General features: G+C 72.1%; 51 protein-coding genes and 1 pseudogene (2 of these 52 only partly in view). 34 read left to right on the forward strand and 18 right to left on the reverse strand.

What is annotated here, in order from left to right:
- From ACFV7R_RS13600 to ACFV7R_RS13610, 3 genes are all read right to left on the reverse strand, one after another.
- Positions 1-76: the beginning of an SMP-30/gluconolactonase/LRE family protein gene (locus ACFV7R_RS13600; protein ID WP_385263266.1), read on the reverse strand. It extends 767 nt beyond the left edge of the window; 76 of the gene's 843 nt are visible here — the first part of the coding sequence; the start codon lies at positions 74-76; the stop codon falls past the left edge of the window.
- Positions 73-846, reverse strand: coding sequence for an IclR family transcriptional regulator (locus ACFV7R_RS13605; protein WP_129800929.1), 774 nt, complete (start codon positions 844-846; stop codon positions 73-75). Before ACFV7R_RS13605 ends, ACFV7R_RS13600 begins: the two co-directional genes overlap by 4 nt.
- Positions 847-995: 149 nt before the next feature.
- Positions 996-1,616 (reverse strand): TetR family transcriptional regulator, encoded by a 621-nt coding sequence (locus ACFV7R_RS13610; protein ID WP_385263267.1) that lies wholly within the window; start codon positions 1,614-1,616, stop codon positions 996-998.
- A gap of 74 nt (positions 1,617-1,690) precedes the next feature.
- Here ACFV7R_RS13610 and ACFV7R_RS13615 point away from each other — a divergent pair, with 74 nt between their 5' ends.
- The 12 genes from ACFV7R_RS13615 (at position 1,691) to ACFV7R_RS13670 (ending at position 16,049) form a co-directional block, all read left to right on the forward strand.
- Entirely contained in the window at positions 1,691-2,416 is a 726-nt protein-coding gene (locus ACFV7R_RS13615) for a DUF2993 domain-containing protein (RefSeq protein ID WP_385263269.1), read from the forward strand.
- 92 nt (positions 2,417-2,508) lie between these two features.
- Complete coding sequence (locus ACFV7R_RS13620; protein WP_385263270.1) at positions 2,509-4,794, forward strand: MMPL family transporter; 2,286 nt, start codon at positions 2,509-2,511, stop codon at positions 4,792-4,794.
- A 378-nt stretch (positions 4,795-5,172) separates the two neighbouring features.
- Positions 5,173-6,258: a type III polyketide synthase gene (locus ACFV7R_RS13625; RefSeq protein ID WP_385263272.1), complete on the forward strand. Its 1,086-nt coding sequence runs from the start codon at positions 5,173-5,175 to the stop codon at positions 6,256-6,258.
- A 108-nt stretch (positions 6,259-6,366) separates the two neighbouring features.
- Positions 6,367-7,479 (forward strand): sulfotransferase family protein, encoded by a 1,113-nt coding sequence (locus ACFV7R_RS13630; protein WP_385263274.1) that lies wholly within the window; start codon positions 6,367-6,369, stop codon positions 7,477-7,479.
- A gap of 8 nt (positions 7,480-7,487) precedes the next feature.
- Positions 7,488-8,024, forward strand: a complete 537-nt coding sequence (cysC, locus tag ACFV7R_RS13635) for an adenylyl-sulfate kinase (protein ID WP_385263376.1) — start codon at positions 7,488-7,490, stop codon at positions 8,022-8,024.
- Positions 8,021-8,929: a sulfate adenylyltransferase subunit CysD gene (cysD, locus tag ACFV7R_RS13640; protein WP_129800936.1), complete on the forward strand. Its 909-nt coding sequence runs from the start codon at positions 8,021-8,023 to the stop codon at positions 8,927-8,929. The genes cysC and cysD overlap by 4 nt, the downstream gene beginning before the upstream one ends.
- A gap of 133 nt (positions 8,930-9,062) precedes the next feature.
- On the forward strand, positions 9,063-10,325 hold the full coding sequence (locus tag ACFV7R_RS13645) for a sulfate adenylyltransferase subunit 1 (protein WP_385263377.1): 1,263 nt from the start codon (positions 9,063-9,065) through the stop codon (positions 10,323-10,325).
- A complete protein-coding gene (locus tag ACFV7R_RS13650; protein ID WP_385263276.1) occupies positions 10,312-11,478 on the forward strand; it encodes an ABC transporter substrate-binding protein in 1,167 nt (388 codons plus the stop codon). Before ACFV7R_RS13645 ends, ACFV7R_RS13650 begins: the two co-directional genes overlap by 14 nt.
- Positions 11,479-11,538: 60 nt before the next feature.
- Positions 11,539-12,327, forward strand: a complete 789-nt coding sequence (locus ACFV7R_RS13655; RefSeq protein ID WP_385263278.1) for an ABC transporter ATP-binding protein — start codon at positions 11,539-11,541, stop codon at positions 12,325-12,327.
- Entirely contained in the window at positions 12,314-13,225 is a 912-nt protein-coding gene (locus ACFV7R_RS13660) for an ABC transporter permease (protein ID WP_385263280.1), read from the forward strand. Before ACFV7R_RS13655 ends, ACFV7R_RS13660 begins: the two co-directional genes overlap by 14 nt.
- 204 nt (positions 13,226-13,429) lie before the next feature.
- On the forward strand, positions 13,430-14,716 hold the full coding sequence (locus tag ACFV7R_RS13665; RefSeq protein WP_385263282.1) for a PucR family transcriptional regulator: 1,287 nt from the start codon (positions 13,430-13,432) through the stop codon (positions 14,714-14,716).
- Positions 14,717-14,915: 199 nt separating this feature from the next.
- On the forward strand, positions 14,916-16,049 hold the full coding sequence (locus tag ACFV7R_RS13670) for an MBL fold metallo-hydrolase (protein WP_385263283.1): 1,134 nt from the start codon (positions 14,916-14,918) through the stop codon (positions 16,047-16,049).
- Here the strand turns inward: ACFV7R_RS13670 and ACFV7R_RS13675 are convergent.
- On the reverse strand, positions 15,983-17,290 hold the full coding sequence (locus ACFV7R_RS13675; RefSeq protein WP_385263285.1) for a PucR family transcriptional regulator: 1,308 nt from the start codon (positions 17,288-17,290) through the stop codon (positions 15,983-15,985). The two genes, ACFV7R_RS13670 and ACFV7R_RS13675, sit on opposite strands and share 67 nt — an antisense overlap.
- 2 nt (positions 17,291-17,292) lie before the next feature.
- Positions 17,293-17,445, reverse strand: coding sequence for a hypothetical protein (locus ACFV7R_RS13680; protein WP_165396386.1), 153 nt, complete (start codon positions 17,443-17,445; stop codon positions 17,293-17,295).
- 346 nt (positions 17,446-17,791) lie between these two features.
- Between ACFV7R_RS13680 and ACFV7R_RS13685 the strand changes: the two genes are divergently transcribed.
- The 11 genes from ACFV7R_RS13685 to ACFV7R_RS13735 all read left to right on the forward strand — a co-directional run bounded on the left by ACFV7R_RS13685 (position 17,792) and on the right by ACFV7R_RS13735 (position 31,136).
- Positions 17,792-18,943, forward strand: coding sequence for a glycosyltransferase family 4 protein (locus ACFV7R_RS13685; protein ID WP_385263287.1), 1,152 nt, complete (start codon positions 17,792-17,794; stop codon positions 18,941-18,943).
- A complete protein-coding gene (locus ACFV7R_RS13690; RefSeq protein WP_385263289.1) occupies positions 18,940-19,680 on the forward strand; it encodes a class I SAM-dependent methyltransferase in 741 nt (246 codons plus the stop codon). Before ACFV7R_RS13685 ends, ACFV7R_RS13690 begins: the two co-directional genes overlap by 4 nt.
- Positions 19,677-23,972 (forward strand): alpha-(1->3)-arabinofuranosyltransferase family protein, encoded by a 4,296-nt coding sequence (locus ACFV7R_RS13695; RefSeq protein WP_385263290.1) that lies wholly within the window; start codon positions 19,677-19,679, stop codon positions 23,970-23,972. Before ACFV7R_RS13690 ends, ACFV7R_RS13695 begins: the two co-directional genes overlap by 4 nt.
- Positions 23,969-25,423: a condensation protein gene (locus ACFV7R_RS13700; RefSeq protein ID WP_385263292.1), complete on the forward strand. Its 1,455-nt coding sequence runs from the start codon at positions 23,969-23,971 to the stop codon at positions 25,421-25,423. The genes ACFV7R_RS13695 and ACFV7R_RS13700 overlap by 4 nt, the downstream gene beginning before the upstream one ends.
- Positions 25,420-26,139 (forward strand): class I SAM-dependent methyltransferase, encoded by a 720-nt coding sequence (locus tag ACFV7R_RS13705; protein WP_385263294.1) that lies wholly within the window; start codon positions 25,420-25,422, stop codon positions 26,137-26,139. The genes ACFV7R_RS13700 and ACFV7R_RS13705 overlap by 4 nt, the downstream gene beginning before the upstream one ends.
- Before the next feature lie 15 nt (positions 26,140-26,154).
- Positions 26,155-27,060 (forward strand): hypothetical protein, encoded by a 906-nt coding sequence (locus tag ACFV7R_RS13710; RefSeq protein ID WP_385263378.1) that lies wholly within the window; start codon positions 26,155-26,157, stop codon positions 27,058-27,060.
- Positions 27,057-27,284: a Trm112 family protein gene (locus ACFV7R_RS13715; RefSeq protein WP_385263295.1), complete on the forward strand. Its 228-nt coding sequence runs from the start codon at positions 27,057-27,059 to the stop codon at positions 27,282-27,284. The genes ACFV7R_RS13710 and ACFV7R_RS13715 overlap by 4 nt, the downstream gene beginning before the upstream one ends.
- On the forward strand, positions 27,281-28,108 hold the full coding sequence (locus tag ACFV7R_RS13720) for an FkbM family methyltransferase (RefSeq protein ID WP_385263296.1): 828 nt from the start codon (positions 27,281-27,283) through the stop codon (positions 28,106-28,108). Before ACFV7R_RS13715 ends, ACFV7R_RS13720 begins: the two co-directional genes overlap by 4 nt.
- The gene (locus ACFV7R_RS13725) at positions 28,068-28,691 is read left to right on the forward strand and encodes a hypothetical protein (RefSeq protein WP_385263297.1); all 624 of its coding nucleotides are present in this window, start codon (positions 28,068-28,070) and stop codon (positions 28,689-28,691) included. The genes ACFV7R_RS13720 and ACFV7R_RS13725 overlap by 41 nt, the downstream gene beginning before the upstream one ends.
- 49 nt (positions 28,692-28,740) lie before the next feature.
- Positions 28,741-28,923, forward strand: coding sequence for a hypothetical protein (locus ACFV7R_RS13730; RefSeq protein ID WP_385263298.1), 183 nt, complete (start codon positions 28,741-28,743; stop codon positions 28,921-28,923).
- A gap of 1,217 nt (positions 28,924-30,140) precedes the next feature.
- Positions 30,141-31,136 carry a hypothetical protein gene (locus tag ACFV7R_RS13735; protein WP_385263299.1) on the forward strand — a complete coding sequence of 332 codons (996 nt, stop codon included), beginning with the start codon at positions 30,141-30,143 and terminating at the stop codon, positions 31,134-31,136.
- Positions 31,137-31,421: 285 nt separating this feature from the next.
- Here ACFV7R_RS13735 and ACFV7R_RS13740 read toward each other — a convergent pair whose 3' ends face one another.
- Both ACFV7R_RS13740 and ACFV7R_RS13745 read right to left on the reverse strand, forming a co-directional pair.
- Complete coding sequence (locus ACFV7R_RS13740) at positions 31,422-32,510, reverse strand: S1 RNA-binding domain-containing protein (RefSeq protein ID WP_385263300.1); 1,089 nt, start codon at positions 32,508-32,510, stop codon at positions 31,422-31,424.
- A gap of 39 nt (positions 32,511-32,549) precedes the next feature.
- Positions 32,550-33,122, reverse strand: a complete 573-nt coding sequence (locus ACFV7R_RS13745; protein ID WP_385263302.1) for a hypothetical protein — start codon at positions 33,120-33,122, stop codon at positions 32,550-32,552.
- A gap of 329 nt (positions 33,123-33,451) precedes the next feature.
- Here ACFV7R_RS13745 and ACFV7R_RS13750 point away from each other — a divergent pair, with 329 nt between their 5' ends.
- Complete coding sequence (locus ACFV7R_RS13750) at positions 33,452-34,069, forward strand: GNAT family N-acetyltransferase (protein WP_385263304.1); 618 nt, start codon at positions 33,452-33,454, stop codon at positions 34,067-34,069.
- 10 nt (positions 34,070-34,079) lie between these two features.
- Here ACFV7R_RS13750 and ACFV7R_RS13755 read toward each other — a convergent pair whose 3' ends face one another.
- The gene (locus ACFV7R_RS13755) at positions 34,080-34,970 is read right to left on the reverse strand and encodes a RimK family alpha-L-glutamate ligase (RefSeq protein WP_385263305.1); all 891 of its coding nucleotides are present in this window, start codon (positions 34,968-34,970) and stop codon (positions 34,080-34,082) included.
- 135 nt (positions 34,971-35,105) lie between these two features.
- Between ACFV7R_RS13755 and ACFV7R_RS13760 the strand changes: the two genes are divergently transcribed.
- Positions 35,106-36,173 (forward strand): MerR family transcriptional regulator, encoded by a 1,068-nt coding sequence (locus ACFV7R_RS13760; protein WP_385263306.1) that lies wholly within the window; start codon positions 35,106-35,108, stop codon positions 36,171-36,173.
- 14 nt (positions 36,174-36,187) lie between these two features.
- Here the strand turns inward: ACFV7R_RS13760 and ACFV7R_RS13765 are convergent, their stop codons facing one another.
- Positions 36,188-36,895 carry a FadR/GntR family transcriptional regulator gene (locus ACFV7R_RS13765; protein WP_385263308.1) on the reverse strand — a complete coding sequence of 236 codons (708 nt, stop codon included), beginning with the start codon at positions 36,893-36,895 and terminating at the stop codon, positions 36,188-36,190.
- Positions 36,896-37,108: 213 nt separating this feature from the next.
- Between ACFV7R_RS13765 and ACFV7R_RS13770 the strand changes: the two genes are divergently transcribed.
- The 3 genes from ACFV7R_RS13770 to ACFV7R_RS13780 are packed head-to-tail and all read left to right on the forward strand — an operon-like array spanning position 37,109 to position 41,278.
- Entirely contained in the window at positions 37,109-38,455 is a 1,347-nt protein-coding gene (locus ACFV7R_RS13770) for an SLC13 family permease (protein WP_385263309.1), read from the forward strand.
- 59 nt (positions 38,456-38,514) lie between these two features.
- Positions 38,515-39,963, forward strand: a complete 1,449-nt coding sequence (locus ACFV7R_RS13775) for an acyl-CoA synthetase (protein WP_385263311.1) — start codon at positions 38,515-38,517, stop codon at positions 39,961-39,963.
- Positions 39,956-41,278, forward strand: coding sequence for a carboxyl transferase domain-containing protein (locus ACFV7R_RS13780; RefSeq protein ID WP_385263312.1), 1,323 nt, complete (start codon positions 39,956-39,958; stop codon positions 41,276-41,278). Before ACFV7R_RS13775 ends, ACFV7R_RS13780 begins: the two co-directional genes overlap by 8 nt.
- Before the next feature lie 57 nt (positions 41,279-41,335).
- Here ACFV7R_RS13780 and ACFV7R_RS13785 read toward each other — a convergent pair.
- Positions 41,336-44,937, reverse strand: a pseudogene (locus tag ACFV7R_RS13785) (S8 family serine peptidase).
- Positions 44,938-45,215: 278 nt separating this feature from the next.
- On the opposite strand from ACFV7R_RS13785, the gene ACFV7R_RS13790 reads away from it, so the two are divergent.
- Positions 45,216-46,271, forward strand: coding sequence for a rod shape-determining protein (locus ACFV7R_RS13790; RefSeq protein WP_385263314.1), 1,056 nt, complete (start codon positions 45,216-45,218; stop codon positions 46,269-46,271).
- A 140-nt stretch (positions 46,272-46,411) separates the two neighbouring features.
- Entirely contained in the window at positions 46,412-47,104 is a 693-nt protein-coding gene (locus ACFV7R_RS13795) for an ANTAR domain-containing protein (RefSeq protein ID WP_385263316.1), read from the forward strand.
- Positions 47,105-47,120: 16 nt separating this feature from the next.
- Here ACFV7R_RS13795 and ACFV7R_RS13800 read toward each other — a convergent pair whose 3' ends face one another.
- Positions 47,121-48,485: an FAD-dependent oxidoreductase gene (locus tag ACFV7R_RS13800; protein WP_385263318.1), complete on the reverse strand. Its 1,365-nt coding sequence runs from the start codon at positions 48,483-48,485 to the stop codon at positions 47,121-47,123.
- A gap of 123 nt (positions 48,486-48,608) precedes the next feature.
- On the opposite strand from ACFV7R_RS13800, the gene ACFV7R_RS13805 reads away from it, so the two are divergent.
- On the forward strand, positions 48,609-48,986 hold the full coding sequence (locus ACFV7R_RS13805; protein WP_385263319.1) for an ArsR/SmtB family transcription factor: 378 nt from the start codon (positions 48,609-48,611) through the stop codon (positions 48,984-48,986).
- A gap of 21 nt (positions 48,987-49,007) precedes the next feature.
- Here the strand turns inward: ACFV7R_RS13805 and ACFV7R_RS13810 are convergent, their stop codons facing one another.
- The gene (locus ACFV7R_RS13810; RefSeq protein WP_385263321.1) at positions 49,008-49,805 is read right to left on the reverse strand and encodes an aquaporin; all 798 of its coding nucleotides are present in this window, start codon (positions 49,803-49,805) and stop codon (positions 49,008-49,010) included.
- Positions 49,806-49,843: 38 nt separating this feature from the next.
- Positions 49,844-50,152, reverse strand: a complete 309-nt coding sequence (locus ACFV7R_RS13815; protein ID WP_385263323.1) for an ArsR/SmtB family transcription factor — start codon at positions 50,150-50,152, stop codon at positions 49,844-49,846.
- Positions 50,153-50,256: 104 nt separating this feature from the next.
- Between ACFV7R_RS13815 and ACFV7R_RS13820 the strand changes: the two genes are divergently transcribed.
- Positions 50,257-50,895, forward strand: coding sequence for a low molecular weight phosphatase family protein (locus tag ACFV7R_RS13820; protein WP_385263324.1), 639 nt, complete (start codon positions 50,257-50,259; stop codon positions 50,893-50,895).
- A 67-nt stretch (positions 50,896-50,962) separates the two neighbouring features.
- A complete protein-coding gene (locus ACFV7R_RS13825; protein WP_129801936.1) occupies positions 50,963-51,382 on the forward strand; it encodes an arsenate reductase ArsC in 420 nt (139 codons plus the stop codon).
- 19 nt (positions 51,383-51,401) lie between these two features.
- On the opposite strand, the gene pstB is transcribed toward ACFV7R_RS13825, so the two are convergent.
- From pstB to ACFV7R_RS13845, 4 genes are read right to left on the reverse strand one after another with little or no spacing between them, the layout of a single operon-like run.
- On the reverse strand, positions 51,402-52,250 hold the full coding sequence (pstB, locus tag ACFV7R_RS13830; RefSeq protein ID WP_385263326.1) for a phosphate ABC transporter ATP-binding protein PstB: 849 nt from the start codon (positions 52,248-52,250) through the stop codon (positions 51,402-51,404).
- A gap of 44 nt (positions 52,251-52,294) precedes the next feature.
- The gene (gene pstA, locus ACFV7R_RS13835; protein WP_385263328.1) at positions 52,295-53,206 is read right to left on the reverse strand and encodes a phosphate ABC transporter permease PstA; all 912 of its coding nucleotides are present in this window, start codon (positions 53,204-53,206) and stop codon (positions 52,295-52,297) included.
- Positions 53,206-54,126 carry a phosphate ABC transporter permease subunit PstC gene (pstC, locus tag ACFV7R_RS13840; RefSeq protein ID WP_385263330.1) on the reverse strand — a complete coding sequence of 307 codons (921 nt, stop codon included), beginning with the start codon at positions 54,124-54,126 and terminating at the stop codon, positions 53,206-53,208. Before pstC ends, pstA begins: the two co-directional genes overlap by 1 nt.
- On the reverse strand, positions 54,123-55,094 hold the full coding sequence (locus ACFV7R_RS13845) for a PstS family phosphate ABC transporter substrate-binding protein (protein ID WP_385263332.1): 972 nt from the start codon (positions 55,092-55,094) through the stop codon (positions 54,123-54,125). The genes pstC and ACFV7R_RS13845 overlap by 4 nt, the downstream gene beginning before the upstream one ends.
- A 380-nt stretch (positions 55,095-55,474) precedes the next feature.
- Between ACFV7R_RS13845 and ACFV7R_RS13850 the strand changes: the two genes are divergently transcribed.
- Positions 55,475-56,533: a PucR family transcriptional regulator gene (locus ACFV7R_RS13850; RefSeq protein WP_385263334.1), complete on the forward strand. Its 1,059-nt coding sequence runs from the start codon at positions 55,475-55,477 to the stop codon at positions 56,531-56,533.
- 109 nt (positions 56,534-56,642) lie between these two features.
- Here ACFV7R_RS13850 and ACFV7R_RS13855 read toward each other — a convergent pair whose 3' ends face one another.
- On the reverse strand, positions 56,643-56,929 hold the final stretch of the coding sequence (locus ACFV7R_RS13855; protein ID WP_385263335.1) for a flotillin family protein. The gene runs 1,246 nt beyond the window's last position; only the last 287 of its 1,533 coding nucleotides appear in the window; the start codon falls outside the window, past its right edge; its stop codon occupies positions 56,643-56,645.

A 56,929-nucleotide genomic window follows, 5' to 3' on the forward strand; every position in this document is an offset into this window, starting at 1 on the left:
GGCGTCCGGTCGCCGGGTCCCACGTCGGGCCCTCGCCGAGCGTCGCCTCTGCGCGTACCGCCACCTCGTACGTCATGCCACGCTCCGGTGGCCGAGGCGTTCGGAGAGTTCCGCGGCGCCCTTGACGGCGAGCTGCTCCAGTTCGGCGCGGCGCTCGTCGCTCCAGCGGATCATGGGCACGGAGATGGACAGCGCGGCCACCACCTTGCCGGTGCGGTCGCGCACCGGGGCGGCCACGCAGCTGACGTCCGGGTTGGACTCGCGGCTCTCCACGGCGATCTGCCGCTGCCGGATCCCGGCGAGGGCCTCGCGCAGGGCGGCCGGGTCGGTGATGCTGTTCGGCGTCATCGCGACCAGGTCGGCGTCGTCCGGGATGCGTGCGGTCAGCTCCGGCTCGGGCAGCGAGGCCAGCAGCATCTTGCCGACGGACGTGCAGTGGGCGGGGAGGCGACGTCCCGCCGCCGACACCATGCGCACCGCGTGGGTGGAGTCGACCTTGGCGATGTAGATGACGTCGGTGCCCTCGAGGATGGCCACGTGCACGGTCTCGTCGCACGTCTCGGCGACGGACCGGGCGACCTGCTGGCCCTCGGCGGCGAGGTCGAGCTGTTCGGCGTAGCGGCTGCCGAGCTGGTACGGGCGTACGCCCAGCCGGTAGCGGCCCGGCTGGCCGGGCACCTGGACGATGTACGACCTGGCGGCGAGGGTGGTGACCAGTTCGTGCACGGTGGTGCGCGGAAGCTGTAGCTTGCGCACGATGTCGGGGGCGGAGAGTGTGCCGTCCCCGTCGAGGAAGAGCTCCAGGATGTCGAGAGCCCGGGTCACGGCAGGTACGAGGCGTCCCACGACCGGCCCCCTCCCTTGTTTCTGAGACTTGCGTCTGCGGCTGCGTTCGAAATTTCAACTGTCGATCGGAATGACGAACACAGGCTACTCATGGAGTGTTTGCCTGGGCAATGGGCCTGCAGCGGCCGGATGGACAGGTGGTCGCGCGCTCAGGGCTCGCGCAGATGCCCGAACGCCGTGCGCAGCAGCTCGTCCGCCAGGGCCGGCGTGCGCTCCTCCTCCGGCAGGGCGGTGTACGCGAAGAGGGCGGAGCGCATCGCGCCGACGGCGGCCCGGGCCAGTACGGCCGCCCGCAGCGGCGTGGCCGCGTCGGGGTCGTGCTCGGCGAGCCGCTCCCGCAGGGCCTCGGCGAGACCGTCCTCGAACTGGCTGAGCACCGGCAGGAACTGGCGTACCGGCTGACCGGGGAAGCGCTGCGGCGGCCCGCTGAACATCAGGCCGGGGCCGCCGTCGGCGATGAGGTCGAGGGCGGCGCCCAGGACGGCGGCGTACGGGTCCTCGTCGGCGGGGCGGGCGGCCACCTGGGCCTGCACGACCGGGATGAGGTCCAGGACCTCGTCGAGGACCAGGTCCTCCTTGGAGGGGAAGTAGCGGAAGAAGGTCCGCTCGGTGACCCCGGCGGCCGCCGCGATGTCCCGCACGGTGGTCTGCGCATATCCGCGTTCCTCGAACATGCGGTGGGCGGCCTCCTGGAGGGCCTTGCGCGTTGCCGCCTTGTGCGCCTCGCGACGCCCACGCGGCGCCGCGGAGGGGGTGTCGAGGGTTGCCATGTGAGGAGTATCGCAGGCGGAAAACCGACGGTACAGAATCTGTCAGTCATGACACCTTCGCTATGCTGTCAGTCATGACACTTTTTCGGAGGGGGCATGTGTTCCGCGGGCGGGTGTCCCGCAGAGCCCGCCTGATCACCCTGGGCGTGACCGGCGCGGTGCTGGCCGCCGGAGGTGTCGCGGAGGCGGTGGCACGTCACCAGGCGGCCGACCGGCTCGCGAACCGTATGGAGCGCCGACTGCACACCGGGCTGGACGTGGGCTTCGGACCGACGCCGGTGATGCTGCAACTGGCCCGCGGGTCCTTCTCCCATGTGGAGGTCTCCGGTGAGGGCGCGACGTTCCGCCGGTTCTCCGGAGTCGACCTGCACGCCGAACTGGCCGATGTGGTCCGCACCGGCGACGGACTGTCGGTGGCCGACACCCGGGTGAGCGCCGAGCTGACGGACGCCGCGCTCGCCGACGCCGTCGCCACGATGACCGGGGGCGCACTGGGCGCCGCGGCGGTGACCACCGATCCGGAGAGCGGCGAACTGGTCGTGCAGGCCGGGCCGGCCGGGCGGATCTCCATCGGTTTCCGGCCGGTCCTCGAGAAGGAGGGCATCCGGTTCGAACGCACCACGGTGCGCATCGGCGAGCGCATCGTTCCCGACGCCCTCGCCGGCCAGCTGCTCGGGGACACCCCGCAGGAGCTGGACCTGTCCGGACTGCCCCTCGACCTGGAGCCGGAGCGGCTCGCCGTCACCGCCGACGGACTGCGCCTGGAACTGGCGGGAGGCAGCACGACCGTGAAGGCCTGACCCGCTCCGCCCGACCGACGCCCCGGCCCACCGACACCCGTCCGTTTTCGGACCCCCACCGCACAAGCCACTACTGCACGAGGAGCATCTCCGTGGCGACATGGCTCTACCGGCTCGGTCTCGGCGCCTACCGCCGACGGCGGCTCGTCCTGGCGGCCTGGCTGGCCGTACTGGCGGGCGCCGTCTGCGCGCTGGTCGTCGTGGGCGGCAAGCTCGACAACGAGTTCACCATTCCCGGCTCCGAATCCCAGCAGGCGCAGGACACGATGGCCGAGGACTTCCCGGCGGCCGCGGGCACCAGCGCCCAGATCGTGTTCACCGCGCCCGACGGCGCGAAGGTCACCGATCCGCAGGCCGCCCAGGGCATCCAGCGGACGCTGACCGCCGCGCAGGACGCCCCGCAGGTCGCCGCCGTGATCCCGCCCGACAAGGCCGGCACCGTGACCCCCGACGGGCGCACCGCGCTCGCCCAGGTCAACTACGACGTCAGCCGCTCCGACCTGGACGACGGCACGCTCGACTCACTGGAGGAGACCACCAGGGCCGCCGAGGAGGCGGGGCTGGAGGTCTCCGTCGGCGGTCAGGCTTATGGCAACGGCGTGCTCACCCCGAGCGTCCTCGAACTGCTCGGCGTGGTGGTCGCGTTGGCCGTGCTCGCCATCACCTTCGGCTCGCTGCTCGCCGCCGGGATGCCGCTGCTGACCGCCTTCGTCGGCGTCGGCACCGGGCTCGCCGGGCTGCTGGCGGTGTCCTCGGGTGTGACGGTGTCGTCGACCGCGCTGAGCCTCGCGCTGATGCTCGGTCTTGCGGTGGGCATCGACTACGCGCTCTTCGTGCTGTCCCGGCACCGGACGCAGCTGGCCCAGGGAATGGAGCCGCGCGAGTCGGCGGGACGGGCGGTCGGTACGGCGGGCAGTGCGGTGGTCTTCGCCGGGACGACGGTCGTCATCGCGCTGGTCGGGCTGCTCGTGGTGCGTATCCCGTTCCTGACGGTGATGGGTCTGAGTGCGGCGGCGACGGTGCTCATCGCCGTGCTGGTCGCGGTGACACTGCTGCCGGCGCTGTTCGGCCTCGCGGGGGCACGGCTCGCGCCCCGGCCGGGGTCACGGGCCGCGCGGCGGGCGACTGTCGCCGCGGGGGAGGTTCCCGCGAGGGGTACGGAAAAAGCCACGGAGGAGGCCCCGGAAGAAGCCACGGAGGAGGCCGCAGCAAAGGCTTCCGTCATGGGGCAGCGCTGGGCCCGGCTCGTCACCCGGCGCCCCCTGCTCGTCGTCGTCGGCACCGTCGCCGCCCTGGTGACCCTGGCGCTGCCCGCCGCCGATCTGCGGCTGGCGCTGCCCGACAACGGCACGGCGGCGCACGGGACGTCGCAGCGCGAGACGTACGACACCGTCGACGAGGCGTTCGGTCCCGGCTTCAACGGTCCGCTGCTGGTGCTCGCCGAGGCGGACACCCAGGGGCAGGCCGGGCAGCAGCAGGCGGCCGCGGTGGCCGGACGGCTGCAGGAGCTGCCGGGCGTGGTCAAGGTCGGTCAGCCGCAGTACGCGCCGGAGTCCGGGCGGGCGGTGATCCAGGTCGTACCGGAGGGCGGACCGCAGGACGAGTCCACGCAGGACCTGGTGGACGCCATCCGCGGCGACGCGTCCGTCATCGAGCGGGAGACCGGCGCCGCCGTGTCCGTCACCGGCACCACGGCGATCGGCATCGACGTCTCCGACCGGCTGAGCGCGTCACTGCTGCCGTTCGCGGCCGTCGTCGTCGGGCTCTGTCTGATTCTTCTGCTGCTGGTCTTCCGCTCGCTGGTCGTGCCGGTCAAGGCAACCGTCGGGTTCCTGCTGTCGGTGGCGGCGTCCTTCGGTGCGGTCGTGGCGGTGTTCCAGTGGGGCTGGCTCGCCGACGCGCTGGGGGTGGCCCGGACCGGTCCCGTCGTCAGCTTCCTGCCGATCGTGCTGATGGCCGTGCTCTTCGGACTGGCGATGGACTACGAGGTCTTCCTGGTGTCCAGCATGCGCGAGGAGTGGGTGCGCACCGGCCGGGCCAGGGACGCGGTGATCGACGGGGCCGGGCACGCCTCGCGGGTGGTGACGGCGGCGGCGCTCATCATGTTCTTCGTCTTCGCCAGCTTCGTGACGACGGAGGACGCCATCGTCAAACCCATCGCGTTCTCCCTGGCGTTCGGTGTGCTGGTGGACGCCTTCGTCGTACGGATGACCCTGGTGCCGGCGGTGCTGGCGATGGTGGGACGCGGCGCCTGGTGGCTGCCGCGCGGGCTGGACCGGCTGCTGCCCGACCTGGACATCGAGGGCGCCCGGCTGCACGAGCCGGCCCGGGCGGAACCCGCACGGCCGCTGACCGAAATCAACGCAAGTTCTGGCTGAATTACCTCCGGCTCGATTCCGGACACCGATACCCAACAGAAAAACACAGCGCCGGCCTGCCTCTCGGGTTCACCGAGAGGCAGGCTGGCGTTTTTCAGCCGCTAATTGTTACTGACAAGGAAATTAACCGCGGAATATTTGATTCCGCCGGAAGTCCTGTGTTTGACTGAGGGCACCGAATCGACATCCGGTTCGAGCGGGGGAGAGCAGACCACTCTTTCTTTCATCTTCCGTGCGCCGTTTCGGCGTATCTCCATATGGACGGTCTGGCCTGCGCAAAGGCGCCCGGGTCGGATTCCATCAGCACGCACGATTCCCTCTCTCCCGCCGTCGGCCCGACGCGGCCGTTTCCGCTGCCCAAAAGCAAAGGGATCACGCATGCACCTCGAAGAGAAAATCGCCCCTGCCCGCCGGGGGCTGCGTGCCGCCGCACGCCCCGTCATCACCGGCTCCTCGCATTCTTTTCCGAGCACCCGGAGCAGCCAGGACGACCTGTGGCAGGAATTTTTCCTGGACCACTACGACGGTTTTCCGCTGGCCCGCAGGATATTCGAGAATTCCGGAATCAGCTCCCGCTCCACGGCCGTGGACCCGCGCGCCGAGAAGGAAGTGTCCGGCTGGAGCACCGGACAGCGCATGGAGCGCTACATCGAGGAGGCCGTGCCCCTCGGCAAGCGCACCGTCGCCGACGCCCTGGAGTCCGCGGGCCTGGCCCCGTCGGACGTGGGCCTGCTGGCCGTGGCCTCCTGTACCGGCTACACCACGCCCGGCCTCGACCTGAGGCTCGCGGACGAGCTGGGCATGTCCAGCAAGGTCCAGCGGCTGTTCATCGGCCACATGGGCTGCTACGCGGCCGTCCCGTCGCTGGGCGCCGTCTCCGACTTCGTCGCCTCGCGCGGCCGGCCGGCGGTGCTGCTGTGTCTGGAGCTGACCTCGCTGCACGTCCAGCCGCCCACCCGGGACATCGAACAGATCGTGGCGCACGCGCTGTTCGCCGACGCCGCCGCGGCCGTCGTCCTCGAGCCCGACGCCGACAGCGGCTACGAGGTCATCGACGTGGTCGCCGTCACCGACCACAGCACCGCCGACCACATGAGCTGGCAGATCACCGACCTCGGCTTCAAGATGGGCCTCTCGCCGAAGGTCCCCGACGTGCTCGCCCAGCACGTCGGCGAGGTGGTCCGCGACCAGTTGCTCGCCCCGCACGGCCTCACGCCCGAGGAGGTCACCGGCTGGGCCGTGCACCCGGGCGGCAAGCGCATCCTCGAGGTCGTCGGCGAGCGCCTCGAGCTGCCCGCCGGCGCGCTGGACGCCTCGTACGGCGTCCTCGACGAGTGCGGCAACTGCTCCTCGCCCACCGTCCTGATGGTCCTCCAGCGACTGCCCCGCACCGACGGCCCGGTGGTCGCCATGGCCTTCGGCCCCGGCCTCACGCTGTACGCGGCCCTGCTGCGCCGGTCCTGACACCGGCCGGGCCCGCCCCACGGCCCCACACCGTCGGCCCGCCCGAAGCACCTTCCAGCACGACCCCACGGACACCGCCCAAGGACGCACGGAAGGAACAGCTGCGCCATGCCCAACCCGACCTCACCGGGCCAGGTCTTCGTCACCGGCACCGGCCGCTGCGGCTCGACTCTGGTCTCCGAGCTGCTGCGCGAGCACCCGCAGGTCCTCAGCCTGTCGGAGCTCTTCAACCACCTCACGGACATGTACCGGATCACCGCCCGGGTCTTCCCCGAAGGCCCCTTAACGGCCGCGGAGTTCTGGGACGTCCTGTCCTCCCGCAACACCGTCAACCGACTCCTGACCGCCCACGGGCTGGCCCCCAGGGAAGTCCTCTACAAGCCCTCGCCCACCAGCCGCTTCCAGGCCGGCACCGGCATCCCGGCCGTCCTGCTGACCACCCTCCCCCACCTCACCGACACCCCCGACGAGCTGTACGGCGAACTCGAAGCAGCCGTCGCCGAGTTCCCGGACGCCGGTGCCGGCGAGCACTACCACCGCCTGTTCGCCTGGCTGTGCGCCCGCTTCGGCAAGACCCTGTGGGCCGAGCGCAGCGGCGGCTCGCTGATCCTCGCCGGGCAGTTCCGCGAGCACTTCCCCGACGCCCGCTATCTGCACATCGTGCGCGACGGCCGGGACACCGCGCTCTCCATGAGCCGCCACACCGGCTTCCGTATGGCCGCGGTGGTGATGGCGCTGCACCTCACCCTCGGCCACGACCCGTACGCCGAGGAGCAGTCCGCCGGCACCGAACGCGATCTCGGGTTCGTACCGGACGAGCTGCTGCCGTTCCTGCCGGATCGTTTCGACGCCGACGCCGTGCGCGACTACCGGCTCCCGGTGTCGCTGTTCGGCACGTACTGGGCGGACGAGATGAAGCGCGGCATGGAGGCGATGTCCGCGCTGCCGCAGGAGAACGTGCTGCACATCTGGTACGAGGACCTGCTGGCCGCGCCCGAGGAGTCCCTGCACCGCATCGGTGAGTTCCTCGGCGCGGACTTCGTGGACACCGACTGGGAGCGGCGGTGCGCGGCCAAGGTGGGCGCGCCCTCGTCGTCCTGGCGGGACCTGCCCGACGCCGAGCGCGAGGAGCTGGAGCAGGCGTGCGCCGCCGGGTTCTCCGTGCTCGCCGCGCACGGTGTCGTCCCGATGGCCGGTACGGCGGCAAGGAGCGGCGCATGAGGACCCCGCTGACCAAGGGCGCCACGGTGTGGCTGACCGGGCTGCCCAGCTCCGGCAAGACGACGCTGGCGCAGGCGCTGGCCAGCCGCCTCACCCGGGAGGGGCACCGGGTCGAGGTGCTCGACGGCGACGAGATACGTACGTTCCTCAGCGCCGGCCTCGGCTTCACCCGCGAGGACCGGGACACCAACGTGCAGCGCATCGGCCTGGTCGCCGAGGTGCTGGCCCGCAACGGCATCCTGGTGCTGGTCCCGGTCATCGCGCCGTACGCCGACAGCCGCGAGGCGGTCCGCAAACGGCACGAGGCGAGCGGCACCCCGTATCTGGAGGTGCATGTCGCAACCCCGCTCCAGGTGTGCGCCGTACGCGATGTGAAGGGCCTGTACGCGCAGGCCCGCGCCGGGCGGCTGTCCGGGCTGACCGGCATCGACGACCCGTACGAGCCGCCGCAGTCACCGGACGCGAAGGTGGAGACCCAACTGCAGTCCGTCGGCGAGTCGGTGGACAACCTGCACACGCTGATGGCGGAACGGGGGCTGCTGTGACGGCCGTGGCCGCCCGCCTCGGGCACACCGACGTCCTGGAGTCGGAGGCGGCGTACATCTTCCGCGAGGTGGCCGGCGAGTTCGAGAAGCCGGTGCTGCTGTTCTCCGGCGGCAAGGACTCCGTCGTCATGCTGCATCTGGCGCTGAAGGCGTTCGCGCCGGCGCCGCTGCCGTTCGCGCTGCTGCATGTGGACACCGGGCACAACTTCCCGGAGGTGCTCGCCTACCGGGACCGTGTGGTGGCTGCACATGGGCTCACCCTCCATGTGGCGTCCGTACAGGACTACATCGACCGGGGTGTGCTGCGCGAACGTCCCGACGGCACCCGCAATCCGCTCCAGACGCTGCCTCTGCTGGAGGCGATCAGCGGCGGCGGGTTCGACGCGGTGTTCGGCGGCGGACGGCGCGACGAGGAGAAGGCCCGCGCGAAGGAGCGGGTGTTCTCGCTGCGCGACGAGTTCGGTACGTGGGACCCGCGCCGGCAGCGGCCCGAGCTGTGGCAGCTGTACAACGGCCGCCATCTGCCCGGCGAGCATGTGCGGGTCTTCCCGTTGTCCAACTGGACCGAGCTGGACGTGTGGCAGTACATCGGCCGCGAGGGCATCGAGCTGCCGTCCATCTACTTCGCGCACGAACGGGAGGTGTTCCTGCGCTCCGGCATGTGGCTGGCGCCGGGCGACTGGGGCGGCCCGAAGGACGGCGAGCCGGTGGAGAAGCGCCGGGTGCGCTACCGCACCGTCGGCGACATGTCCTGCACCGGCGCCGTGCTGTCCGAGGCGTCCGACGTCGACGAGGTGATCGTCGAGATCACCGCGTCCCGGCTCACCGAGCGCGGCGCCACCCGCGCCGACGACCGGCTGTCGGAGGCGGCGATGGAGGACCGCAAACGCGAGGGGTACTTCTGACATGACCGCCGACGTGACAGCTCTCGGCCACCCCCCGCTTTTCACCGCCGCCCTGATGATGCGCGGCATCTTCCAGGAAGCCAGGTCCCGGCTGACCGCCGGGACCGGCGCACAGGAGGGACACGCGAACCCCATGCCCACCACCCGGCACCGTGACGCCTCCGCCGCCCCGGCGGCCGAGGCGGACCTGCTCCGCTGGGCCACCGCCGGCTCGGTGGACGACGGCAAGTCCACCCTCGTAGGACGACTGCTGCACGACTCCAAGTCCGTCCTCGCCGACCAGCTGGAGGCCGTCGCCCGCGCGTCCTCCGGCGAGGGCCCCGACCTGGCCCTGCTCACCGACGGGCTGCGCGCCGAGCGCGAGCAGGGCATCACCATCGACGTCGCCTACCGCTACTTCGCCACCCCCAGGCGCCGGTTCATCCTCGCCGACACCCCGGGGCATGTGCAGTACACCCGCAACATGGTCACCGGCGCGTCCACGGCCACGCTGACGGTGATCCTCGTCGACGCCCGCAAGGGCGTGGTCGAGCAGACCCGGCGGCACGCGGCCGTGGCGGCGCTGCTGCGGGTGCCGCAGGTGGTCCTCGCCGTCAACAAGATGGACCTCGTCGGCTACGAGCAGTCCGTGTTCGCGGACATCGCCGGGGAGTTCACCCGGCTCGCGACCGGCCTCGGCATTCCCGAGGTCACCGCGATCCCGATCTCCGCGCTCGCCGGTGACAACGTCGTCGAGCCGTCCACGCGCATGGACTGGTACGGCGGGCCGACCGTCCTCGCGCACCTGGAGAGCGTCCCCGTCGCGGACGAGGTCACCGACGGACCCGCCCGCTTCCCGGTCCAGTACGTCATCCGCTCCGGTGACGTCCGCCTCTACGCGGGGCAGGTCGCCGCCGGTGCGCTGCGGGTCGGCGACCGGGTCACCGTGCTGCCGTCGGGGCGGACCACCACCGTCACCGGCATCGACGTGCTGGGCGCGCCGGCCGAGCTGGTCCGCTCGCCGCAGTCCGGCGCGCTGCGGCTCGCCGACGACCTGGACGTCTCCAGAGGCGACCTGATCGTCCCGGCGGCGGCCCTGCCGACGGTGTCCCGGGACGTCGAGGCAGCCGTGTGCCATCTGCACGAACGCCCGCTCAGGCCCGGGGACCACGTGCTGCTGAAGCACACCACGCGCACCGTGCGCGCGGTGGTCCGCCGGATCCCGGGGCCGGGGCAGCTCGACCTGAACGAGATCGGCCAGGTCGCGCTGCGCACCGCCGAGCGGCTGGCGTTCGACCAGTACGAGGACAGCCGGCGCACCGGCTCCTTCGTGCTGATCGACCCGGCCGACGGTGCCACGCTGACCGCGGGCATGGTCGGCGCGACCGCTCCGGGGACCCCCGATGCGCCTGTCTGAGCGCAACCCGGCGCTCCACCGCTCCCGGCGTCCGCTCCGCGCGGCCCTCGCGCTGCTCCTGCTGCTGTTCCTGGCGGCGGGCTGCGGCTACGGGTCCCGGGCGCCGGGGGCGGCGGCCGCGCCGGCCGTCGGCACGGGCCCGCCGCTGTCGGCGGACGAGGTCTCCATCGGCTACTTCGCCAACGTCACGCACGCCACGCCGCTGGCCGGTGTGCAGAAGGGCTACTTCACCCGCGAGCTGGGCGGCACCCGGCTGCGCACGCAGGTCTTCAACGGCGGCCCGTCGGCGCTGGAGGCGCTCAACGCGGGCGCCGTGGACATCGCGTGGATGGGACCGTCGCCGGCCGTCAACGGCTTCCTGCGGTCCGAGGGCCGCGGCCTGAGGATCGTCTCGGGTGCCGCCTCGGGCGGGGTCGCGCTGGTCGTCGACGGTGACGCGAAGGTACGCGGCACCGACATCCGCGGGCTCAGGATCGCGACGCCGGAGGCGGGCAACACCCAGGACGTCGCACTGCTGCACTGGATCGGCGAGCAGGGCTGGGAGGTGGATCCGCGCACCGGGCGCGGTGACGTCACGGTGGTGCGGCAGTCGTCCAAGGAGATCCCGACCAGCTTCCGGCGGGGCGCGATCGACGGGGCGTGGGTGCCGGAGCCGGTGGCCGCGCAACTGGTCGCCGCCGGCGGGCGGGTGCTCGTCGACGAGTCGGACCTGTGGGACGACGGCGCGTTCGTCACCGCACTGGTGGTGGTGTCCCCGTCGTTCCTCGCGGACCATCCGGACGTCGTCGATGCCGTGCTGCGCGGCTCGGTACGCACCAACGCCTGGCTGAAGAGCCATCCGGCCGAGGGCAGGACGGCCGTCAACAGCGCCATCGAGGCGCTGACCGGCCGGCCACTGGAGCGCGGGGTCCTCGACGCGGCCTGGCGGCATGTGAGCCTCACCGACGATCCACTCGCCGCGACCCTCGCCGAGGAGGCCGACCGGGCCGACCGGCTCGGGCTCCTGCACGGCGCGGACGGCACGCAGGGCGGCGGAGCGGAGGCGGCCCTGCGCGGGATCTTCGACCTGCGCCCGCTCAACCGGATCCTCGCCCAGCAGGGCGAGCCGGCCGTGGACGACGCCGGCCTCGGCGTCGCCGGGCGCGGCACCTGACCCCCGACACCGACCGGACTTTCTGGGCAGCATTGCCCGTACTGCAAAGGATTTGATCACATGTCAGAAACGGTGCTGCGGGCCGGCGCACCGGTCCGCCCGGTCGCCCTGGCCGAGGTGGAGCAACCGGCCGTACGGCTCACCCATGTCTCCAAGTGGTTCGACACCGCGGGACGGCGCCAGACGGTCCTGGACGACATCAGTCTGACCGTCGGCCGCGGCGAGTTCGTGTGCGTGCTCGGCGCTTCGGGCTGCGGAAAGTCCACGCTGCTGAACCTGGTGGCGGGCCTGGACCGGCCGTCCACGGGCGCCATCGAGGTCACCGGGGGCCGGCGGCCCGCCCTGATGTTCCAGGACCACGCCCTGTTCCCCTGGCTCACCGCCGGCCGGAACGTCGAACTCGCCCTGCGACTGCGCGGAGTGCCCCGGCGCGAGCGGCCCGAGGAGGCCCGCCGGCTCCTGGAGCTGGTCCGGCTGAAGGACGCGTACGGCAAGCGGATCCACGAGCTGTCCGGCGGTATGCGCCAGCGCGTCGCCCTGGCCCGTGCTCTCGCCCAGGAGGGTGACGTGCTGCTGATGGACGAGCCGTTCGCCGCGCTCGACGCCATCACCCGGGACGTGCTCCACGAGGAGCTCACCCGCATCTGGTCCGAGAACAGGCTCTCCGTCGTCTTCGTCACCCACAACGTCCGCGAGGCGGTCCGGCTCGGCGAGCGGGTCGTGCTGCTGTCCTCCCGCCCCGGCCGGATCGCCCGCGAGTGGACCGACTCCGACCTCCCGGAGGCCGCACTGACGGCCCGGGTCACCGACGCACTGCGGGAGGAGATACGTCGCCATGGCCGCCGGTGAGACGGTCGCGACCAGGAAGGGTGTACGGGAAGTCCGGGACAGCGCGGACGTCGAGGCCGGCCTCGACGCGCTGGACAGCGCACCCGTAGGCCCCGCCCGGACACCCCTGCTCCAGATCCTGCGCGAGCGCGTACTGCCACCCGTGGCCGCCGTCGTCCTCGTCCTGCTCGCCTGGCAGGCCGCCTACGAGGCGGAGCTCAAGCCGGACTACCTGCTGCCGTCACCGGCCGACGTGTGGCGGGCGCTGTCCGACCAGTGGTACGAGGGCACGCTGTTCTCCACGGTGTGGACGAGCATGCAGCGCGGCGCCCTCGGGTTCGCCGCGGCCGTGGTCATCGGCACCGGGCTGGGGCTGCTGCTCGGCGCGGTGCGGTCACTGCGGGTCGGGATCGGGCCGGTGCTGTCGGGGCTTCAGTCGCTGCCGTCGGTGGCGTGGGTGCCGGCGGCGGTCGTGTGGTTCGGGCTCACCGACGCCACCATCTACGCGGTGATCCTGCTGGGCGCCGTACCGTCGATCGCGAACGGGCTGCTGGCGGGGGTCGACCAGGTGCCGCCGCTGTACCTGCGGGCGGGACGGGTCCTGGGCGCGACCGGGCCCGCCCGGGTTCGGCACGTGCTGCTGCCGGCCGCGCTGCCCGGCTATCTGGCCGGGCTCAAGCAGGGGTGGGCGTTCTCCTGGCGGTCGCTCATGGCGGCTGAACTCATTGCCAGTTCCCCGGAGTTGGGGCTGGGGTTGGGCCAGCTGTTGGAGAATGCTCGCTCCTATCAGGACATGGCCCTGGTCCTCGCCACCATCGGCGAGATCCTCCTGGTCGGCATCGCAGTCGACCTACTGCTGTTCGCCCCACTGGAGCGACGGGTGCTGCGGTCGCGGGGGTTGGCGGGGGCGCGTGGGTAGCTGCGAGCAGTCGCGCGTAGCTGCGGGCAGTCGTGCCTCCCCCAGTGCCTTAAAGGCCTGGGGGGACCCCCAGGGCGGCGCGGGTGGGCGATGGGGGTCCCCCCGCTCGAGCGAAGCCGAGAGTGGGGGAGGCACCCCGCCGGCGCCGGGCTGCGCATCCCCGGCGCCGGTGCCGGCACCGGCGCCGTCTGCTGTACTGACCCGGTGAGCGTGCCCTCGGGTCCGGAATCCTCGTGGCTGTTGCGGCTGGCGCCGGACGCGGTGCCGCCGCAACCAGCGTGCTCGCCCGAGACACTGGCCGCCGCCGAACACCCCCTGGGCCCCGGCCCCGCCGGCTGGGCCCTCGAGGTCGCCCGGGACATGGCCGCACACATCGTGCGGCAGGTACCCGAGCACGGTGCCCCCGGTGCCGCTGTCCCCTTTCAGCGTGCTGTCGAGGCCACCGTCCTGACCGCACTGACCGGCCTGCTCACCGAGCCGGAGCCGACCGCCGCACTGGTTCCGCCGGAGGCCGTTGCGAGCAACGCCGAACTGGCCCGCCGTAATGTCCCGTTGGACCGTGTGCTGCGCGGTGTCCGGCTCGGGCACGCCTATCTGCACGGGCGGCTGATGGAGGCGCTGGGCAAGGAGGCGGAGGAGGTCCGGGTCCAGGAAACGCATCGGGTCAGTGAGCTGCTGTTCGTGTACGCCGACGTCCAGGCCAGCCGGCTCGCCGAGGAGTACGTCGCCGAACGCGACCGCTGGCGGCGCGGCCGGGAGGCGGCCCGCCGCCGGATCGTGGACGAGCTGCTCGCCGGACGCCTGGTCGGCGGCGCGGTCGCCGCCCGTACGCTCGGCTACGAACTCGCCCGGCATCATGCGGCGTTGATCGTCACGTCCGGTTCTCCCGACACCTCGGCCGAGGAGCTGCGGCTGCTGGCCGCCGAGTTGTGCCGGGCGGCCGGCGCCGAGCAGCTGCTCACCGTGGCGGCGGGCAGCGCCGAGCTGTGGGCGTGGATGTGCTGGCCGGCCGAGCCGCGCCGCGCCGCCCTCGCCCGGCTGCCCCGCCAGGTCCCCGAACGCCGGCCGCTGCGTGTCGCGCTCGGCCCGGTGGGCTACGGCACCGAGGGTTTCCGGCGCAGCCACCGTGGCGCCCGGGAGGCGGAACGGATGGCCCGGCTGGGCCGTACGGGCTGGCTGTGCGACTACGCCGACGTGAGTACGGCGGCGCTGCTCACGGCCGACGTGGAGCATGCGCGGTGGTTTGCGGCGCGGGTGCTCGGGGCGTTGGGGGGCGACGATCCGCGGGTGCGGGAGCTGCGGGAGACGCTGCGGGTGTATCTCGCGGAGGGGCGGAGTCCGCAGGGGGCTGCGGAGCGGTTGTTCGTTGCGCGCAACACGGTGACGTACCGGGTGCGGCGGGCCGTGGAGTTGCTGGGGCGGCCGGTGGAGGCGGACGCGCTGGAGTTGCGGATGGCGTTGGAGATCGCCCGCCTGCTGGGGCCGGGGTAGGGGGCCTCCCTCTGGGGGAGGCACGGCTGCCCGCGGCCTGGCGTACCCATGTCCCAAAGACCGGTCGGAGTTTGTGCTGTCGGCCCAAAGCCCGGGAGGCGTGGGCGACGTTCACTGCAACGGGAGACCAACAGCACCTGACGACGCGCCCCCACCGCGTACCCGCAGCCGTACACCCCTTCACCACCCGGGATCCACCATGCCCTTTTCCCCCGTAACTCCGGCCACTCCCGCATCCCCCACCCGCCGCACCCTCCTGCGTACCGCCGCGGCCGCCTCGACCCTCACCACGGCGGCCGCACTGCCCCTGCACTCCACCCCCGCGGACGCCGCTCCCCAGCCGAGCCGGGGTACCGAGCTGATCCTGCTCGGTACCAGCGGCGGTCCCGTCCCCATGCACGGTCGCGCCGGTATCGGGTCCGCGCTGGTCGTCGACGGCCGGGCCTACCTCGTGGACTGCGGCCCCGGCATCTTCGGCCGGTACGCGCAGGCCTGGCTGACCGCCGAGCAGCTCACGGCGATCTTCGTCACCCATCTGCACTCCGACCATCTGTCGGACCTGTACGCCCTGCTGTGGCTGCGGTTCGGCGGCTTCCAGCCGCTGGGCGGCCCGGTGCACGTCTACGGGCCCGGTTCCGCGGGGAACCTCCCGGCCGTCTGGCCGAAGGGCCGCTCGGTGCCGACCGTCTGCCCGTCGGAGCCCGCGCCCGGCACGGAGGACCTGATCGCCGGGCACATCGCCGCCACCGCGTACGACATCAACGTACGGATGCGCAGCGAGGGCTGGCCCGACATCCGCACGCTGATCCGGCCGCACGACGTACGCTTCCCGCTGCCGAAGGGGGCGGGGCCGCGCAAGCTGATGGCGCCGCCGATGGAGCCGTTCGAGGTGATGCGGGACGACCGGGTGCGGGTCACGGCGGTGCTGGTGGAGCATCCGCCGGTCTTCCCGTCGTTCGCCTACCGCTTCGACACCGCGGACGGGTCTGTCGTGTTCAGCGGCGACACCGCGCCGTGCGGGAACGTGGCCCGGCTGGCCCGGGGCGCGGACGTGCTGGTGCACGAGGTGATGGACCTGGAGACGCTGGCCCTGGGCGGGCTGAAGCCGGCGCAGCTGCGGCACATGGAGATCAGCCACACGGACGCCACCCGGGTGGGCCCGCTCGCCGAACGCGCGGGCGTGGGCACGCTGGTGCTGAGCCATCTGGTCCCGGGTGCCACGAACATCGTCGACGACTCGACCTGGCACACCAAGGCGAGCAAGGGCTACTCCGGCCGTGTGGTGGTGGGCCGCGACCTGGCCCGCCTGCCGGTGGGCGCCCGGCGGGGCTGAGTGCGGCCCCGGCCGACCTCACCCCGCAGGCGCTGGGCCCGCAGGACCAGTTCCAGTTCGAAGCGCCGGTCGGGGTCGTCGATCTCGTCGCCCCAGAGTTCGCGTATCTGCCGCAGCCGGTAGCGGACGGTCTGGGGATGGACGCCGAGCCGTGCCGCCACCTCCGGCGCGCCGCCCCTCGTCTCCAGCCACGCCAGCAACGTCTCCGCAAGTCTCCGCCCATGAGTGGGGCCGCAATGAGCCAACGGCGCCAGACAGCGCAGCGCCAGGTCGTCGATCAGCTCCTCCGGCTGGAGCAGGACGAGGGCCTCGGTGTGCTCGGTGCAGAACAGCACCTCACCGGCGGGCAGCAGCCGCCGTTCCATCAGGTGTACGGCGGCCTCGGCCCAGCGCAGCGACTTGGCGGCGTCGGCGAGCGGCACGGGCGGTCCGATCGCGCCCGCCCAGCCGCCGAGCGCCCGGTGCAGCAGTTCGCCCCGGCCGGCGGCGTCCGGTTCGGGCACGACCATGCGGGGCTGCTCGTACTCCAGGTCGAGCAGCACGCCCTGCCCGACCGCCGGTGCCACCGCCTCGCGGGCCGGGCGCAGCAGCACCCCGACGGCGACCTTCTCGGGCAGCGTCCAGCCGATCCGGGCGGCGCGTTCGGCGAGGGCGTCGGCGGGGTCGCCGCGGTGGCGTTCGGCGAGCAGCAGCTCCATGAGGCGGCGTTGCAGGCGCAGGCGTTCCCCGGCCTGGCGGGCGGCGGCCTCGGCGTAGCCGCGCACGGACTGGTCGACGAGGCCGTCGAGGTACTCGTAGCCGGCGTCGACGAGTTCGTACATCGCGGGCGGCGGGATCTCCACGCGCTGCCCGATGTCGGCGAAACGGCGCCAGGCCAGGCGTACGCCCATCCGGTAGATCGCCTGGAGGGAGTCGAGGGTGCGACCGTTGAGGCCTTCCCCGCGGCCGAAGTCCTGGAAGACGCCGGGTGGGACGGTGGGGCGGCCCGTCGAGTAGTCGGCGTGCTCCAGCTGCTGCACGAACACCTCGATGGCGCGGCGGATGCCGACCAGGGCCATCGGCTCGCCGTTCTCGTCCAGGACGACCGGCAGGTGCGGGTACTCGCGGCGGATCTCGCCGAGGATCTCCTCGGCGAGCGCGGGCGCCTCGGCCATGGCGATCGCCGCGAACCGGCGCACCTGGAGCCGGGGCACGTCGTGCCAGGCGGAACGGGCGGTGACCGCTGCCGGACGGGCCGCCACGGTCAGCTCCCCTGGCCCGCTTGTTCGTATGTGATCAAGGGCGTGTTGGGCTGCTCGGGTGTGGACTCGAGCAGCGCGACGATACCGAGTGCGGCGCCCACCGCGAGGGCGGCGGCGATCACGACGGTCACGGTGGCGGCGAGCAGTCTGGGCATGCGGGGTCAGCCTCTCTCGTCCAGAGTCCGGAGGTCGTCCCACCCCGCTGCCCCGCCCCTGCCGTTCGGAGCCCAGTGTCGACAGGGCGCTCACACGGCGTCAAGGGTGGGTATCGGCCGAGGCTCACTTTGTGACGTGACGTCAGCTACAACAAGCGCCGAAATTGTCATGCCGGTGAGTAGCCGTGACGAACGCCTGGGCGAAAACTGTCCACCCACCCCGAACACAACCCGTCCACAGCCCGCACGCAGGAACAGCACAGAGAGTATTTCTTCCCCGCTTCTTCCCCGCGTTCTTCCCGCCCCCCACGCTGAGTTCCGCACCCTGAGACGAGTTGGAGCACCCATGCCCCAGCACGTACCGCCGCCGCTGCGCACCGAGCTCCCCCGGCCGCAGCAGCACCCTTCGGCGCTCCCCCCACCCCCGCGCCGAATCGTTTTCCTCGCCCATCGGGACCTCGGCAATCCGGCGGCCGGCGGCTCCGAGCTGCTCGTCGACCGGCTGGCCGAGGGCCTGACCCGGCTGGGCCACCAGGTCACGCTGCTGTGCGGCGGCCCCGCGGCCTATCGGGACTACCGGGTCGTCTCGGCGGGCGGCGCCTACGGCCACTATCTGCGCGCCCGTTCCGCCTTCGCCCGTCAGGTCGGTGACTGCGACCTGCTGGTCGAGGTGTGCAACGGCATGCCCTACCTCGCGCCCATGTGGCATCGCGGCCCGACGCTGTGCCTGGTCAACCACGTACACACCGATCTGTGGCAGATGCGCTTCGGCGGTCCGCTCGCCCCCGCCGCCCGCATCGGCCGAAGACTCGAGCACTGGGCGCTGACCGGGGCACAGGCCCGCAGCCTGATGGTGGCCGTCTCCCCGTCCACGGCCCACGCGCTGCGCGCGATCGGCGTGGAACGCGAACGCATCCGGGTCGTGCACAACGGCGTGGAGGAACCGGGTCCGCGGGCGGACCGCTCGCCCGAGCCGCTGTTCCTGGCGGTGGGCCGGCTCGTCGAGTACAAGCGCATCGACCTGCTGCTGCGGCTGTGGGAGCGGGTCCGGCCGGTCACCGGCGGCCGGCTGCTGATCGTCGGGGACGGCCCGGAACGCGAGCGGCTGGAGCGGCTCGCGGGCCCGGACGTGGAGTTCACCGGCCATGTCTCCGACGCCGAGAAGCACCGACTGCTGTGCGCGGCCTGGCTGCTGGTCCATCCCTCGGCGGTGGAGGGCTGGGGCCTGGTCGTGACCGAGGCGGCCACCCGTGAGACGCCGACGATCGCCTTCGACGTGCCCGGCCTCAGGGACTCGGTGATCGACGGCGAGACCGGCGTCCTCGCCCACGGCGAGTCGTCCTTCGCCGCCGCCTGGTGCACGCTTGCGCTGTCCGCACATCGCCGGGAGCTGATGGGCAAGGCGGCCCGTGAACACGCGGCGCGGTACCGATGGCATCGGACGGTCCGGCAGTTCCGCGCAGTTGCGGCGGAGGCGGTGAGGGGCTGGGAGCCGTGACCGGCACCGGCCTCAAGGACCCGTCGATACGCCGGTCCCTCGCCCTCTTCCGTGCCTTCCTCCGCGAGCAGGACGACCCGGAGGCCTGCTACGCGCTGCTCGCCCGGGACGCCGCCGACCAGGTCGAGGCCTACGACGGCCCCCTCGCCGGCCGCACCGTCGTGGACGTCGGCGGCGGCAGCGGCCACTTCACCGAGGAGTTCCGGCGCCGCGGTGCCGAGGCCTACCTGTTCGAGCCGGACGTACGCGAGCTGGGCGAGAAGCCGCCCGACGGGACGGTCATCGCGGACGGCTATCTGCTGCCGCTGTACGACGGGGTCGCCGACGTCACGTTCTCCTCCAACGTCCTGGAGCACGTGGCCGATCCGCAGACGTTCCTCAGCGAGCTGGCGCGGGTCACCCGGCCCGGCGGGCTGATCTACGTGTCGTTCACCAACTGGCTGTCCCCGTGGGGCGGACACGAGTGGGCGCCCTGGCACTACCTCGGCGCCGAACGGGCCCGCGCCCGCCACCGCCGCCGTACCGGCAAGGACGCCAAGCACACCCTCGGCGAGAACCTGTTCGCCGTGCACATCGGCCCCACCCTGCGGCAGGTGCGCGCCCGCGACGACGTCACGGTCGTCACGGCGCGCTCCCGCTACTGGCCGTTCCTCACGGAGGCCGTCGTCAAGGTCCCCGGCCTCCGTGAGCTGGCCACCTGGAACCTCCTCCTCATCCTCCGGCGGTGTCCCCCATGACGACCACGGTCCAGGCCCCTCCTCCGGCAGCCGTCCCCACCACCGCGACCACCGCGGGTCCCCCGGAGGGCCCGCGGTCGCGGCGCTGGCTGCTGGGGTTCTGGGCCGTGGTCCTCGTGCTGTTCCTGGCCGTGCAGCCGGGCCGGCAGACCTTCGACACCAAGCTCGGGGTGACCGTCGACCCCGGGCAGTTCCTCGCCGATCTCGGCCAGTTGTGGCACGACCGGGGCGGCTTCGGCGGCATCCAGGACCAGTACGTCGGCTACCTGTGGCCGATGCTGCCGTTCCACTGGCTGTGCCGCACGGCCGGTCTGCCGGTGTGGCTGGCGGAACGCCTGTGGATGTCGGTCATCGTCGCCGTCGCCTTCTGGGGCGCCCTGCGGCTGGCGGAGCGGCTGCGGATCGGCAACAGCACGTCCCGGCTGCTCGCGGCGGTCGCGTACGCGCTGTGGCCGGTGTTCACCACCGTCGTCGGCTCGACGTCGGCGGCGGCGCTGCCCGGCGCGTTCCTGCCGTGGGTGCTGCTGCCGCTGACGAACGAGCGGTACAGCGCACGGGTCGCGGCGATCCGCTCGGCGCTGATCGTCCCGTTCATGGGGGGTGTGAACGCGGCCTCGACGCTGGCGTCCCTGCTCCCGGTGGGCCTGTACCTGCTGTCCCGCCCGCCGGGCCCACGGCAGCGCAAGCTGATCGCCTGGTGGGTGCCGGGCGTGCTGGTGGCGACCGCCTGGTGGTGGATCCCGCTGCTGCTGCTCGGCGTGTACGGGGAGAACTTCCTTCCCTACGTGGAGAGTTCGCAGACCACGACGGACACCATGTCGGCGACGGAGGCGCTGCGCGGCGCCGGCAACTGGGTGGCGTATCTGCACTTCGGTGAGGCGTGGCTGCCGGCCGGGTGGGCGGTGGCGTCCTCGGTGGTCGTGATCGTCTGCTCGGCGTGCGCGGCCGGACTGGGCCTGGCCGGGCTGGCGCGCCGGGATCTGCCGGAGCGGCGGTGGCTGGTGCTGACCGTGCTGACGACGGCGCTGATCCTGCTCGCCGGCTACGGCGGGGCGTTCGGCGCGCCCTTCCACGACACCGTGCAGGACTGGCTGAACGGCTGGCTGGCACCCTTCCGGAACATCTACAAGTTCCAGACGGGTCTGGCCCTGGCGCTGGCGCTGGGCCTGGCCCACCTGGTCGCCGTCGCCGCCGAACCGCGCGGCGCCCGCCCTGTGCCCGGCCGCCGCTTCGCACCGCTGGTCGCGGCGGTGCTGATCCTGCCGGGCCTGCTGTGGCCGTACCTCAACGGATCGATCCTCAACCCGGGCTCCTTCCAGGAGCTCCCCAAGTACTGGCAGGCCACGGCCGACTGGCTTCAGAAGTACTCCCCCGACTCGCGCGCCCTGGTCGTCCCGGCCACCGCGCACGGCATCCACACCTGGGGCTCGACCATCGACCAGCCCCTGGACGTCCTCGCCGACTCCCGCTGGGCCCAGCGCGACTACGTCCCCTTCGGCACCCCCGGCAACCGGCGCGCGATGGACGCGGTCGAGCAGGCGCTGCTGACCGGCGGCGAAGTGCCGGGCCTGGCGGACTATCTGAGCCGCGCCGGGATCCACTACGTCGTCGTACGCAACGACCTCGACCCCGACCAGATCGGCGCCGTCCCCACCACGACCGTCAAACGCACCCTGGAGCAGTCCGGCTACCAGCGGGTGACCGGCCTCGGCCCGGTCATGACCGGCGGGCGCATCGCCGACGACACCCCGCTCCAGATCGAGGGCCTCTACCCCCGGCAGCGCGCGGTGGAGATCTACCAGCCGCGCGGTGAGGACGTCCCCCGGCCCGGCCAGGCCACGCTGTACCCGGTCGCCGACACGGCCGTCGTCTCCGGCGGCCCCGAGTCCCTGCTGCCGCTCGCCGCCGAACTGCGCGGCCGGGCCTCCGTCCTGACCGGCGACAACCACCCCGGGCTCGGCTCCCCGCAGCTCCAGGTCGTCGGCGACGGGCTGCGCCGCGCGGACACCCGGTTCGGGCTGGTCAACGCCAACACCTCGTACACGTACACCCGGGACGAGCGCAACGCCCCCGACGCCTACCAGGACGCGGACGACCCACCGCACCAGATCCTGCCGGTGACCGGCACCGGCCACCAGACGGTGGCCGAACTGCGCGGCGCCCGCTCGGTGACGGCGTCCTCGTACGGCAGCTGGTTCTTCCATCTCCCGCAGTTCGACCCGGTGAACGCCTTCGACGGCAACCCGGACACCGCCTGGACGGAGGGCTCGGACGACACACCGAACGGGCAGTGGCTGCGCATCGGCTTCACCGAGGACTACGACATGCCGTCGTCGTTCCGGGTCACGCCGCTGCCGCAGGACAGCGTACGGGCGGCGCCGACCCGGGTGCGGGTGGAGACCGAGCGGGGCTCCGTCACCAGCTTCCTCCAGCCGAACGGCATGACCCAGCGCATCAAGGCACCGACGGGCGCGACGAGTTGGACGAAGCTGACGATCGTCGACTCGGTGGAGCGCCGGGCCGGTCTGCTGGGCGCGGGCTTCGCCGAGATCACCCTGCCGGACGTACAGGTGACCCGGATGCTGCGGCTCCCGACGGACGCGTCGGAAGCGACGCCTGGTGAGCTCGTCTCCCTGCACCGCACCGCCGACCCCACCGGCACGTCCCCGACCGGCACCGAGGCGGGCCTGCACCGCCGCTTCTCGACGACCGCGGCGGGAGCGTACGAGGTGAAGGCGAGCGCGCTGCCGATCCCCGGCGAGGAACTCGACCGGCTGCTCTACGAGATCGCGCCCGACCAGCAGGACCGCATCACCGCGACCGCCGACTCCACGGCACGGCTCGGCACGGGCCTGGCCGCCCGCAACCTCACCGACGGCGACCTGACGACGGCATGGATCGCGGGTGACCGCCCCACGGTCCACCTGCGCTGGCCGGCCAAGCAGCCGGTGAGCGAACTGGTGCTGGCCCCGGCGGGCGGCCTGTCCACCCGCCCCACGGAGGTGCACATCAGCTCCCCCGACGGCGCGGCGACCGCCGGCGTCGACGAGAACGGCTGGGTCCGCTTCCCGTCGATCACGACGGACCGCCTGGACATCACCATCACCGAAACCGCGCCCCTGACCCTCCACAACCCGGTCGTCGACGAGGACCTGCAACTCCCGGTGGGTTTGACGGAGGCGTACCTCCCGGCCCTCGACCGCTACCGCACCCCGCAGCCGAAGCCCGAGCGCACCTTCTCGCTGCCGTGCGGGGAAGGGCCGGTGCTGGCCGTGGACGGGAAGCTGTACCGGACGAGCGTGCAGGGGACCGTACGGGACCTGAGGGAGCACCGGCCGGTCGAGGTGTCGGTGTGCCCGTCGGACGGACTGGAACTGTCCCGGGGCACGCACCGCGTCGAGGCGGGCGATGCCGGCCCGCTGGTCCTCACCGACGTCACCCTCACCCGCGGCACGGTGACCGAGCCCGTGACCTCCGGCCGTGACCTGGAGATACGGGACTGGCTGGGCGACCTGCGCGAGGTGAGCGTCGGCTCGGGCGCGGCCTCGTACCTGACGACGTACGAGAACTTCAACGACGGCTGGCGGGCCACGCTGAACGGCGAGGAACTCACCCCGGTCCGGCTGGACGGCTGGCAGCAGGGCTGGCGGATCCCGGCCGGGGCGAGCGGCACGGTCAAGCTGACGTACGAGCCGTCGACGACCTACGAGGCCGCCCTCATCGGAAGCGGCGTGGGCATGGCGGGGCTGCTGGCCCTGGTCCTGTGGCGCCGCCGCGCCCCCAACCCCGACCCGCCGCAGCCGGTGCCCGGGCCGCCGGGCCTGTGGCTGGGCACGGCGGCGCTGACGGTGGTCGGCATCGTGATCGCCGGGTGGTTCGCGCTCCTGGTCCCCGCCCTGGCGGTGCTGGCGTACCGGCGGCACGCCCTGCTCGTCCCGATCGCCTTCGTGGCAATCGCCGGGGCCGGCATCGCGGCGGCGACGAGCGCCGGGCAGCCGGTGGGGGACGGCACGGGAGCGTTCGGCCCGGCGGCCCAACTGCTCGCCCTGATCGGCCTGTTCGCGGCCCTGGTGAGCGTACGGGAGCGGGGGGCGCCGGGGACGACGGCGGTGCTGCCACCGGCGCCGGGGGCCGCCGAGCCACCGACGCAACCGCTGCCACACCGCCGACGGGGCGAGCACGGGCCGCTCCCCCAGGGCGGGCCGGTCCCTCAGCCCGACGCCGGGCCGACGGTCTCCGCGCGCGGTCCGGGGAACCCTCAGTCCGGCCAGGGGAGAGAGGAACGCCCATGACGGCAGTCGAACACCCGGCACGCATCCCGTTCCCGGTCGTGGACGAGGTGGCCCGGCACTGCCTCCAGGACGAGGAACCGGAAACCGTCCACATCGAGGTCCACCTCCCCGGCCCCCTCGACCCACCCCGCCTGTGCAAGGCGTTCACGGAGGCCCTGCACCGCCATCCCCGCATCCTGATGCGGGAGGCGCCGGGCCACTGGTACCGACGGCGCTACGAGTGGGAGCTGACCGGCGAGCCGGACGTGGAGGTGGTGAGCTTTCCACCACCGACCCGGGATGCGCTGAGGGACGCCAGAACGCGTGCGCTCACAGAGGCACCGCCGCTGTCGGTGTCACCACCGATACGCCTGGAGGTCGTCGCAGCTGCGGGCAGTCGTGCCGACTCAGCTGCGGGCAGTCGTGCCGCTGGGGCGGCACGGGTGGGCGATGGGGGTCCCCCCGCTCGAGCGAAGCCGAGAGTGGGGGAGGCACCCCGCACCGCCGGGCAGCGCACCCACCCCACCGGCACCACCCCCGACCCGCACCACAACCCCTCCGGCACGGTCCTCTTCCTCACCATCAACCACACCGCCCTCGACGGCCCAGCCTGCCTCCGCGTCCTCGCCACCGCAGCGGAGCTGTACGGCGGCGTGGACAACTCCCCCGCGGCGCCCCCCGTACGCACCCCCTCGATCGCACCGCAAGACCCCCCGGACACCCCCACCCCCACCCCCTCCAACTGGACCCCACCCGCAAGAGTCGCCCCCGGCACCCCCGCCCCCTCCCCCGGCAACGGCATGCTCGTCACGGACCTCCCCCTCCCCCACCGCCCCAAGGGCTCCCCCTACACGGTGAACGACCAGCTCATGGTCACCACCGCCCTGACGATCGCCCACTGGAACCGCGAACACGGCGCCCGCCCTCGTCCCCTGCGCATCACCATGCCGGTGGACGACCGCCCCCGCGACACGACGATGCCCATCGGCAACGGCACCCGCCTGGTCGAAGTCCCCTTCTACCCGGACGAGTTGACCCCGGACGACAACCACATGGACGCCCTGCTCCGCCGGACGGCAACCCGCACCCGCGCCCTCAAATCCCTCCCCCGCCCCCAACTCGGCCACGGAGCCGCCCTGTTGACCGCCCCCGTGCTCCCGGTCCCGTGGCGTGCCGCCCTCACCCGCGGCCTCCGCCGCGCCGCCGCACCCTGGACGTCCACGACACTCCTCAGCAACATCGGCCGCGTCCCGTACCCCCTGGACTTCGGCGAGGAGGCCGGCCGCGCCCACGCGGTCTGGTTCTCGGCCCCCGCCCGTATGCCCCGCGGCCTCACGGTCACCACCGCGTCCACGGCCGGCCGCCTCCACCTCGCCCTGCGCTGGTCCCGCACCCTGCTCAGCCACGGCGACGGCGCCCATCTGCGGGACCTGTTCGAGCACTACCTGCACACCACGGAGGTCACCCGATGACCACCACCGCACCTCCCGAAGACCTGCGGGACTTCTACGAGAACCCCGCCGTCCCCGTCGCCTCCGGCACCCCCCGCAGCCTCCGCCAGGCCCGCATGCTGGCCGCCGCCCTGAGCACGGACACGGCACAGACCATCCTCGACATCGGCTGCGGAGACGGCACAGCGGCCGCCACCGCCGCCCCTCTCCTCCCCGGCCACCGCATCGTCGGCGTCGACTGGTCCCACGACGCCCTGACCCGCGCCCGCACCCGGCTGCCGTACGTGGTGCGCGGCGAACTGACCGCACTGCCCTTCGCAGCGGGCTCCGCCGACGCCGTCCTCTTCAGCGAGGTGATCGAACACCTCGTGGACCCGGACACCGCCCTGGAGGAGATCCGACGCGTCCTGCGCCCGGGCGGCCATCTGATGCTGTCCACCCCGAACCTGGCCGCCTGGTACAACCGCGCCCTGCTGGCCGTCGGCGTCCAGCCGGTCTTCTCCGAGGTGAGCCTGCGCGCGATCCACGGCCGCCCCGGCCGGGAGGTCGTCGGACACCTGCGGCTGTACACCGCCCGTGCGCTGCGGGAGTTCGTCGCCGCGACGGGCTTCGAGGTCGTACGGCTGGAAGGGGCGCCCTTCCATGGCGTACCGCGCCCGCTACGACCGCTGGACCGGCTGGCCTGCGCCAGACCACCCCTCGCCTCGATCCTCCTCCTGCACGCGCGAAGGACCTAGGCCGTGTGGTGGGGAGTGGCCGCGGCCCTGATGGCGAACGTCCTGTACAGCAGCGGGTTCGTGCTGGAGAAACGGGCACTGGCCGCCCTGCCCGAGGTCACGGTCCGCCGCCCCGGCCGCCTGCTGCGCCTGGTGCTCGGCAGTCCGCTGTGGATCGGCGGCTCGCTCGCCCTCGCGGCCGGGTTCGCCGCCCAGCTCATCGTCTACCGCACCCTGCCGATCGCCGCCGCACAGGGCATCTTCGTCTCCGGCCTGGTCCTGCTCGTCCTGCTCTCCGCCCGGCTGCTGGGCGAGGAGACCAGCGGCCGTGAACGGTACGCGCTGGCCGCGATCCTCGCCGCCCTGCTGATGGTCGTACTGTCGCTGGACGAGGCCACGGACACGGTCAGCCGGCAAGCCCCCTACGCCCTGGTCCTGCTGCTGTGCGTGCCGTCGCTGGCGTCCGGCGTGTGGCTGTACCGCGCCGCCGAACGCCGGGCCCTGCGCCGCCACCGGCTGCCGACGACCGGCGTCGAGTACGGGGTGGCGGTGGGCCTGCTCTACGGGGTCAGCTCGGTCGCGATCAAGGGGGTCTCCGGCTACTGGACGACGAGCGATCCCACCGGAGCACTCCTGGGCGTTCTCCGCTCCCCGTACCCGTACCTCCTGCTCTTCACCGGCGCGTTCGGCCTGATCATGTCGCAGGCCGCGCTGCAACGCTGCCGGGCCTCGCTGATCGTGCCGGTGTGCACGACGGTGACCTGCCTGTACACGGCGGTGCTCGGAACGCTGTCGTTCGGCGAGGCACTGCCGGACGACCCGTTGCGGCTGGCACTGCGGCTGGCGGGCACGGCGCTGGCGGTCACGGTGCTGCTGAGCATGCCGAAACACGACAAGGCACCCCAATCTCCCCTCCCCGCCAAGGAGTTGACACCCCCATGACCCCCGACGACCCGCTGCTGAAGATCCTGGCGTGCCCTCTCGACAAGGGCCGGCTGCACCTGCTGCCGCCGGACGGATCCATGGCGTCGAAGGAGGCCCTGTACAACCCACGCCTGCACCGCCGCTACCCGATCGTCGACGGCATTCCGCAGCTCCTGCCGTCCTCCGGGCAGCAGGTCACGGAGGACGAACACGAGGAACTCCTCAAACGGATGGCCCCATGACCACCCTTGCGGCCCGCCTCGCCCCCTTCCTCCCGGCCCGCCTGGTCGCCGCGACCGCCCGCGCGGTGTACCCCCGCTTCGAACCGGAGCTGGCCAGGATCGCCGACTTCTGCCCGCCCGGCTGCGGCACCGCGGTCGACGTCGGCGGCTGGTACGGCCCGTGGACCCGCCGGCTGAGCGCCCGCTCCCGCCGCGTGGTGACCGTGGAACCCGTCCCGCACCTGGCACGCCTCCTCTCCTCGACAACCCCGGCGAACGTCAACGTCATCCAGGCCGCCGCCACGGACCGCCCCGGCACCGCCCGCCTCTGGCTCCCCCCGGACGACACCGGCGACCGAGGCGTCTCGTCCCTCGTCCGCCGGGACATCCACGCCCACGCGGTGGAGGTCCGCTGCGTCGCCCTCGACGACCTGGGCCTGAGGGACGTCGACTTCATCAAGGTCGACGTGGACGGCAGCGAACTGTCGGTCCTGCGCGGCGCGACGGCGATCCTGGCCCGCGACCGCCCGACCCTGCTGGTGGAACTGGAAACCCGCATCCAGCCCATCACCCCGGTCGTGACGTACATGTCGCTCCTCGACTACGACGGCTGGGTACTCCCCGGCAGAGACTGGATCCCCCTCTCCGACTTCCCCCTGGAGTCCCACCAGGCGCTCACCTCCCACGTCGCCTCCCACGGCCTGCTCCGCCGAGTCCTCCCCCTGCGCACCCGCCCCCGCTACGTCAACTCCGTCCTCTTCCTCCCGGACGGCCGGCGTCCGGGCGGGCGCCGGGTGGGCGACGATGGCTCCCATGCCGCCACGCTCAGAAAAGCCCCCCGCTAGCGGAAAACCCGCCGCCGGCCCCTTCACGCCGCTCGACTTCCAGCTCGTCCTGCTGCGCCGCATGGCCGACCACAACCCCGGCCTGGTGGAGGACGCCCGCCGCGAACTGGGCGTCTCGCTCCCACAGATGCGGGAGGCGAACAAACGCTGGCAGGCCATGCTCCGCTCCCCACGGTCCCGCAGCGCGGCATCCCGCTACCGCTCGGTCCTCGGCCCACCCGAGTCGACGACCCCCCGCCGCATCGGCGACCTCGACTGCGAGGCCTGGCAGTGGCCGCTCCCCCTCTGGCCGGACCTGCGCTTCGAGGTCCTTGTCGCGCCGAACGGGGTGGTGTGGAACGAGTGGCTGGTCCGCGCACCGGGCGCGGAAGCCCCCGCCCTGCACACGATCGACGACCTCACCCCCTGGTCCTGCACGGTCGACGAGGCGGCCCGCGCCTTCGCGCCCGCCCGGCCTCTGGAGGGGACGGCACCGACGCGATGGGGGCTGGCTTTTGTGGCGCCGGACGCGCGCGGCGTACGGCGGCAGGTGGTCGCCGAGTTCACGTGGGGGCTGTTGCAGCGGACGGCCGTCGGCGACTAGTGCGCCGGAGCGCGGCAAAGGGCGGGAGCGGTGGTGACAGGTCGTCCACATGGGCGTGCGCTTCGACGAGGCGGTGCTCAAGAACCGCGGCGGACATCACCTCACGAACGTCCGCCTTCCTCACGACGGTCAAGTCATGACGCAATTGGCCGATTTGGCCCATCGCCCCGCGCCCGCACCCCCACCAACACCGGGCACCGCGATCGACCAGCTGAGCCAAATCGGCCAATAGCAACGTCGGCCAACGGGCCGGCAGGTTGTCCACAGGGCTGTGCGGCTCTCCCGGCTTCTCCGGCAACCTGGGCCCGTGGCAGACGGGGACCGCAGAACGCTGGGCGAGCTGGGCGAGGGCGGAGTGCTGCTCGTCTCCCGTGCCCTGGAGGCCGGGTGGCCCCGAAGTTCACTCACGCGTGCCCTGCGTACCGAGGGCTGGACCCCGCTCCGGCACGGTGCCTGGGCCGAACCTGGGCGGACCCCGGACCTCGTCACACAGCTCCGGGCGATGCAGCTACTCGAGCCCCGGCTCGTCGTGAGCCACGGGTCGGCGGCCGCGCTCTGGCTGATCGAGACCCTCGCGCCGGCCTCCGTCAGACCACTCGGTTTCACTCTCCCCGAGCTCAACCACCGCCCGAAGGGAAAGGGCGTTCGGGTCCACCGCCTCCCCCTCGCCCCGGACGAGGTGACGGAACGACAAGGCCTGCGGGTCACCGGCGCGATCCGTACGGTCGCCGACCTGCTTCGGGCCGGACCACGGGACGAGGCCCTGGCCGCCGTGGACTCGGCGCTCTCGCGGCGGACGGTCGGCGGAGTACGGCGTGCGCCGCTCACGGTGCACGCCACACTCGCCGCCGCGCTGGACAGCCCGATCCGGGGGTCGGCCAGGGCACGCCGGTGGCTGGAGCCGGCCGACCCGGGCGCAGGTTCGCCGGCGGAGACGATGGCACGCCTGCAACCGCATCGCGCAGTGCCCCGAGGTACGCCTGGTCCTCCGCTTCACCGCCGAGGACGTCATTCACCGCCCGGCGTGGATGATCCGGCAGATCCGCGCCGCCCTTGCAGCGTGCGCGAGTCGGGCGCCTGCGAGAGGGGGCGCTGTGCGAGCGTGAGCTTGAGAGTGCGGTGCGTCTTCCAAGGCGGGGCGCTTGACTCCACAGGCGGGCAAACGGCCCCAGCCGCGAAAAGGAATCGGCCCTGCGACACGGCGTCGAGCGCATCCACCGCCATCCACATCAGCTTGCAGCCCTCCTCACGGAGCGGCACCGCGTGACCTGGCTGAGCCCGGAGGGCGGCGCTGTCGGTCGTGTGTCGTACTGTTCGCCGAGCTTCGTCACCCCATCGGAGAACCGCATGTCCTCGCTTGCCCGGCTTGTCGCAACGCTTGCCGCACCCTTGCCCGCCTCACAGGCATTCGCCCCGTCCCTGATCGGGCTGCCGGGATGCAGGGCACTCGTGCAACGATGCGACAGCGAGCTGGTCGTACAGGACGTGGACGGCTCCTTCGGCACGGCGGGCGAGGCCACGATCCGGTTCCCCGCGCCTTGGCCGCGGCGGTTCGGCACGTCCACGGTGGCACCGGACGGGAGCCTGGCGGTCTTCGCGGGAGTGCACGCGCTGCGGGCCATCGACCGTACGGGAACGGTCCGGTGGGAGGTCCGCCACGGTTGCTGGTACGGCGCCTGCAGAGAGATGCACCGCTCGTTCGAGGAGTACGCCGACGACCGCGACCACCGGTACCCGGACGGCGGCTCCGCCGGCTTCTCCGCCGACGGCCGCCTGGTGTGGGCGCACGTACGCGGTCCTTTGCCCGGCGGCGAGCTGGACGCGGAGACAGTGGACGAGTGGCTGGTCCTCGACGCCGTCGACGGACGGCTGCTCGCACGGGCGAACGCCCGGTCGGCGGCCGCCGGCAGTGTGCACGTGCCCCATCCGGATCCGCGACGGATGGGGTTGACCATCGGGGAGGGACAGGACGGATCGCCCCTGCGCTGGGGGCGCTGGGACGGCGAGACCCTGACCGTGGGGTACTTCGAGGACCAGGACCTGGTCCTGCTCGACGTAAGCCCGTCGGGCGACCGGTTCCTGACCGTGAACCACGATCAGGACACCCTGGCCGTACACGACATCGAGGACGGCTCCGTCCTGGCTGAGTGGGACGCCGAGTCAGCCATCCCCCGACACCCCGACGCGGAGCCCGACAACGACGAGGTGTGGCCCTTGTGGGACTGGGCGGGGGGCTTCATCGACGAGGCCACCATGATCACCGGAACAGTCGAGAGCGACGAGGAGTGGGGCGAAGGCCGACACTGGCTGATCGGCACCTCCCCGACGCGCTCGCCTGAACCGGTCACCTATCCCTTCCCGGTGTCCGGCACTCCCACCGGGCTCGGTGACGGGACCTGGTACACGGTCGCAGAGTCCGAAGTACGCGTGTGGGCGCTGCGCTGACCGCCTTCCGCCGAGAGCAGACCCTGCCATTGTGTTCTCCCCGCAACCAACTGGGTGGCCAGGATCGATCTCGGGGTCTACGGGCAGCTGCCCGCCGGTGACAACGGCCTGTTCTGGCGCGCAGGCCCCTCGGAGCGCGCCAAGGCCGCCCGGCGCCGCAAGTAGCAGCGGGTGAAGTCCCCCCCGGCGAAGGCCGACATGGCCAGGTCGGAGGAGTTGGCGGGCATTGCCGTACCCGTGTGGGAGATGTTGCAGCGGACGCTGGTCGCCGACCAGCCAGGCCCGCTACGGCGCCGGCTTCAGACCGACCCGCCTCCGTACGAGGTTGATGCCGACGACCTCGACGGACAGCTCGTCGCCCACCTCGGGCAGGGACAGGCCGGTGAGCGTGTCCCGGTGCACGAGCCCCTCGACGCCGTCGGCCACCCGCACGAACACGCCGAACGGGACCGCCTTGGTGACCGTGCCGCGTACCACCCGGCCGAGCCCGTTCCGTGCGAACTCCGTCAGCGGGTCCGGAGCAAGGGCTGCCAGGGACAGCCGGACCTGCTGCCGGGGCAGTTCGAAGGCGAGGATCTCGGCCGTGACCTCCTGGCCGACGTGGACGACCTCGTCGAGCGAGTCGAACCGGTGCCGGGAAAGTTCGGGGACGGTGACGAAGCCCTCGACGCCGTCGAGGTCCACGAACACACCGAAGGGCGCGATGCAGGTGACGACCCCCCGTACGATCTGCCCGCGCTCCAGCCCTCGCCACGTGGTCTCGGCCCCGGCGAGCCGGCGCCGGGTCCCCACGAGCGTGGCCAGATCCTCGGCGAGCGCGATCTCGACCGTCTGCAGCGCGGGATGCTCCAGCCAGTACCGCCGGGGCAGGTCCACGGCCCCCTCGTGCAGCGGCGGCCAGTCGGCGGCCGGGGTGAAGTCGTCGATCACGATCGTGCCGCCCGGGGTGAGGAGCCGGGCCGGGTCGGCCGGGGTGTCGTCCGCGGCCTTGGCCGTGCCGCCGCCGTCGAGGACCAGCAGGTCGTAGGGCCCGTGCTCCTCGATGCGCTGCCAGTCACCCGTGACCACCTCCACCTCGGGCCGGTCCGCGAACACCTCAGCCGCGACCCGGGCCCGCTCCGGATCCCGCTCCACGCTCACCAGTCGTACGCCCTCACCCGCCCCCGAGGCGAGCCAGGCCAGACCGACGCCGCAGCCCGTGCCCGTCTCGCCGATCAGATAGCGGGCGCCGCCCGCCAACGCGTGCAGCAGACGGCCCTGTTCGGGGCGGCAGGAATGAGGGAAGCCGTGGGCGCGGGCGGCGGTGAGGGCGCGTTCGACGAGCGGGGGAAGGGGGCCTGCGGAGTCGTACGCGTCCGTTCCGGAGATCGACATGCCGGCGATCCTGCCGCACCGGCCGTGCGCCCGTAAGGCTCAGGTGCTTCTTCGCTCCGCGACGAAGAACACGGCCACATAGCCGAGCCGCACCGTGATCACCACCCCCAGGCCCGCCCACACGAGAGGCCACGGCTCCCCCTGGCTGCCCACCAACGACGTCGGCACGGCGCCGACCCGGCCCCGGGGGTCGTATGTGACATCCAGACGGTTTCCCGGACTTGCCCACCGGACTCCCATGATGAACTTGTCCGGTCGTCCGGCCGCGCAGTTCAGACGGTGCACGTAGTCGGTCCGGGTGCTGGTGTGCGTCACGTTTCCCGCGCTGTCGTAGTGCGTGGTCGTGTGTCGCTGTTCGTCGACCTCGACGACCGTGCACCTGGTGTGCCTGCCGCGGGTCTGCAGCACCTCGTCCTCCACGAAGCCGCTCACCGCTGCCGCCACCCCGCACAGCAGCAGACTGCTCAGTCCCATCACAAGGAACCGGGCGATGAACCACCTCTCACTGCGGAGGTAGAGCAGGAAGGAGAAGAACCCGCCGGAGAAGCCGACGATGACCAGCATCACACCCAGGGCCGCGCTCGGCCAGCCGGGGCCGTGAGCGTTCAGCATGGCTCCTGCGTACGTGACTCCCACCACGGACACCGGGATCGCCACAGCGATGAACGCATCAACGGCCGCCCACGCCCAACCGCGTTCGTGGGTCATGAGACGGTCGAGCAAGGCCGAACCCTTCTCGACGACCGTATCGACAGCGCGGTCCACGAGCCCCTGCCCCGGCTTGCGCATAGCCCTCCCGCAGTCGTACTCACGCTCACAGGGGACATGCCCCCGTGATTCCGTGCGTCACCCCATGCCCCGACTCCCGTCATGAGCCTGCTCCGTTGGCTCCGAGAGTGGACCGGACCCCACCCCGTCGCCGAAGATCACCGGGGTGCAGAATGACCCGTATGTCGAAAGCGAACACCCCGAAGACAGCAACGATCGACGACGCTCCGCTGATCAGTCGCACCTTGGCCCGCGCCTTCGACGACGACCCGATGATGCGCTGGTTCTTCCCCGGCGACGCCTCGCGCGAGGCCGGGCTGGGCCGCTACTTCACCACCATCTTCACCTGGCAGTACGTCCACCACAGCGTGTGTGAGCGCACCGAGGCGGGGGCCGCCTTCTGGGTGCCGCCGGAGGCGCAGGCCAAGGCCGTTCCCGACGCGGAGACCATCCAGGAGCTCCAGAACATCCTCGGCGACCGAGCTCCCCTGTTCAGGGACACTGTCGAGACGGCCGCCGAGCACACGCCCCAGGAGCCGCACTGGTACCTGGCGGTGATCGGCGCCGACCCGGCCGCCCAGGGCCAGGGACACGGGGCCGCTCTGCTGCGCTCGGGGCTGGCCAAAGCCGACGCGGCGGGCCTGCCCGCCTATCTGGAGTCCTCCAAGCCGTCCAACCTGCCCTTCTACGAGCATTTCGGCTTCACCGTGCGTGAGAAGCTGCGGCTGCCGGGGAACGGGCCGGTGCTGTGGGCGATGTGGCGCGAACCGCGCCGCCCTGCCGGTGTCTAGAAGGCGCTGATCACAGAGCCGGAGCCTTGCCCGCGTTCCCCGCCGCCACCATCGCCTCGGCCACCCGCGCCACCGACCCCGTGTGCAGCGACAGGAAGAGGTTCGGCTCGACCAGCTCCAGCTCCATCACCCGCGGCTCCCCGTCCTCCCCGTCCACCAGATCGACGCGCGCATACAGCAGGTCGGGCGCGTCCGGTACGGCAGCCAGGGCGCGCTCGGCGACGGCGAGTTCGGCATCCGTCGGTTCCCACACCTCCAGCCCCGGATGGGCGACCTTGCGCTCGTCGTACGGCGTCCCCGGCGCGAGCACGGCCCCCTTGCGGCTGGCGTGCAGCAGCCGCCCGCCGAAGAACTGCAGCGCCCGCTCCCCGGCGGTGTCGATGCTCCGCACAAACGGCTGCACCATCGCCGTGAGCCCCTCCTCATGCAGGCGCGCGAGGTGTCGTACCGCCGTCTCCCGCTCCTCGGGCAGATAGCGCGCGGCGTACCGGGCACCGGCGCCGGAGGTGGGCTTGACGACGTACTCGTGGTCGTCGGGGAGGTCGGCGGGCTCGCCGGGGGCTGTGTAGCGGGTGGGGACGGTCGGCACTCCGGCCGCCGCCAGCTCACCGAGGTACCGCTTGTCGGTGTTCCACCGCACCACGTCCGCCGGATTCGCCAGCCGCGTGGCCTTGCCGCACGCCTGCGCCCAGGCCACGAACTCGGCGGCCCGCCAGCTGTAGTCCCAGGTCGAGCGGATCACGGCGAGATCGAACCCGGCCCAGTCGACCGCCGGGTCGTCCCACTCGACGGCCACCGCCTCGGCACCGCCCGCGGCCAACGCCACGATCAGCAGCGGCAGATCACGGTCGACGCTGACCTCGGGGCCGGGGCGGCAGGTGACGAGGGCGATTCGGGGCACGGCGGGCTCCTCGGGGACGACGGCGGAACGCTGCGCAGGCTAACAATCGCCTCCGCGACCGAAGAAGACCGCTTGACCTTCCCCTTTGGTGAAGACCCAGCATCGGTGGCGGAACCGGAGGAGTGCGAGGTGCACATGAACATGCTGACGATCGGGGCGTTCGCCGAGGCGACCCGGCTGTCGCCGAAGGCGCTGCGGCTGTACGACGAGCTGGACCTGCTGCGCCCCGCCCGGGTCGATCCGCACACCGGCTACCGCTACTACGCGGTCGAGCAGTTGGAGCGGGCCCGACTTGTGGCGTGGCTGCGTCGGCTGGGCATGCCACTGGCCAGGATCCGTACGGTGTGCGCCCTCCCGCCCACGGCCGCCGCCCAGGACATCCGCGCGTACTGGGCGCGGGTGGAGGCGGAGACGGCCGAGCGGCGGGACCTCGCCGCATTCCTCGTCGACCACCTGACGACACCGTCCCGAAAGGACCCCGCCATGAGCACCCTGGAACTGCGCTATGCCGCCCACTCCGACCCGGGCCTGGTCCGCCCGGCCAACCAGGACACGGCCTACGCGGGCACCCGCCTCCTCGCCGTCGCCGACGGCTACGGCCCTGCGGGCGGCCCGGCCAGCACCGCCGTGGTGGAGGCGCTGAAGGTGCTGGAGGAGGCGGAGGAGGTGCCGGCGGGAAGCGTGCTGAACCTCTTGGAGTCCGCGGTGCGGGACGCGTCCCTCGCGGTGCACGACGTCTCCGCTGCCGAGGAGGCGGGGACCACCCTCACCGCCATGCTGTGGACCGGCTCCCGGCTCGCACTCGTGCACATCGGCGACTCCCGGGCGTATCTGCTGCGGGACGGCGGCCTGTTCCGCATCACCCACGACCACACGGTGGTCCAGTCGATGATCGACGAGGGCCGCCTCACCCCGGAGGAGGCCACGACCCATCCCCAACGCGCCCTCCTCCTGAAGTCCCTCACGGGCACCGCCCCCGCCGCCCCGGACCTGCGCCTGCACGACGCCCACCCGGCCGACCGCTATCTGCTGTGCTCCGACGGCCTGTCCACCGTGGTCCCCGAGGCCCGGATACGACAGCTGCTGACCATCGCGCCGACTCCCGACGAGGCGGTTCGCGCGCTGGTCGGCGCGGCGAACGAGGCGGGCGGCCCGGACAACGTCAGTTGTGTGGTGGCGGACGTGGTGGAGGCGGTCGCCTGACGGACGGGGGCCGGTCAGCGCTCCCCCTCCGGATCCCAGTCCAGCAACCGCACCTTCGCCACCGTCCGGACATGCCGACGCATGGCCGTGGCCGCTCGGCCGGGCTGCTGGGTCTCGATGGCGTCGAGGATGGCCTGGTGCTGGGCGAGGGAGCGGGTGGGGCGGCCGGGTTGGCGGAGGGATTCCGTGCGGCTCTCGGCGATCTGGTCGGCGATGGAGCGCATGAACTCGGCGAGGATGCTGCTGTGCGCGGCCGCCGTGACCGCGCCGTGGAAGAGGCGGTCGCCCTCGACGCCGTGACCGCCCCGCTCGATCTCCGCCGTCATGTGGGCGAGGGCCGACCGCATCGCGGCCAGGTCCTCCTCCGTGCGGCGCTCGGCGGCCAGTTCGGCGAGTTTGGTCTCCAGGGCCTCGCGGGCCTCCAGGACGTCGGGGAGGCGCCGGCGGCGTTCGACCAGTTTCTCGACCGGTTCCACTTCGAGGCTGTCGCGGACGAGGTACGTGCCGCCGCCGTGCCGTGCCTCCACCAGGCCCTGCACCTCCAGGACCACGATCGCCTGCTTCACCGAGGCCCGGCTGACGCCCAGCCGCTGGGCCAGGTCACGCTCGGGTGGCAGCCGGTCGCCGGCGCGCAGGCCGCCCTCCGTGACGTACTGGCGCAGCCGGTCCAGCACCTGCTCGTACAGGCGCTGCTTCGTCATGGGGCGCAGGGCGTCGGTCACTGGGTCCCCCTCTCGTCGGGAGCCTAGCACCGGCGGGTTCAGTGGTTGAGTGGCTGAGCCAATTCCTGCGCGACCCCTTGACGTCCCCGGCCGGTGCGCGCACGCTGACCAGCCAGTCGGCAAGTGGCTCAGCCACTCAACCACTCATTGTTCGTCCTCTCGCCCGCTCGTCCATTCCCCTCACCGCTCCGGGACCCAAAGACGGGAGCCCGTATGTCCCCCGAACTCATCTCGATCCTCGTCCTCGCCGTGGTGTTCGTCATCGCCACCACCCGCTCCATCAACATGGGCGCGCTCGCCTTCGCCGCCGCCTTCGCCGTCGGCACCCTCGTCGCCGACCTCGACGCGGACGGCATCTTCGCCGGCTTCCCCGGCGACCTGTTCGTCGTCCTCGTGGGGGTCACGTACCTGTTCGCGATCGCCCGCGCCAACGGCACCACCGACTGGCTGGTGCACGCCTCGATCCGGCTGGTGCGCGGCCGGGTCGCGCTGATCCCCTGGGTGATGTTCGCCCTGACCGGCGCGCTCACGGCGATCGGTGCGGTCAGTCCGGCCGCCGTCGCGATCGTCGCGCCGATCGCCCTGAGCTTCGCCGTTCGCTACGGGATCAGCCCGCTGCTGATGGGCGCGATGGTGGTGCACGGCGCGCAGGCCGGCGGTTTCTCGCCGATCAGCATCTACGGTTCGATCGTCAACGGCATCGTGGAGCGGGAGAAGCTCCCGGGCAACGAGATCGCCCTCTTCCTGGCCTCCTTGGTCGCCAACCTCGTGATCGCGGGTGTGGTGTTCGTCCTCTTCGGAGGGCTCAAGCTGTGGAGGCAGGGGGCGGTGACGACCTCGGACGGGACCACGTCGACCGGGAAGCAGCCTCCAGCAGGAACCAGCACCGGCACCGGCGCCAGCACCAGCCCCGCTCCCACCGCCGTCCTCACCCGCGACGACGACCACGAACCCGGCACCCGCCTCACCCCCGCCCGCATCGCCACCCTCGTCTCCCTGGTCGCCCTCGTGGTCGCCGTCCTCGTCTTCGACCTGGACGCGGGGCTGACCGCGATCACCCTGGCCGTCGTCCTCAGCACCGCCTGGCCCGAGGACAGCCGCGCGGCGGTCGGCCAGATCGCCTGGCCGACGGTCCTGCTGATCTGCGGCGTGCTCACCTACGTCGGTGTCCTGGACGAGATGGGCACCATCACCTGGGCCGGTGAGGGCGTCGGCGGCATCGGTGTTCCGCTGCTGGCGGCGCTTCTGCTGTGCTACATCGGCGCGATCGTCTCGGCGTTCGCCTCGTCCGTCGGCATCATGGGCGCGCTGATTCCGCTGGCGGTGCCCTTCCTCGCGCAGGGCGAGATCGGGGCGGTCGGCATGGTGGCGGCGCTGGCGGTGTCGGCGACGGTGGTGGACGTGAGCCCGTTCTCGACGAACGGCGCGCTGGTCCTGGCCGCGGCACCCGACGTCGACCGTGAGCGTTTCTTCCGGCAGCTGATGGTGTACGGAGGGATCGTGGTGGCGGCGGTGCCCGCGGTGGTGTGGCTGGTGCTGGTCGTGCCCGGCTTCGGGTAGCCCTCACGTGCGACCTGGCAACAGGTGACGACGCCCAAGACGACTAAGGAGTACGACGCGTGTCCTCTCTCTTCCCGGCCCTGACGAACAGCCCGGGTGAGCACATCGCCCTGCGGTTCGGCGACCGGTCCCTGTCCTACGCCCGACTCGCCGCGGCGGCCGGTGCCGTCGCCGAGCGGGTACGCGGTGAGGGCCGCGTCGCCGTGTGGGCGACGCCCGCGCTGGAGACGGCCGTCGGGGTGGTGGGAACACTGCTCGCGGGGGTCGCCGCCGTTCCCCTCAACCCGAAGTCCGGAGAGAAGGAGCTCGGTCACATCCTCACCGACAGTGCGCCGTCGCTCGTCCTCGCGGCACCTGGCGACGAATTGCCGGACTCCCTGAAACACTTGGAGCGGATCGACGTCGATGCGCAAGCGACTGGCGTGCTCCCCGAGGAGGAGACCGACGACGCCGCGCCCGCCCTGATCGTCTACACCTCCGGCACCACCGGCCCGCCCAAGGGCGCCGTCATCCCCCGCCGGGCGATCGCCGCGACGCTGGACGCGCTCGCCGACGCCTGGCAGTGGACCGGCGAGGACGTGCTGGTGCACGGGCTGCCGCTGTTCCATGTGCACGGGCTGGTGCTCGGCATCCTGGGCCCGCTCCGGCGCGGCGGTTCGGTGCGGCATCTGGGCCGGTTCAGCACCGAGGGCGTGGCGCGGGAGCTGAACGGCGGGGCGACGATGCTGTTCGGGGTGCCGACGATGTACCACCGGATCGCCGAGGACCTCACGGACAGCCCGTCGCTCGCCAAGGGGCTCACCGGCGCGCGGCTGCTGGTCTCCGGTTCCGCCGCGCTGCCCGTGCACGACCACGAGCGGATCGCGGCCGCCACCGGCCGCCGGGTCATCGAGCGGTACGGCATGACCGAGACGCTGATGAACACCAGCATCCGCGCGGACGGTGCGGCGCGACCGGGGACGGTCGGTGTGCCGTTGCCGGGAGTCGAGCTGCGGCTGGTGGAGGACGACGGGACGCCCATCGGCTCGTACGACGGTGAGAGCGTCGGCGAGATCCAGGTGCGCGGGCCGAACCTGTTCACCGAGTACCTCAACCGGCCCGACGCCACCGCCGCCGCCTTCACCGCCGACGGCTGGTTCCGCACCGGCGACATGGCGGTCCGCGACCCCGACGGCTATGTCCGTATCGTCGGCCGCAAGGCCACCGACCTGATCAAGAGCGGCGGTTACAAGATCGGCGCCGGTGAGATCGAGAACGCCCTCCTGGAGCATCCGGGGGTGCGGGAGGCCGCCGTCACCGGGGAGCCCGACCCGGATCTCGGTGAGCGGATCGTCGCCTGGATCGTGCCCGCCGACCCGCAGACCCCGCCCGGCGTCGAGGAGTTGGCCGATCATGTGGCCCGCCGGCTCGCCCCGCACAAGCGGCCACGTGTCGTGCACCACCTGGAGTCCCTGCCCCGCAACGACATGGGGAAGATCATGAAGCGGGCGCTGGGCGGCCATGCCTGAGCGCCCCTCCGCCCGCCGGGCCATCGCCCTCGTCGCCGACGAGTTCACCGAACTCGCCTGTGAAACCAGGGAGTTCGGGCCCGACGGGCCCCTCTCCTGGCAGGGCTACGACGCCTCCCGTGCCCGCGCCGCCGCACGCACCGGTGAGGACGAGTCCGTGGTCTGCGGCACCGCCCGCATCGAGGGCACGGACGCCGTGCTGATCGCCTTCGAGTTCGGCTTCCTCGGCGGCTCGCTCGGCGAGCGCACCGGCGACCGGCTGGAGGCGGCGTACCTGCACGCCCGCGAGCACCGGCTGCCGGTCGTGTCGCTGATCGCGACGGGTGGCAGCCGGATGCAGGAGGGCATGGTCGCGCTCACCCAGCTCCAGCGGGTGGCCCGGCAGTCGGTGCTCACCCGGGAGGCCGGTCTGCCGCAGATCGCCGTACTGCGGGATCCGACGACGGGCGGCGGCTGGGCCACCCTCGGGGCCGGCGCCGACGTGATCCTCGCGCTGCCCGGCGCCCAGGTCGGCTTCGCCGGTTCCCGGGTGCGGCCGGCGGACGCGGACCCGGCGGCGTACACGGCCGAGGCGCAGGTGGCGGCCGGTGCGGCCGACGCGGTCGTACCCGAGGAGGAGTTGCGGGCGACGCTGGGGCGGTGGCTGCGGCTGCTGACCGCGTCCTCGGCCGAGCCCGCGCCGCCGCCCCGCCCGCTCGGCGCGACCGACCTGCCCGCCACCGGATGGGACGCCGTCCGGCGCGCCCGCTCACCCCGGCGTCCGCGTGCCCGGCGCTACTTGGATGCCTACTTCACCGACCGTGTCGCGATCGGCGGCGATCGCTGCGGCGGCACCGACGACGGCATGCTGTGCGGCTTCGGGGCGCACCAGGGGCGTACCGTCGCGTACGCCGCCCAGACCGGAACCGCGACCCGTCCCGCCGGCTACCGCACCGCCGCCCGTCTGATCCGGCTCGCGGACCGGCTCGGTATCCCCGTGCTGACCCTGGTGGACACCCCGGGCGCGGCCAATGACGCGGAGGCGGAACGGCTGGGGGTGGGCGCCGCGATCGCGGAGGTGTTCGGCGCTGTGGCGGCCGCGCGCACGCCGGTCACGACGCTGGTGATCGGCGAGGGCGGCTCGGGCGGCGCGCTCGCGCTCGCGGCGCCGGACAACACATGGGTCACCCCGGACAGCTACTTCTCGGTGATCGCCCCGGAGCTGGCGGCCGCCATACTGAAGCGGCCTCCCGAGGAGGTGGAGGCGACGGCCGGTCAACTGCATCTTCGCCCGCAGGACTTGGTGGAGCTGGGGATCGCCCGGACAAGGAAGTGACACACGGCGGTGCCGCCTCCCCACCGTGAAGAGGGAGACGGCACCGCCCACGTCCGGCTAACGGACGCCGACCGCCCGGATGATCTCCTGCGTCACCGAGCCGCCCCGGTCGTCGCTCGCCGACGCCCGCAGGGAGACGTACTCGGCGTCGCCCGGCACGGTCAGGGTGCCGCGCCAGGAGTCCGCGTCGCCGGTGAGCCGGACCGGATGCCACGACGTGCCGTCGTCGTACGACACCTCGAGCGTCCCGCCGCCGATGCTGCCCGTGCCCGACGCGTCGGCCACGTACTCGGCGTGGACGGCGACGGGCACCTTCCGCCCGCCGGGCACATCGCCCGCGAGGTCGGTGTCGACGTCGAAGCCGAGGTTGATCAGCGGCAGATACGTCCAGCGGCCGGTGGGTGTGGCCGCCGAGCGGAACGTCCACTCGGCGTGGCCCTCGGTGGCGAGTTCCCAGCGTTCGGGGTCGAGTGTGGTGTCGGTGACGACCTTGTAGGTGCGCTCGTCGGCGGGTGCGTCCCACACGTACACGCCGGAGCTGCGGCGCCGGTCGACCAGTTCCCCGTCGAGGTACACCTCCGTGTACTGGGTCATGCCGGTCTCCTCGCTCCAGACGTCCCCGAAACCGGTGTGGTCGGGCCCGGAGTCGCCCCAGCCGGGGGTGTTGAACTGGAGCTGGCTGCCGACGCGTTGCTGCCCCCAGCCGAGCCCGGTGCCGAGCCAGGGATGCCAGACCGGCCTGAACCAGTTCAGGTCCGGGCGCGTGCCGCCCCGGTAGCGGACCAGCCCGCTGCGTTCCTCCAGCGCCCCGTCGTCCATCGTCACCGACTCGTGCCACAGCTGACCGTCGGCCGTGGAGACGTAGTCCGTGCGCTCGGCCGGGTAGTCGATCCGCTCGCGGAAGCCGATCCCGATGGGGAAGGTGTCGGTGATGGAGTACCGGAACTCGCCCCCGCCGACCGGCTTCACCGCATGGAACTTCGTGTGCACCGCGGCGAGTTCGCGGCGTTCGTCCGGCGCGTAGGTCAGATCGCGGTCGGGTACGGCGCCCTTGTATCCCTTCGACAGGTCGTACACGTAGGGCGTGTTGCGCGTGCCGGTCATGTCGACCGTTCCGGCGGCCCGCAGGCGCTCGGCGTCGGCCTTGTCGACCGTGGCGATCTGCAGCGGGCGGTCGGCGTAGTCGTCGGTGCCCCACCAGGCGTTGAGCCGTCCGGGGTTGTCGTCGGTCACGAACAGTGCCCTGACGCCCGCGTCCTGTGCCGCCTGGGCCAGCGCGGCCGGCTCGGTGCCGTCGGTGAGGCGGGCCAGGACCGCCTTGCCCTCGACGCCGGTGAAGGGTCCGTCCCCGGCGTCCACCAGCGGCAGCCTGCTGCGGCCCTCGATCAGTGTGCTGCCCGGCTGGGCGAGGGCGTTGCCGATGCCCTTGACGTCCAGCAGCGGTTTGCCGAGCCGCCAGACGGTCCGGTACTCGAAGCCGCCCTGGGTGACCTTCTCGGTCGGCGCGGCGAAGACGCTGTCGTACTTCACCGGGACCTGGGCGGCCCCGAACAGGTCGGCGCCGTTCGCGGTCCGGTCGTACTCCATGATCAGTTGCCGGGTCTCGGTGCGCCGGTCGACGTCGGCCCTGATCTCCCGCAGCTCCCGTCCGTCCAGGGTGACCTCCCGGTCCCGGTCCAGGACGACCTCGGGTGCCGCGAGGAAGCCGAGGCCGAGTGAGTCGGTGCCGTGGCTGCCGCGCACGTCGAGGAAGGAGGTGAGGCTGTACGTCCCCGGCTTCAGCCGCAGCTTCAGCGTCCCGGAGTCGCCGACGTACGCCGGGAAGGGGTTGACGCGCTCGGCGAGGTGCTGCACCACGAGGTCGGCGGCGGTGGCGGCCCCGTCCCGGTCCTTGACGTGCACGGTGAGCGTGTACCGCTCGTCCTCCTTGACCAGCCCGAACGCGGTGTGCGCGACCGGGGTGCCGGCGGCGGAGGCGACGATCCGCCCGCTGGTGTTGCCCACCGGCGCCTTGGAGCCGTCGCCGGTCACGGTGGTGGACGCCGTGCCGTGCGCCGGCACGGTGAGGGTGGTGTCGGCGAGGGTGGCGGCCTCGCCCTGCACGGCGAGGTCCAGCTCGACGTCGGCGTCCGAGGTGTTGGTGTAGGTGACGGTCCTGGTCACCGGCTGGTTGTTCTCGTACGGCCACTTGTAGAAGCCGAGGTCGACGCTGCCCGTGGCCGTGACCTCGGCCCCGATCGCGTCCGGCACGCTGACCCGCCCGGCGCCCAGTGTGTAGACGGACGCGTCGAGCTGCTTCGACGTCGACATCAGCGCGTCCTTGAGCTGCGCGCCGGTCCAGTCGGGATGCTGCTCGGCGAGCAGGGCGGCGACGCCGGCGACATGCGGGGTCGCCATGGACGTACCGCTCATGGAGACGTAGTCGCCGCTGCCGCCGCTGAGCCGGGAGCGGGCGGCGAGGATGTTCACGCCCGGAGCCGCGAGGTCGGGCTTGAGTGCGTTGTCCCCGTACCGGGGCCCGGCGCTGGTGAAGTAGGCGGCCTGGTCGGCGGAGTCGACGGCGCCGACGGTGAGCGCGGCGTCGGCGGCGCCGGGCGAGCCGATGGCGGAGGGCGCGCCGGTGTTGCCGGCGGCGATGACGAAGAGGGCGCCGGTCTCGGCGCTGAGGGTGTTGACGGCCTGCGCCATGGGATCCGTGCCGTCGCTGGGCTCGGTCGAGCCGAGGCTCATGGAGACGATGTCGGCCTGCACCTCGCGTGCGGCCCACTCCATGCCGGCGATGATCTGCGACTCGCTGCCGGACCCCTCGTCGCTGAGCACCTTGCCGACGGCCAGCGCGGCCCCCGGCGCGACCCCCTTCTCGGCGCCGTCGGACGCGGCGCCGGTGCCGGCGACGGTGGACGCCACATGCGTACCGTGCCCGTCCCGGTCGGCGACCTCCTGCCCCTCGATGAAGCTCCTGCTGGCGGACACCTGCTCCGCCAGGTCGGGATGGGCCGCGTCCACGCCGGTGTCCAGGACGGCGACGGTGACACCCTTCCCCGTCAGCCCCGCCTCCCAGCCCGCGGGGGTCCCGATCTGCGCGTTGCTCTCGGCCATGTCGGCGTCGACCCGCCCGTCCAGCCAGACGCCCGCGATGCCGTCCTGCCGGGTGAACGCCCGCCAGAACGCCCGCCCCTTGTCCGCCTCCACGGCGGCCCCGCGCACACTCTGAAGCGTCCGCGTCCGCTCGGCACCGCGCGGGGTGACGGCCCGTGTGCCCTTCTCGTACGTCACGATCAGCGGCAGCTCACGGGTGTCGCTGTCGGCGAAGCCCTGACGTATCAACTCGCTCACGTCGAACAGCCGTCGGTCGAGAGTGCCGGCCGCAGATACGGCAGTGCCTCGTCCGGTACGACGGTGATGTGGCCGTTCGCCTGCTGGGTGCGCACGGCGCCGGTGGCACCCCGCGGCCGGTCGACGGTGACCGTCTTCCGTCCGCCGCCTAGCTCGGCGACGGTCACCTTGTCGCCGGTGACGAGTGTGACGGTACGGGCCGCGGGCGCCGCACGCGTGGACACACCGGTGTCCTGCGCCGACACCGGGCTCACGGGCAGCGATGCGAGTACGAGCCCGGCCGACAGGAGGATCGCTCCGTGTCCGACTGGTCCTCTGGTCATGTACACGCCTCTCTTCGTCGGGTGGTGGGGAAGAGTGTCAGGCGCTTTGTGTTGCAGGGGAGTTGAACGGAGCTGGCGGATTGACGCAGTGGCGGTTTCCCGCCAGGTCCGGCGCCGGCAGCGCAAGCAACGCGGCGGCAAGCCGCGGAGAACCACCCGTACAGCCGCACCCCGCCCGGCCCCCTCCAGAAGGCGCCGCCCTCCCCGCCCCCCACACGATGCAAAGAGGCCCGCCGCCCGGCGGCCGCCACGGTCTGTGCCCCTCGGGAGGATCCGCGATGACCGCCAGCCTGGAGCAGCTACGCCGGTGCCACTTCGCCGTCGATCTGGGGGCGGCGCGGACGCGGGTCTACGTCAAGGGCGCCGGGCTTGTCGTGGACCAGCCGTCCGCCGCGGCCGTGAACACCAACACCGGCGCACTGATCGCGGTCGGCGAGCTCGCGGAGAAGATGACCGGCCGCACCCCCCAGCACATCCGTGTCGTACGGCCGGTGTCCGGCGGCACGGTCGTCGACATCGAGATGGCCCAGCGGATGCTGCGGCATCTGCTCGGCGACAAGGTCCGCCGCACGCTGCGCCGCAAGCCCGGACTCCGGGCCGCCGCCTGCATCCCGCACGACGCCGGCCCGCTCGCCCGGCGGGCGACGACCGAGACGCTCGTCGGTCTCGGCGCCCGCCGCGTCGAACTCGTCGACACCCTCATCGCCGCCGCCGTCGGCTGCGGACTGCCCGTCGAGCAGCCCGAGGCCACCATGGTCCTGGTGTGCGGCGCGGCCGCGACGCAGGTCGCCGTGCTGTCCCTCGGCTCCATCGTCACCGCCGAACGCATCCCGGTCGGCGGCGAGGCCGTCGACAACGCGATCGTGCTGCATCTGCGGCACGAGCACGAACTCGTGCTGCCGAGTCAGTCGGTACGCCCGCTGCAGCTGGCCCTGTCCGGCAACGGACTCACCCCGCACGGGCCGACGTCGACGGAGATCCACGGCCGGGATGTGGCCACCGGCCTGCCCCGCTCCGTCCGGATCGACACCGCCGCCGTGCGCGAGGCCATCCAGACCCCGCTCACCGCCGTGCTCGACGGCATCGGCAAGGCGCTGCGGGAGTGCCCGCCCGACCTGGTGGCCGACCTCGCCGACCGGGGGATCATGATGGTCGGCGGCAGCGCCCTGCTCCCCGGGTTCGATCAGATGCTGCGGCAGGCCACCGGGATGCCGGTGCACATCGCCGAACGGCCCGACGTGTGCGCTGTGCGGGGCCTCGGCACCATGCTGGAGGGCAGGGTCGAGCCGCTGGAGCTGAACTCGCTGGACCAGGTGAGCCCGCCAGCGCCGTGAGCGGCCCGGGGCAGGGCGCGGTCCCCGCCCTTGGGGTGTAGCGCGCGGTGCGCCGGGAAGGCGCACTTGCAGCATCGTCGGGCCGGCGTCCGCCGCCCGGTGGTGAGACGGGGGCCCACACGGACCTGGAAGGCGGTGACATGAACTCAGTGGCACCACTCCCCCTCGCGAAGCGGTTACGGCCACTCGCCATCGACGGCCGCACCGACGGCACGGGCCGGTCGGTGCTCAGCGCACGAGGAGAACTCGTCCACGGGTGCGCGGACACCCTGGCCGGCGTGCTGGCCGAACTGCCCGTCCACACCTGCCGGATAGAGCTGGACATGGCCAGGGTGATCTTCATGGACACGGCGGGAGGGCAGTTCCTGGACGTCCTGCACGACCACGGCCGACGGCACCTGATCCCGGTCTCGGCCACGAACTGGCGGGGCCAGCCGCGCCGGGTCCTGGAACTGTTCGGCCTGGACGCGACGGACCCGCTGCGCTCCACGGCACCGGACCCCGCCCCGGCACCCGGCCCCGCCCCGACACCCTCCGCGGTGTCCCTCGAGCGCGCGGAGCAACTGCACGAACTGCGCGAGGAGATCACCCAGTTGCGCAAGGCGATCGCCTCCCGCCCGGTGATCGACCAGGCCCGCGGCATCCTCATGGCCACCCACGCCTGCACGTCCGACGAGGCCTGGCACATCCTCCGTGCGGCCTCCCAGCTCTCCAACACCAAGCTCCACAAGGTGGCCGCGGCCGTCACGGCCGGCGCCGGATCCGACGGCCCGTCACTTCCGGAGGAGCTGCGCACGGCCCTGCGCAGGGCAGTCGCCCGGTGTCGGGTCTGACGCCTGAGGATGCCGGTCAGCAGCCGCCCGAGGAGGCCGGGGCGCCGATGCCGATCCGGAGGGTGGTGGGCGCGGCGCAGCAGCCGCCGTCCTCGCCGCTCCGGGCCGCGTCGGGGTCGTCGAACAGTCCGGCGCCGCCGCACACACCGGTCTCCGGCAGGGTCAGTTCGACGCGTTCGGCGGCCTCCCGGTCTCCGGCGATCGCGGCGGCGACCGAGCGCACCTGCTCGTAGCCGGTCATCGCGAGGAACGTGGGGGCGCGGCCGTAGGACTTCATGCCGGCCAGGTAGACGTCCTTCTCCGGGTGGGACAGCTCGCCCACGCCGTGCGGGTAGACGGTGCCGCAGGAGTGCACGTTGGGGTCGATGAGCGGGGCGAGGGCGGTCGGTGCCTGCAGACGTTCGTCGAGGCCGAGGCGGATCTCGGAGAGGAAGGACAGGTCGGGGCGGAAGCCGGTCAGCACGATGACCTCGTCGACCGGGTCCAGGCGGCGGCCGTCCTCGGCGACGAGGACGAGCCGGTCGCCGTCGCGCTCCACCGACTCCGTACGGAATCCGGTGGCCGCGCTCGCGTGGCCGTCCTCGACCGCGGCCTTGGCGCGCAGGCCGAGGGCTCCGCGGGCGGGAAGCTGGTCGGCCTCGCCGCCGCCGTACGTGGAACCGGTGATCCCACGGCGCAGGATCCACACCGCGTGCGTGCCGGCTTCCTCCTTCGCCAGGTCGGCCAGCTGGGCGAGGGCCGTGAAGGCGGACGCCCCGGAACCCACGACCGCGGTGCGCTTACCCGCGTAACGGGCCCGCACGGCCGGGTCCTTCAGGTCCGGCACGCGGTACGAGATGTGCTCGGCGGCCGCCTTCTCGCCGAGGGCGGGCAGGCCGTCGGCTCCCATGGGGCCGGGTACGGCCCAGGTGCCGGAGGCGTCCACGACGGCACGGGCCATGAGGCGCTCCTCGCGGCCGCCGGCCGACTCGATGTGCACGGTGAAGGGCTGCTCGTCGCGGCCGGAGTCGACGATACGGTCCCGGCCCGCCCGCGCCACGCCGGTCACCCGGGCGCCGTAGCGGACCCGGTCGCCCAGGACGTCGGCGAGCGGCTGCAGATACAGCTCGGCCCAGTCCCCGCCGGTGGGATACGCCGCCCCGTCGGGGCGGACCCAGCCGGTCGGCGCGAGCAGCTTCTCGGCGGCCGGGTCGACGAGCTCGGCCCAGGGGGAGAACAGCCGGACGTGCGACCAGTCGCGCACGGCGGTGCCCGCGGCCGGGCCGGCCTCCAGGACCAGCGGTTCGATGCCACGCTCCACGAGGTGGGCGGCGGCGGCCAGGCCGACCGGGCCGGCTCCGACGATCACGACGGGCAACTGGTCGGTGGTGTGCGTGCTCACGAGGCTCCCCTTTGCTTCGACGTTCGTCGATGTCTTGCAGCGGCAAGCATGGCAGCTGATTCGACACAGGTCAATATAGACATGCACCGAATCAGCTGCTTCGACATGTGCCAACATTGATGCATGTCGAACACCAAGGTGCTGCCGCTGCTCGAACCGGAGGCGCCCGCGGCCGAAGCTCCGTGCTGCCCGCCGCTGGCCGAGCGCCCCTTCACCGCGGAGGAGGCCGAGCGGACGGCGAAGATGTTCAAGGCGCTCGGCGATCCGGTGCGCCTGCGGCTGTTCTCGCTGGTCGCCTCGCACGAGGGCGGCGAGGCGTGTGTGTGCGACATCTCCGACGTGGGCGTCTCCCAGCCGACCGTCTCCCACCACCTGAAGAAGCTCAGGGAAGCCGGCCTGCTCACCTCCGAGCGGCGCGGCACCTGGGTCTACTACAAGGTCGCGCCGTCCGTCGTGGCAGCAATGGGCCAGATGCTCGCCCTGCCGCGTGCAGGCGCATGACCACCACCCGGGCGGTCCGCCTCATACGTCGGAGGCAGTCCGGCCGGTCGTGAAGACGACCGCCACGAGCGCCAGCCCGACCACGGCACCGACCAACTGCATCCCGACGAACGCCGGCACGGAACCCGGCGCGATCCCCGCAAAGGTGTCGCTGAAGGCGCGGCCGATCGTCACCGCCGGATTGGCGAAGGACGTGGACGAGGTGAACCAGTACGCGGCGCCGATGTACGAGGCCACGGCGACCGGCGCGAAACGCAGCCGGTCGGTGCGGGCCAGGCCGAAGATCACCAGGACCAGCCCCGCGGTGGCAACCACCTCGCCCAGCAGCAGGTTCCCGGCCGAGCGGTCGTGCGTGGACCACTCCACCAGCGGCTCGCCGAACATGGCGTTCGCCAGTACCGCGCCTGCGATCGCGCCGGCGATCTGAGCCGGGACGTAGACGCCCGCCTCGCGCAGAGTGACCCCCGTTCCGCCACGCCGCGAGGTCCACCACTCGGCCAGGGTGACCGCCGGGTTGAAGTGCGCCCCGGAGACCGGGCCGAGCAGCGCGATCAGCACGCCGAGACCGAAGACCGTGGCGAGCGAGTTGGCCAGCAGCTGCACGCCCACGTCCCGGGTCAGCTCGGTGGCCTGGATGCCGGAGCCGACCACGACCGTCACCAGGGCCGCCGTACCCACCAGTTCGGCGGCCGCCCGGGCGACCAGGGGCGTACGCGGCGGTGTCGCCCCGGGCGCGGGCCGGGGCTCCGCGGCGGATGCGGCGGACTCCCCGGCGGGCTCCGCAAGGGACTCCGTCGCGGTCTCAGGCGTGGCGGTCAACAAAGACTCCTCGGTGCAGTCGCCTCGAACGGCGGGGATCAGGGGCAGGACCGCTTGTTGCCGGCCGCTGTGCGGGCGGACTCGGCCAGGTCGGCGAACTGCCCGGCGAGCGAAGCGATGACGTCCGGACGAAGCTTGTAGTACGTGTACCGGCCACACGGCTCCGTCTCCACGACCCCGGCCTCGCGCAGCACCCTCAGATGGTTGGAGAGGTTGGTCTGTCTGGCGCCCGTCTCCTCCACGAGGTGGGTGGTGCAGAGGGTTTCCCTGGCGAGCAGGGTCACGATCCGGAGCCTGAGCGGGTCGGCCAGAACCCGAATCAGATCAGTATCGACTGACGTCATCATGGACTGATACTGTCACATCAGCCGGGGCTGACACCAGCCTGGGCCGACCCCTGGGATCCGTACCCGACACCCCGTTGGGCCCCTGACCCGAAGAAGGGGGCATCATGAACGCCTCCACACCTCCTGTTCTGCCTGATCACCGCCTCGCGGCAGGCGTGGCACGGCTCGCGCTGCGCTACCGGGGCCACTTCTGCCCGGAGACCATCCAGCACGTCCTCACCGACTCCTACGGCCGTCTCGCCGCGCACGCTCATGTCCGCACCCACCTCGCTGTCCTGGCCGAGCATCTGACGACCGAGCGGCTCGATGCCCTCGCCCGCATCCAGGGCGCGCCGGGCACCGGCCTGCCGCGGGTGCTGTTCGTCTGCAGCCAGAACGCCGGACGCTCCCAGCTGGCCGCCGCCCTCCTCGCCCATCGCGCGGCGGGCCGCGTGGTGGTCTCCTCCGCGGGCCCGCGTCCCGCCGCCGAGGTCGCACCCGTCGTCGCGCAGGTACTGGCCGAGGCCGGCGTGGACCTCCCCGAGACCGCCTTCCCCAAGCCGCTGACCGAGGAGGTGGTCCAGGCCGCCGACATCATCATCACGATGGGCTGCGGCGACGCCTGCCCGGTCGTGCCCGGCCGCCGCTACCTGGACTGGCCCGTCGCCGACCCCGAGGGAGCCCCGGCCGACGTCGTCCGCGGCATCCGCGACGAGATCGACACCCACGTCACCGAACTGCTCGACTCCCTGCCCGGCACCTGAAACCGCCGGCCACCTGAACCCACCTGTTCACGCACCACTGTCGAACCACTTCGTGAAGGAAGAACCGATGTCCTCGACCCCGCTCGCCTCCGTGCTGTTCGTCTGCGTCCACAACGCGGGGCGTTCACAGATGGCCGCCGGATTCCTCACCCACCTCGCGGGCGACCGGATCGAGGTCCGCTCCGCCGGCTCCGTTCCGGGCGACCAGGTCAACCCGGCCGCCGTCGAGGCCATGAAGGAGGCCGGTATCGACATCTCCGAGGCCAGGCCGAAGATCCTCACCACCGAAGCGGTCCAGGCGTCCGACTACGTCATCACCATGGGCTGCGGCGACGCCTGCCCGGTCTTCCCCGGCAAGAAGTACCTCGACTGGGCGCTGGAGGACCCCGCGGGCAAGGGCGTGGAATCCGTACGCCCGATCCGGGACGAGATCAGGACCCGTATCGAGGCCCTGATCGCCGAGATCGACGCCCGGCAGAAGGCGTGACCTCAGGCGGTTGCGGCGGTCAGCCGAAGCGGCCGGAGATGTAGTCCTCGGTGCGCTGGTTGGAGGGGTTGGAGAAGATCCGCTCGGTCTCGTCGTACTCGACGAGCCGGCCGTGGCGTTCGCCCTTGTCGTCGACGTCCGCGGTGAAGAAGGCGGTGCGGTCGGAGACACGTGCGGCCTGCTGCATGTTGTGGGTGACGACGATGATCGTGAACTCCTGGGCGAGGTGCTCCATGAGGTCCTCGATCTTCATCGTGGCGATCGGGTCCAGGGCGGAACACGGCTCGTCCATCAGGATCACCTCCGGTTTGACCGCGATGGTGCGGGCGATGCACAGCCGCTGCTGCTGACCGCCGGAGAGGGCGAGCGCGGAGGTCTTGAGCTTGTCCTTGACCTCGTCCCACAGCGCCGCGTGGGTCAGTGTCTCCTCGACCAGGTCGTCGAGGTTGCCCTTGAAGCCGCCCACCCTCGGCCCGTACGCGATGTTGTCGTAGATCGACTTCGGGAACGGGTTGGGCTTCTGGAAGACCATGCCGATCCGGCGGCGCACCTCGATGGGGTCGACGTCGCGGCCGTACAGGTCCTCGTTGTGGTAGCGGATCTTGCCGACCACGCGGGCACCGGTGATGAGGTCGTTCATCCGGTTGAAGCAGCGGATCATCGTGGACTTGCCGCATCCCGACGGGCCGATCATGGCGGTGATCTGACGCCGCCCGATCGTCATGTTGACGTCGCGGACGGCCTCGTGGGCGCCGTAGAAGACCGACAGGCTGCCGACTTCGAAGACCGGTTCGGCCAAGGACGGGGCGCCGTGGTAGGTGACCTGCGGAATCCTGGTGCCGCCGGAGGAGTCGGGCGGAGGGGTCATGGCGGTCTCCTGCGGGAGGGGCGGTGGGCAGGGACGGTGTTCCGTCACCAGCGGTGGGAGTAGTGGTTGCGGAGCCAGATCGCCAGCGAGTTCATGGCCAGCAGGATGACCAGGAGTACGACGATGGCGGCCGAGGCGAGTGCGGTGAACTCGGCGCGGGACTGGCTGATCCAGTTGAAGATCTGGATCGGCAGCACCGTGAAGGGGCTCTCGACACCAGTGGGGTTGAAGGTGATGAAGGTCAGCCCGCCGAGCAGCAGCAGCGGGGCGGCCTCGCCGATCGCCCGGGACAGGGCGAGGATCGAGCCGGTCGCCATGCCGGGCACGGCCGCCGGGAGGATCTGCCGCCAGATGGTCTGCCACTGGGTGGCGCCCAGCGCGAGGGAGGCCTCACGGATGGACTGCGGTACGGCGCGGATCGCTTCCCGGGAGGCGATGATCACGGTCGGCAGGACCAGCAGCGACAGGGTGAGGGAGGCGGTCAGCACGGTCTGGCCGAAGCCGAGCCCGCGGGAGATGATGCCGAGCCCGAGGATGCCGTAGACGATCGACGGTACGGCCGCCAGGTTCTGGATGTTGATCTCGATGACACGGTTCCACCAGCGGTTCGGGTCCGCGTACTCCTCGAGGTAGATGGAGGCGAGGACCCCGGTCGGCAGGCAGTACAGCGCGGTGAAGGCGATCACCCAGATCGTGCCCATGATCGCCGACTGGGCGCCGGCCTGGGCCGGGTCGATGATGTCGGGGAAGTTCGACCAGATCCGCGAGTCCAGCCGCGGCCAGCCCTCGATCACCACGTACACCAGCAGCCAGACGAGGAAGACCACCCCGACGGCCAGCGACGCCCACAGGCTGAGCTGGAAGAACCGCTCGCGCAACGGGGTGCCGCGCCCCTTGAGCCGGGGTGCCTCCGGCATACCGGTGGTGGCGCCCTTGTCCAGGACGTCGGAGCCCATTACTCGTACACCTCCCGGTACTTGCGAACCAGGCGAATGCTGACCAGGTTCATCACCAGGGTCATCACGAACAGCAGCAGGCCCACCGCGAAGATCGTCCGATAGCCGATGGACCCGGTCGGCAGGTCGCCGATCCCGGCCGCGGCGATGAACGCGGTCATCGTCTGCATGCCCTCCAGCGGGTTGAAGGACAGGTTCGGACGGCCACCGGCCGCGATGGCCACGATCATCGTCTCGCCGATCGCCCGGGAGATACCGAGCACGATGGCGGCGACGATGCCGGACAGCGCGGCCGGGAAGACGACCCGCGTCGCCACCTGCATCCGTGAGGAGCCGAGTGCGTAGGCGCCGTCGCGCAGGTCGTTGGGCACCGCGTTCATCGAGTCCTCGGCGAGCGAGGCGACCGTCGGGATGATCATGATGCCCATGACGAAGCCCGCCGACAGGGCGTTGAAGACCTGCGGCGGGTCCCCGGCGGGCCAGATGTCCTGCAGCAGCGGCGTGATCGCGGTCAGCGCGAAGAAGCCGTAGACGACGGTGGGGATGCCCGCGAGCACCTCCAGCATCGGCTTGAAGAACGCACGGACCCTGCGGTGGGCGTACTCGCTCAGATACACCGCAGCGCCGAGCCCCAGCGGCACGGCGACCACCAGCGCGATGAGGGTGACCATCAGCGTGCCCGTGACCAGCGGCAGGACGCCGAAGTGCGGCGGACTGAACAGCGGCGACCAGTCGGTGCCGGTGATGAACTCACCGAAGCCGATCTCGCGGAAGAAGTCGACGGCCGGCGGGATCAGCGCGATGACGATACCGACGGTGGTCAGCACCGACACCAGCGCGGCGGCCACCAGGAGCACCTTGATCGCCCCCTCGCCGTAGCGCGGCCGGGACCGCTTCAGGAAACCGGGGCCGGGACTCATGAGCCCTGCTGCGCCTTGAGCGCGTCAAGGTCTCTCCGCAGCTCCGCCTCCTGCTCGGAGTTGAGCGGGACGAAGAGGGAACTCTCGGCGATCTCGGCGTTGCGCTCGACGTAGAACTCGACGAAGGCCAGGACCTCCGGCTTCTGCAGCGAGGACGCCTTGGGGTAGATGAACAACGGCCGCGACAGCGGCTTGTACGTGCCGTTCTGCACCGTCTGCCTGGTCGGCTCGACGCAGCCGCCACCGCCGTCGATCTTCAGCACCTTCAGCTCGTCCCTGTTCTCCTCGTAGTACGACAGCCCGAAGTACCCCAGGCCGCCCTTGGAGCCGGCGACGCCCTGGACGGTGACGTTGTCGTCCTCGCTGGGCGAGTAGTCGGTGCGGGAGGCGCCCTCCTCGCCGTTGACGGCCTCGGTGAAGTAGTCGAAGGTGCCCGAGTCGGTGCCCGCGCCGAAGAGTTCGAGCTTCTGGTCGGGGAACTTCGGGTCGACCTGGTTCCAGTTGTTCACCTTGGAGCCGGGCTCCCAGATCTTCCTCAACTGCTCGACGGTCAGGCATTCCGCCCAGTCGTTGTCCTTGTTGACCACGACGGACAGGCCGTCGTTGGCGACCTGGAACTCCTCGAACCTGACGCCGTTCTTCTCGCAGGCCGCCTTCTCGTCGTCGTCGATGGGGCGCGAGGCGTCGGAGATATCGGTCTCGCCGGCGCAGAACTTCTCGAAGCCGCCACCGGTACCGGACGTGCCGACCGTGATCCTGACGCCGGGGTTCTCCACCTGGAAGAGCTGGGCCGCCGCCGTGGACAGCGGGGCCACCGTGCTGGATCCATCCACCCTGATGGTGCCGGACAGCCGCGTGCCGTCGCTGCCGGAGCCCGCGTCGGCACCCCCGCACGCACCGGCCGCCATCACCACGGCGGCCGCCAGAGCCGGCGGAGCCGCGGCACGGCGCAACGAACGAATGCTCACGTGACTCTCGATCCTCGTGTCCGCCTGGTTTCCCGCCCCGTGCGAACGAGGCACACACCATGCCCCGCTTCGGACATTTGGATCAAATCTCGCACATACGGGCTTTCGGCGCACGCGAGGCAACTGAAGCGAGAAACGCCCCCATGGCCGAGCCCCCTTCCCGCACGCCGTACCTGTCCGCGGTGCACGGCTCCCCCGGGGGCTCCGGTGCCGGGCACCGGCAGGTGTCCGGCACCGGAGCCGTCCGCCGTGCTCCCCGCCGCCCATGGTGCAGCGGCACGGTTCATCAGCGCATTGCCGGTTCCCGGCAATGTTCACTAGGGTCTGCATGCCCGACGCCGTCAAGAAGGCATCAACGGGCACCAGGAAAGCGGGGGCAGATGGCGGAATCCGCGATACCCGAGGACTATCTCGACGGCTATGCCCAACTGCTGGCCGATGTCTCGGCCACCGGCCGCCGTCTGACCCGCGACGAGATCGAGTCCCGCCGCGCCCTGGGCGAACGGGCCGCCGACGCCGGATTCGGACTGCGTGCCCTGGTCGGCGCGCACCTGGCAGCGACCCGCGCCGCCTGGCCGAGTGGCCCAAGCTCCGCCGACAGCACGCTCGCCGCCGTGCAGCAGGCCGTCGACGCCTTCGCCGAGGGCTACGAACGCGCGCAACGCCTCGCCGTACGCCAGGAGGAGGCCGCCCGCCGGGAGTTCATCGACGACCTCCTGTACGGCCGCAGCGACCTCGGCCGCCTCGCCGAACGTGCCGAACGTTTCGGCCTGCGTCTGTCCCACGCCCACGCCGTCGCCGTCGCTCAGGGGCCGGCACCGTACGACGAGGGCGATCCGGTCACCCGCCAGGTGGAACAGGCCCTGATCGCCCGCTTCGGCGACCGCGACATCCTGCTCACCACCAAGGACGGCCGCCTGGTGTGCATCGCGCCCGGCGACCAGGACCAAGTGCTCTCCTCCTTTGCCGAGCAGGCGCATGTCGCCACCGACGGCGGCCGGGTCGCCGTCGGCCGCCCCCGGCCCGGTCCCGGCGGTGTCGTCCACTCCTACGAGGAGGCCCTCAACACCCTGGAACTCGCCGAGCGCCTCGACCTCGACGATCCCGTCCTGCTCGCCGCCGACCTGCTCGTCTATCCCGTCCTCACCCGCGACCGCCAGGCCATGGCCGACCTCGTCCAGGGCACCCTCGGACCGCTCACCACCGCCCGCGGCGGCGCGGAGGTCCTGTTGGACACCCTCACCGCCTACTTCGACTCCGGCTGCGTGGCCGCCGAGGCAGCCCGTCGCCTGAATCTGAGTGTCCGCGCGCTGACCTACCGTCTCGAACGCATCCGCAAACTGACCGGCGCCAACCCGGCCGACCCGGCGCACCGGTACATGCTCCAGACCGCGGTCATCGGCGCCCGCCTGCTGGACTGGCCCGGGCAGGCGCTCTGACGGCGGGGGCCACGCCTGAGGCGCCGTCGCCTCCCCCGTCGGAGGACGGCGCCTCAGGCTGCCCAGGACGGTGAGGGGCCGTCCGGGCTGCCGATACGCCAGGCCTCCTTCAGCCGGCGATCTCGATCTTTCCGTTGGCCTCGGCAGGCGCCGTCGTGGCGGGCTGCGTGACATCGCCCCTCGCAGCGATGCCCTTCAGCAGCTGGGCGAGGTCGACTCCCGTGGTGGAGCTGAGGAGTTCGACGCCCTGTGCCACGTTGTCGGCGACGGCACGCGGCAGCCGGCCTGCGCCGTCGGTGGAGATGACCGTCATCTTGTCGATCGCGCTCAGCGGCTCCGACGCCTTGGCCACGACCTGCGGCAGCACCTCGACGAGCATCTGCAGCACGGCCGCGT

The sequence above is a fragment of the Streptomyces sp. NPDC059866 genome (assembly GCF_042731325.1).
Taxonomy (GTDB): Bacteria; Actinomycetota; Actinomycetes; order Streptomycetales; family Streptomycetaceae; genus Streptomyces; species Streptomyces flavusporus.

Excerpts from the sequence above, each read along its gene's own strand:
- ACFV7R_RS13820 (WP_385263324.1), top strand. The coding sequence starts at position 50,257 with ATGAACGCCTCCACACCTCCTGTTCTGCCTGATCACCGCCTCGCGGCA.
- ACFV7R_RS13805 (WP_385263319.1), top strand. The coding sequence starts at position 48,609 with ATGTCGAACACCAAGGTGCTGCCGCTGCTCGAACCGGAGGCGCCCGCG.
- ACFV7R_RS13790 (WP_385263314.1), top strand. The coding sequence starts at position 45,216 with ATGACCGCCAGCCTGGAGCAGCTACGCCGGTGCCACTTCGCCGTCGAT.
- ACFV7R_RS13770 (WP_385263309.1), top strand. The coding sequence starts at position 37,109 with ATGTCCCCCGAACTCATCTCGATCCTCGTCCTCGCCGTGGTGTTCGTC.
- ACFV7R_RS13750 (WP_385263304.1), top strand. The coding sequence starts at position 33,452 with ATGACCCGTATGTCGAAAGCGAACACCCCGAAGACAGCAACGATCGAC.
- ACFV7R_RS13650 (WP_385263276.1), top strand. The coding sequence starts at position 10,312 with ATGCGCCTGTCTGAGCGCAACCCGGCGCTCCACCGCTCCCGGCGTCCG.
- ACFV7R_RS13795 (WP_385263316.1), top strand. The coding sequence starts at position 46,412 with ATGAACTCAGTGGCACCACTCCCCCTCGCGAAGCGGTTACGGCCACTC.
- ACFV7R_RS13715 (WP_385263295.1), top strand. The coding sequence starts at position 27,057 with ATGACCCCCGACGACCCGCTGCTGAAGATCCTGGCGTGCCCTCTCGAC.
- ACFV7R_RS13695 (WP_385263290.1), top strand. The coding sequence starts at position 19,677 with ATGACGACCACGGTCCAGGCCCCTCCTCCGGCAGCCGTCCCCACCACC.
- ACFV7R_RS13730 (WP_385263298.1), top strand. The coding sequence starts at position 28,741 with ATGGGCGTGCGCTTCGACGAGGCGGTGCTCAAGAACCGCGGCGGACAT.
- ACFV7R_RS13760 (WP_385263306.1), top strand. The coding sequence starts at position 35,106 with ATGAACATGCTGACGATCGGGGCGTTCGCCGAGGCGACCCGGCTGTCG.
- ACFV7R_RS13815 (WP_385263323.1), bottom strand. The coding sequence starts at position 50,152 with ATGATGACGTCAGTCGATACTGATCTGATTCGGGTTCTGGCCGACCCG.
- ACFV7R_RS13615 (WP_385263269.1), top strand. The coding sequence starts at position 1,691 with ATGACACTTTTTCGGAGGGGGCATGTGTTCCGCGGGCGGGTGTCCCGC.
- ACFV7R_RS13740 (WP_385263300.1), bottom strand. The coding sequence starts at position 32,510 with ATGTCGATCTCCGGAACGGACGCGTACGACTCCGCAGGCCCCCTTCCC.
- ACFV7R_RS13630 (WP_385263274.1), top strand. The coding sequence starts at position 6,367 with ATGCCCAACCCGACCTCACCGGGCCAGGTCTTCGTCACCGGCACCGGC.
- ACFV7R_RS13685 (WP_385263287.1), top strand. The coding sequence starts at position 17,792 with ATGCCCCAGCACGTACCGCCGCCGCTGCGCACCGAGCTCCCCCGGCCG.
- ACFV7R_RS13725 (WP_385263297.1), top strand. The coding sequence starts at position 28,068 with ATGGCTCCCATGCCGCCACGCTCAGAAAAGCCCCCCGCTAGCGGAAAA.
- ACFV7R_RS13825 (WP_129801936.1), top strand. The coding sequence starts at position 50,963 with ATGTCCTCGACCCCGCTCGCCTCCGTGCTGTTCGTCTGCGTCCACAAC.
- ACFV7R_RS13850 (WP_385263334.1), top strand. The coding sequence starts at position 55,475 with ATGGCGGAATCCGCGATACCCGAGGACTATCTCGACGGCTATGCCCAA.
- pstC (WP_385263330.1), bottom strand. The coding sequence starts at position 54,126 with ATGAGTCCCGGCCCCGGTTTCCTGAAGCGGTCCCGGCCGCGCTACGGC.
- ACFV7R_RS13745 (WP_385263302.1), bottom strand. The coding sequence starts at position 33,122 with ATGCTGAACGCTCACGGCCCCGGCTGGCCGAGCGCGGCCCTGGGTGTG.
- pstB (WP_385263326.1), bottom strand. The coding sequence starts at position 52,250 with ATGACCCCTCCGCCCGACTCCTCCGGCGGCACCAGGATTCCGCAGGTC.
- ACFV7R_RS13645 (WP_385263377.1), top strand. The coding sequence starts at position 9,063 with ATGCCCACCACCCGGCACCGTGACGCCTCCGCCGCCCCGGCGGCCGAG.
- ACFV7R_RS13680 (WP_165396386.1), bottom strand. The coding sequence starts at position 17,445 with ATGCCCAGACTGCTCGCCGCCACCGTGACCGTCGTGATCGCCGCCGCC.
- ACFV7R_RS13655 (WP_385263278.1), top strand. The coding sequence starts at position 11,539 with ATGTCAGAAACGGTGCTGCGGGCCGGCGCACCGGTCCGCCCGGTCGCC.
- ACFV7R_RS13670 (WP_385263283.1), top strand. The coding sequence starts at position 14,916 with ATGCCCTTTTCCCCCGTAACTCCGGCCACTCCCGCATCCCCCACCCGC.
- ACFV7R_RS13720 (WP_385263296.1), top strand. The coding sequence starts at position 27,281 with ATGACCACCCTTGCGGCCCGCCTCGCCCCCTTCCTCCCGGCCCGCCTG.
- ACFV7R_RS13610 (WP_385263267.1), bottom strand. The coding sequence starts at position 1,616 with ATGGCAACCCTCGACACCCCCTCCGCGGCGCCGCGTGGGCGTCGCGAG.
- ACFV7R_RS13705 (WP_385263294.1), top strand. The coding sequence starts at position 25,420 with ATGACCACCACCGCACCTCCCGAAGACCTGCGGGACTTCTACGAGAAC.
- ACFV7R_RS13660 (WP_385263280.1), top strand. The coding sequence starts at position 12,314 with ATGGCCGCCGGTGAGACGGTCGCGACCAGGAAGGGTGTACGGGAAGTC.
- pstA (WP_385263328.1), bottom strand. The coding sequence starts at position 53,206 with ATGGGCTCCGACGTCCTGGACAAGGGCGCCACCACCGGTATGCCGGAG.
- ACFV7R_RS13700 (WP_385263292.1), top strand. The coding sequence starts at position 23,969 with ATGACGGCAGTCGAACACCCGGCACGCATCCCGTTCCCGGTCGTGGAC.
- ACFV7R_RS13780 (WP_385263312.1), top strand. The coding sequence starts at position 39,956 with ATGCCTGAGCGCCCCTCCGCCCGCCGGGCCATCGCCCTCGTCGCCGAC.
- ACFV7R_RS13625 (WP_385263272.1), top strand. The coding sequence starts at position 5,173 with ATGCACCTCGAAGAGAAAATCGCCCCTGCCCGCCGGGGGCTGCGTGCC.